Annotated in this window: 50 protein-coding genes (1 of these 50 running past the window's edge); 29 read left to right on the plus strand and 21 right to left on the minus strand. The window is 68.7% G+C overall.

The genetic code is table 11. The annotated features are described in order from the left end of the window. The 3 genes in view from WCE39_RS05125 to WCE39_RS05135 are tightly spaced (each overlapping or abutting the next) and all read right to left on the minus strand, a layout consistent with a single transcriptional unit that may run on beyond the window. Positions 1–58, minus strand: partial view of an excinuclease ABC subunit UvrA gene (locus WCE39_RS05125; RefSeq protein WP_343275618.1) — the start only. 2624 nt of this gene lie to the left of the window's left edge; only the first 58 of its 2682 coding nucleotides appear in the window; its start codon is at positions 56–58; its stop codon lies off the left edge, out of view. Beyond that, positions 58–504: a Cu(I)-responsive transcriptional regulator gene (gene cueR, locus WCE39_RS05130; RefSeq protein ID WP_343275619.1), complete on the minus strand. Its 447-nt coding sequence runs from the start codon at positions 502–504 to the stop codon at positions 58–60. The genes WCE39_RS05125 and cueR overlap by 1 nt, the downstream gene beginning before the upstream one ends. Beyond that, a complete protein-coding gene (locus tag WCE39_RS05135) occupies positions 494–2866 on the minus strand; it encodes a heavy metal translocating P-type ATPase (RefSeq protein WP_452299569.1) in 2373 nt (790 codons plus the stop codon). Before WCE39_RS05135 ends, cueR begins: the two co-directional genes overlap by 11 nt. A gap of 205 nt (positions 2867–3071) precedes the next feature. On the opposite strand from WCE39_RS05135, the gene WCE39_RS05140 reads away from it, so the two are divergent. Further along, positions 3072–3488, plus strand: coding sequence for a hypothetical protein (locus tag WCE39_RS05140; protein WP_343275621.1), 417 nt, complete (start codon positions 3072–3074; stop codon positions 3486–3488). A 534-nt stretch (positions 3489–4022) separates the two neighbouring features. Here the strand turns inward: WCE39_RS05140 and WCE39_RS05145 are convergent. Next, positions 4023–4622: a hypothetical protein gene (locus WCE39_RS05145; protein ID WP_343275622.1), complete on the minus strand. Its 600-nt coding sequence runs from the start codon at positions 4620–4622 to the stop codon at positions 4023–4025. A gap of 173 nt (positions 4623–4795) precedes the next feature. Here WCE39_RS05145 and hemN point away from each other — a divergent pair, with 173 nt between their 5' ends. The 15 genes from hemN to WCE39_RS05220 all read left to right on the plus strand — a co-directional run bounded on the left by hemN (position 4796) and on the right by WCE39_RS05220 (position 20479). Next, the gene (gene hemN, locus WCE39_RS05150) at positions 4796–6199 is read left to right on the plus strand and encodes an oxygen-independent coproporphyrinogen III oxidase (RefSeq protein WP_343253942.1); all 1404 of its coding nucleotides are present in this window, start codon (positions 4796–4798) and stop codon (positions 6197–6199) included. Between the two features lie 22 nt (positions 6200–6221). Next, positions 6222–6977: a helix-turn-helix domain-containing protein gene (locus WCE39_RS05155; RefSeq protein WP_343253941.1), complete on the plus strand. Its 756-nt coding sequence runs from the start codon at positions 6222–6224 to the stop codon at positions 6975–6977. A gap of 134 nt (positions 6978–7111) precedes the next feature. Then, positions 7112–9394: a nitric-oxide reductase large subunit gene (locus WCE39_RS05160; protein ID WP_343275623.1), complete on the plus strand. Its 2283-nt coding sequence runs from the start codon at positions 7112–7114 to the stop codon at positions 9392–9394. A 175-nt stretch (positions 9395–9569) separates the two neighbouring features. Continuing rightward, entirely contained in the window at positions 9570–10772 is a 1203-nt protein-coding gene (locus tag WCE39_RS05165; protein WP_343275624.1) for an NnrS family protein, read from the plus strand. 4 nt (positions 10773–10776) lie between these two features. Continuing rightward, positions 10777–11184, plus strand: coding sequence for a SirB2 family protein (locus WCE39_RS05170; RefSeq protein ID WP_343275625.1), 408 nt, complete (start codon positions 10777–10779; stop codon positions 11182–11184). Positions 11185–11458: 274 nt separating this feature from the next. Further along, positions 11459–12964 (plus strand): cytochrome-c oxidase, cbb3-type subunit I, encoded by a 1506-nt coding sequence (ccoN, locus tag WCE39_RS05175; RefSeq protein WP_343275626.1) that lies wholly within the window; start codon positions 11459–11461, stop codon positions 12962–12964. A 1-nt stretch (position 12965) separates the two neighbouring features. Next, on the plus strand, positions 12966–13646 hold the full coding sequence (gene ccoO, locus WCE39_RS05180; RefSeq protein WP_343253936.1) for a cytochrome-c oxidase, cbb3-type subunit II: 681 nt from the start codon (positions 12966–12968) through the stop codon (positions 13644–13646). Continuing rightward, positions 13643–13786 carry a cbb3-type cytochrome oxidase subunit 3 gene (locus tag WCE39_RS05185; RefSeq protein WP_343253935.1) on the plus strand — a complete coding sequence of 48 codons (144 nt, stop codon included), beginning with the start codon at positions 13643–13645 and terminating at the stop codon, positions 13784–13786. The genes ccoO and WCE39_RS05185 overlap by 4 nt, the downstream gene beginning before the upstream one ends. Further along, entirely contained in the window at positions 13783–14718 is a 936-nt protein-coding gene (gene ccoP / locus WCE39_RS05190) for a cytochrome-c oxidase, cbb3-type subunit III (RefSeq protein ID WP_343253934.1), read from the plus strand. Before WCE39_RS05185 ends, ccoP begins: the two co-directional genes overlap by 4 nt. 41 nt (positions 14719–14759) lie before the next feature. Further along, entirely contained in the window at positions 14760–15014 is a 255-nt protein-coding gene (locus WCE39_RS05195) for a hypothetical protein (protein WP_343254034.1), read from the plus strand. After that, positions 15011–16567, plus strand: a complete 1557-nt coding sequence (locus WCE39_RS05200) for a 4Fe-4S dicluster domain-containing protein (RefSeq protein ID WP_343275627.1) — start codon at positions 15011–15013, stop codon at positions 16565–16567. Before WCE39_RS05195 ends, WCE39_RS05200 begins: the two co-directional genes overlap by 4 nt. Then, positions 16564–17073 (plus strand): FixH family protein, encoded by a 510-nt coding sequence (locus tag WCE39_RS05205; protein WP_343253932.1) that lies wholly within the window; start codon positions 16564–16566, stop codon positions 17071–17073. Before WCE39_RS05200 ends, WCE39_RS05205 begins: the two co-directional genes overlap by 4 nt. 1 nt (position 17074) lies before the next feature. Continuing rightward, entirely contained in the window at positions 17075–19492 is a 2418-nt protein-coding gene (locus WCE39_RS05210) for a heavy metal translocating P-type ATPase (RefSeq protein ID WP_343275628.1), read from the plus strand. Further along, complete coding sequence (ccoS, locus tag WCE39_RS05215; protein WP_343275629.1) at positions 19489–19767, plus strand: cbb3-type cytochrome oxidase assembly protein CcoS; 279 nt, start codon at positions 19489–19491, stop codon at positions 19765–19767. The genes WCE39_RS05210 and ccoS overlap by 4 nt, the downstream gene beginning before the upstream one ends. Then, on the plus strand, positions 19757–20479 hold the full coding sequence (locus WCE39_RS05220; RefSeq protein WP_343275630.1) for a sulfite exporter TauE/SafE family protein: 723 nt from the start codon (positions 19757–19759) through the stop codon (positions 20477–20479). The genes ccoS and WCE39_RS05220 overlap by 11 nt, the downstream gene beginning before the upstream one ends. Before the next feature lie 107 nt (positions 20480–20586). Here the strand turns inward: WCE39_RS05220 and WCE39_RS05225 are convergent, their stop codons facing one another. The 5 genes from WCE39_RS05225 to ald form a co-directional block, all read right to left on the minus strand. Next, positions 20587–21861 carry a replication-associated recombination protein A gene (locus WCE39_RS05225; RefSeq protein ID WP_343275965.1) on the minus strand — a complete coding sequence of 425 codons (1275 nt, stop codon included), beginning with the start codon at positions 21859–21861 and terminating at the stop codon, positions 20587–20589. 169 nt (positions 21862–22030) lie between these two features. Beyond that, the gene (locus WCE39_RS05230; protein ID WP_343275631.1) at positions 22031–22795 is read right to left on the minus strand and encodes a hypothetical protein; all 765 of its coding nucleotides are present in this window, start codon (positions 22793–22795) and stop codon (positions 22031–22033) included. Between the two features lie 121 nt (positions 22796–22916). Next, on the minus strand, positions 22917–23546 hold the full coding sequence (gene lolA, locus WCE39_RS05235) for an outer membrane lipoprotein chaperone LolA (protein ID WP_343275632.1): 630 nt from the start codon (positions 23544–23546) through the stop codon (positions 22917–22919). Between the two features lie 108 nt (positions 23547–23654). Next, complete coding sequence (locus tag WCE39_RS05240) at positions 23655–26015, minus strand: DNA translocase FtsK (protein ID WP_343275633.1); 2361 nt, start codon at positions 26013–26015, stop codon at positions 23655–23657. Positions 26016–26071: 56 nt separating this feature from the next. Continuing rightward, positions 26072–27142: an alanine dehydrogenase gene (gene ald / locus WCE39_RS05245; RefSeq protein WP_343275634.1), complete on the minus strand. Its 1071-nt coding sequence runs from the start codon at positions 27140–27142 to the stop codon at positions 26072–26074. Positions 27143–27315: 173 nt separating this feature from the next. On the opposite strand from ald, the gene trxB reads away from it, so the two are divergent. From trxB to infA, 4 genes are all read left to right on the plus strand, one after another. After that, positions 27316–28269, plus strand: a complete 954-nt coding sequence (trxB, locus tag WCE39_RS05250; RefSeq protein WP_343275635.1) for a thioredoxin-disulfide reductase — start codon at positions 27316–27318, stop codon at positions 28267–28269. Positions 28270–28308: 39 nt separating this feature from the next. Then, on the plus strand, positions 28309–29445 hold the full coding sequence (locus WCE39_RS05255) for a GNAT family N-acetyltransferase (RefSeq protein WP_343275636.1): 1137 nt from the start codon (positions 28309–28311) through the stop codon (positions 29443–29445). Continuing rightward, positions 29442–30194 (plus strand): leucyl/phenylalanyl-tRNA--protein transferase, encoded by a 753-nt coding sequence (aat, locus tag WCE39_RS05260; RefSeq protein WP_343275637.1) that lies wholly within the window; start codon positions 29442–29444, stop codon positions 30192–30194. The genes WCE39_RS05255 and aat overlap by 4 nt, the downstream gene beginning before the upstream one ends. Positions 30195–30380: 186 nt before the next feature. Next, the gene (gene infA, locus WCE39_RS05265; RefSeq protein WP_343275638.1) at positions 30381–30599 is read left to right on the plus strand and encodes a translation initiation factor IF-1; all 219 of its coding nucleotides are present in this window, start codon (positions 30381–30383) and stop codon (positions 30597–30599) included. Positions 30600–30760: 161 nt separating this feature from the next. Here the strand turns inward: infA and clpA are convergent, their stop codons facing one another. Beyond that, a complete protein-coding gene (clpA, locus tag WCE39_RS05270) occupies positions 30761–33040 on the minus strand; it encodes an ATP-dependent Clp protease ATP-binding subunit ClpA (protein ID WP_343275639.1) in 2280 nt (759 codons plus the stop codon). Between the two features lie 177 nt (positions 33041–33217). Next, positions 33218–33538: an ATP-dependent Clp protease adapter ClpS gene (clpS, locus tag WCE39_RS05275; RefSeq protein WP_343275640.1), complete on the minus strand. Its 321-nt coding sequence runs from the start codon at positions 33536–33538 to the stop codon at positions 33218–33220. A gap of 157 nt (positions 33539–33695) precedes the next feature. On the opposite strand from clpS, the gene WCE39_RS05280 reads away from it, so the two are divergent. The 6 genes from WCE39_RS05280 (at position 33696) to WCE39_RS05305 (ending at position 40228) form a co-directional block, all read left to right on the plus strand. Continuing rightward, positions 33696–34175: an NUDIX hydrolase gene (locus tag WCE39_RS05280; RefSeq protein WP_343275641.1), complete on the plus strand. Its 480-nt coding sequence runs from the start codon at positions 33696–33698 to the stop codon at positions 34173–34175. Beyond that, a complete protein-coding gene (gene mnmA, locus WCE39_RS05285; protein ID WP_343275642.1) occupies positions 34175–35287 on the plus strand; it encodes a tRNA 2-thiouridine(34) synthase MnmA in 1113 nt (370 codons plus the stop codon). The genes WCE39_RS05280 and mnmA overlap by 1 nt, the downstream gene beginning before the upstream one ends. A 5-nt stretch (positions 35288–35292) precedes the next feature. Continuing rightward, positions 35293–35892 (plus strand): lysogenization protein HflD, encoded by a 600-nt coding sequence (locus WCE39_RS05290; RefSeq protein ID WP_449283985.1) that lies wholly within the window; start codon positions 35293–35295, stop codon positions 35890–35892. A gap of 133 nt (positions 35893–36025) precedes the next feature. Next, the gene (locus WCE39_RS05295) at positions 36026–37255 is read left to right on the plus strand and encodes an amidohydrolase (protein ID WP_343275644.1); all 1230 of its coding nucleotides are present in this window, start codon (positions 36026–36028) and stop codon (positions 37253–37255) included. Continuing rightward, positions 37255–38724 carry an MFS transporter gene (locus WCE39_RS05300; protein ID WP_343275645.1) on the plus strand — a complete coding sequence of 490 codons (1470 nt, stop codon included), beginning with the start codon at positions 37255–37257 and terminating at the stop codon, positions 38722–38724. The genes WCE39_RS05295 and WCE39_RS05300 overlap by 1 nt, the downstream gene beginning before the upstream one ends. Positions 38725–38734: 10 nt before the next feature. Further along, entirely contained in the window at positions 38735–40228 is a 1494-nt protein-coding gene (locus WCE39_RS05305; protein WP_343275646.1) for an MFS transporter, read from the plus strand. Here WCE39_RS05305 and WCE39_RS05310 read toward each other — a convergent pair. The 4 genes from WCE39_RS05310 to WCE39_RS05325 form a co-directional block, all read right to left on the minus strand. Next, entirely contained in the window at positions 40185–40547 is a 363-nt protein-coding gene (locus WCE39_RS05310; RefSeq protein WP_343275647.1) for a DUF3817 domain-containing protein, read from the minus strand. The genes WCE39_RS05305 and WCE39_RS05310 overlap by 44 nt on opposite strands. A gap of 125 nt (positions 40548–40672) precedes the next feature. Next, positions 40673–43276: a bifunctional aconitate hydratase 2/2-methylisocitrate dehydratase gene (acnB, locus tag WCE39_RS05315; RefSeq protein ID WP_343275648.1), complete on the minus strand. Its 2604-nt coding sequence runs from the start codon at positions 43274–43276 to the stop codon at positions 40673–40675. A gap of 61 nt (positions 43277–43337) precedes the next feature. Further along, entirely contained in the window at positions 43338–43766 is a 429-nt protein-coding gene (locus tag WCE39_RS05320) for a type II toxin-antitoxin system VapC family toxin (RefSeq protein ID WP_343275649.1), read from the minus strand. Between the two features lie 10 nt (positions 43767–43776). Then, positions 43777–44022: an AbrB/MazE/SpoVT family DNA-binding domain-containing protein gene (locus WCE39_RS05325; protein WP_343275650.1), complete on the minus strand. Its 246-nt coding sequence runs from the start codon at positions 44020–44022 to the stop codon at positions 43777–43779. 175 nt (positions 44023–44197) lie between these two features. Here WCE39_RS05325 and acnA point away from each other — a divergent pair, with 175 nt between their 5' ends. Beyond that, complete coding sequence (gene acnA / locus WCE39_RS05330) at positions 44198–46957, plus strand: aconitate hydratase AcnA (RefSeq protein ID WP_343275651.1); 2760 nt, start codon at positions 44198–44200, stop codon at positions 46955–46957. Positions 46958–46971: 14 nt separating this feature from the next. Here the strand turns inward: acnA and WCE39_RS05335 are convergent, their stop codons facing one another. Beyond that, positions 46972–47325 carry a nuclear transport factor 2 family protein gene (locus WCE39_RS05335; RefSeq protein WP_343275652.1) on the minus strand — a complete coding sequence of 118 codons (354 nt, stop codon included), beginning with the start codon at positions 47323–47325 and terminating at the stop codon, positions 46972–46974. 244 nt (positions 47326–47569) lie between these two features. Here WCE39_RS05335 and WCE39_RS05340 point away from each other — a divergent pair, with 244 nt between their 5' ends. Together WCE39_RS05340 and WCE39_RS05345 are read left to right on the plus strand one after the other, a co-directional pair. Continuing rightward, complete coding sequence (locus tag WCE39_RS05340; protein WP_343275653.1) at positions 47570–49249, plus strand: long-chain fatty acid--CoA ligase; 1680 nt, start codon at positions 47570–47572, stop codon at positions 49247–49249. A 180-nt stretch (positions 49250–49429) separates the two neighbouring features. After that, a complete protein-coding gene (locus tag WCE39_RS05345) occupies positions 49430–50350 on the plus strand; it encodes a crotonase/enoyl-CoA hydratase family protein (RefSeq protein ID WP_343275654.1) in 921 nt (306 codons plus the stop codon). Positions 50351–50366: 16 nt separating this feature from the next. On the opposite strand, the gene WCE39_RS05350 is transcribed toward WCE39_RS05345, so the two are convergent. The 5 genes from WCE39_RS05350 to WCE39_RS05370 all read right to left on the minus strand — a co-directional run bounded on the left by WCE39_RS05350 (position 50367) and on the right by WCE39_RS05370 (position 57614). Then, positions 50367–52502 carry an ATP-binding protein gene (locus WCE39_RS05350; protein ID WP_343275655.1) on the minus strand — a complete coding sequence of 712 codons (2136 nt, stop codon included), beginning with the start codon at positions 52500–52502 and terminating at the stop codon, positions 50367–50369. Positions 52503–52507: 5 nt separating this feature from the next. Further along, on the minus strand, positions 52508–53617 hold the full coding sequence (locus tag WCE39_RS05355) for an HD domain-containing phosphohydrolase (protein ID WP_449283976.1): 1110 nt from the start codon (positions 53615–53617) through the stop codon (positions 52508–52510). A gap of 121 nt (positions 53618–53738) precedes the next feature. After that, the gene (gene lysS, locus WCE39_RS05360; RefSeq protein WP_452299563.1) at positions 53739–55280 is read right to left on the minus strand and encodes a lysine--tRNA ligase; all 1542 of its coding nucleotides are present in this window, start codon (positions 55278–55280) and stop codon (positions 53739–53741) included. Positions 55281–55519: 239 nt separating this feature from the next. Continuing rightward, a protein-coding gene (gene prfB / locus WCE39_RS05365) for a peptide chain release factor 2 (RefSeq protein WP_343275658.1) occupies positions 55520–56648 on the minus strand; the annotation gives its coding sequence in 2 pieces (ribosomal slippage) (positions 55520–56572 and positions 56574–56648; 1128 coding nt in all). A gap of 63 nt (positions 56649–56711) precedes the next feature. After that, the gene (locus tag WCE39_RS05370; protein WP_343275659.1) at positions 56712–57614 is read right to left on the minus strand and encodes a LytTR family DNA-binding domain-containing protein; all 903 of its coding nucleotides are present in this window, start codon (positions 57612–57614) and stop codon (positions 56712–56714) included. Between the last annotated feature and the right edge of the window lie 57 nt (positions 57615–57671).

A 57671-nucleotide genomic window follows, 5' to 3' on the forward strand; every position in this document is an offset into this window, starting at 1 on the left:
CGGCCTTGGCGGACGACCTGCCGGCGGCACGGGATTTGGCAGCGCGCGACGTGACCATCAGGAGCTTCCGCCCAGGTCATCCAGGATCGGACAGTCCGGCCGCTGGTTGCCATGGCACCGCCGCGCCAGCTCTTCAAGCGTCCGCTGCATGGCCTGCATCTCGGCGATGCGCTTGCCCAGATCCCGGGCATGGTCCAGCGCCAGCGACTTGACCTCGGCGCTGGCGCGCGACCGGTCCGACCACAATGCCAGCAGGACTTCGATCTGCTTCATCGAAAAGCCCAGTGCGCGCGCACGTTTGACGAAGCGGAGCCGATGCACGTCCTGGCTGCTGTAGAGGCGGTAGCCGGCCGCGGTCCGCGCTGCTTCGGGGATCAATCCGATGCTCTCGTAGTGGCGGATCATCTTGGCGGTGACTCCGGACAGGCCGGCGGCCTCGCCGATGTTGTGGAAGCCCTGCCCGCGTGCTTCGCCAAGCTCCGGCGGCGGTGGCTTACGCGACACGACCCGCCTCCCCGCCAGCCTCGGGGGACGCCGGCCGCCAGCGCTTCAACAGCAGCGTATTGCCCAGCACGCTCAACGAAGAGAACGCCATGGCCGCGCCGGCGAAGATCGGGTCGAGCAGGCCCATCGCGGCCAGCGGGATGCCGACCACGTTGTAGGCGAAGGCCCAGAACAGGTTCTGGTGGATCTTGGCGGTGGTGCGCCGGGAGACGTCGATGGCATCGGCCACGAGGGTGATCGAGGGGCGCATCAGGGTGACCGCGGCGGCGTGCATCGCCACGTCGGTGCCCGAGCCCATGGCGATGCCGACGTCGCTGGCCGCCAGCGCCGGGGCGTCGTTGATGCCGTCGCCGACCATGGCGACCACGCCCCGTGCCTTGAGCTTGCGGACCACTTCAACCTTTTGTTCCGGGCGGACGTTGGCGTGTACCCCGTCGATGCCGAGGCTGCCGGCAATGCTGCGCGCCGCACCTTCGTTGTCGCCCGAGATCATGACCGTGTGGATGCCGAGCCGGTGCAGGCGCGAAACAGCGGCGCGCGCGCCGTCACGGGGCTCGTCGCGGAAGGCCAGCAGGCCGCGCACCCGGACCCCATCGCCCTCCCCGACCGCGAGCCAGGACAGGGTGTGGCCGCTGCGCTCCAGTTCATTCGCGCGGGTGCCGAGGTCGCCGACATCGGCCTTGACCTCTTGCATCAGCGCCAGGTTGCCAAGCCACGTTTCGCGGCCGTCGACGCGTCCCTTCAGGCCACGTCCCGGCAGGGCCCGGGTATCGGAGGCCGCGGCCACCGGCGTCGCTTCGCGCAGCACGGCCCGGGCCAACGGGTGCTCGCTGCCGCTCTGCAGCGCGGCGGCCAGCGCAAGCAGCGCTTCGCGCTCGCCGATGGCGGGGATCGCTTCGACCAGGCGCGGCTCGCCTGCAGTGAGGGTGCCGGTCTTGTCGAAGGCCACGACCCCGACCTTGTGCGCAAGCTCGAGCGCTTCGGCGTCCTTGATCAGGATCCCGGAGCGTGCAGCAACGCCGGTGCCGGCCATGATCGCGGTGGGCGTGGCCAGGCCAAGCGCGCAGGGACAGGCGATCACCAGCACCGCCACGGCGTTGAGGATCGCGGCGTTCCAGTCCTGGGTCGCCAGGCCCCAGGCCAGCAGGGTCACCACGGCGATGGCCACCACCACCGGCACGAAGATCGCGCTGACGCGATCGACCGCCTTCTGGATCGGGGCCTTCTTCGCCTGTGCGTCCTCGACCAGGCGGATGATGCGGGCCAGCGCGGTCTCGCTGCCGATGGCCAGGGTTTCGACCACCACGACGCCTTCGCCGTTGACGGCGCCGCCGGTGACCCGGTCACCGGCGTCCTTGGCGACGGGAAGCGACTCGCCGGTGATCAGCGACTCGTCGGCATGGGTGCGGCCTTCGCGCACTTCGCCATCGACGGGAAAGCGCTCGCCCGGGCGCACGACGACCATGTCCCCTACCCTCACCCGCTCGACCGCGACGTCCACGTCGCCTGCGGCGGTGCGCACGCGTGCGGTCGATGGCTTCAACGCCTGCAGCGCGCGGATGGCTTCGGTGGTCTGGCGCTTGGCGCGCGCCTCGAGGAACTTGCCGAGCAGGATCAGGGTGATGATCGCGGCGGAGGCTTCGAAATAGAGCTCGGCGGAGCCCTGCAGCAGGTTGTACACGCTCAGGCCGTAGCCGGCCGAAGTGCCCAGCGCCACCAGCAGGTCCATGTTGCCGGTGCCGGCGCGCAGGGCGTGCCAGCCGGCGCGGTAGAAGCGCGCGCCGAGCCAGAACTGCACCGGCGTGGCCAGCGCGAACTGCAGCCAGCCGGGCAGCATCCAGTGCTGGCCGAAGAGCATCCCGGCCATCGGCAGCACCAGCGGCGCGGTCAGGATGGCGGCGATGAGCAGGTGGCGGGCTTCCTTCGAAAGCGGCCGGCGGCCCGTGGTGGAGACGGGCTGATCCGCTGCGGCCGGCGTTGCCTGCGGAGGCTGCGCGACGTAGCCCGCGGCCTCCACGGCGGCCACGAGCTTCGCCACGTCGACTGCGCCGGCCGTGCGTACCCTGGCGCGCTCGGTGGCGAGGTTGACCGATGCCTCCATCACGCCAGGCACCTTCATCAGCGCCCGCTCGACCCGGCCCACGCAGGACGCGCAGGTCATGCCTTCGATGGCCAACTCGGTTTCATCCACGCCAATGTGGTAGCCGGCGGCCTCGATCGCCCGGGCGATGTCCGCGGCGGACGGCAGTGCGACGCCCCGGACTTCGGCGGTCTCGGTGGCGAGGTTGACGGTGGCGTCATCGACACCGGGCAGTTGCTTCAGCGCGCGCTCGACCCGGCCGGCGCACGAGGCGCAGGTCATGCCCTCGATGGGGAGTCGCAGATCCAGGGCGGCAACGGTTGTGGTCACGGGTACGTTCTCCTTCAGGATGCGCACAGCCTAATCCTTCCCATGACGGGAAGGTCAAGCGCGCGCCCGGACCCCACCCGGCCGGGGTCACTTGCGCCGGCGGGAGTTCCGGCGCATTACGGGCTTGCAAACCAGACGCAATAGAAGAGGCTTCCAGATGCGCGCCTTTGTCCTCCTGTCACTCGTCGCACTCCCCGTGGCCGCCCAGGCCGACGACACCGTGTTCTCCTGCATCACGGCCAGCGGCAAGCAGGTCCGAGTGGTGCAGGCGGACAACCATGTTCGATACACGTTCGGAAGGCCTGGCCAGGCACCGGAAATGAAGATCGAGACGCCCACTGCGGAGCTTGAATATCACGTCTCGGCGGGCTCGCAGATTGAAAGCCATGTCATGAGCTTCAGGAATGGCCGAACGATCTACCTGGTCGGCGCGTCGATCCTCTACAGCAACCCCGATTGGGGCGGCGAAATCACGGTGCTGCAAGGCGACGAGCAGCTGGCGCATATCCTGTGCCGGGATGGAACGGTCGAGTTCTCTGCCGACAGGCTGGCGACGGAGCCGGCGGGGTCCTGAACGCGGGTCAGCCGCCGCGGCGGGTACACGCTGCCCAGACCTCGTCGTCAAGCTTTCGCAGCAGATCGAACGTACGCTTCAGGCCCACGCGACGGAGCGTCTGCTCACGGCGGTCGCGTGCCGCCTGGCAACGGTCGGGTGACAGTTTGCCGCGTGCCTTCGTCCGCGTGGGACGCGCGCTCCCCGCAACGCCGCGGGCAGCCGCGCCGGATCGCGATGAAGCGCCCGCCTGCCCTCGCCGGGAGTCTGCCTTCCCTGCGGCGGAAGCCGTGGCGGGCTCCGGCACGGCGTCATACATGCCCGCTAACCGCTCCCCGTCTGCACATTCACCGCTGGTCAGCGTGACGTGACCAGTGGTGTCGATGCATTTCTGCACGGTCTGCGCCTGCGCAGGCCAGCCCGCGGCCGCCAGTGTTGCCATGGCCAGCAGTACCGCCAGCGATAGTCCATCCGTGGATCGATGACGCCCCATGTGGCCTCCTGCCGGTCGGGTCCCGTCGCCTCCGGCGCGCCACGTGGACGCGCCCGGCTTTGTTAATGCAGTTCGGCCTGCGCCACCGACACCGCCAGGCCTTCGCGGAAGCGCACCCTCAGCAGGTCGCCCACCTTGATCCGGCCCACGGCTTCGCGATGCTCGGGCGTCTCGGCGTGCAGCGTGCGGACGTTGCCGCTCGGGCCCTGCACGGTGAACGCCCCCGATGCCGCATCGACCTCGACCACCGCCGCCAGCACGGTCACTTCCTGTTCGCCCACCTGTCCACCATTCGACGGATGCAGGCCTTCGCTGATGTAGGCGCCCGGCTCGGCGCTGCCGCCGGGCTGGATGTCGAACAGCACCGACCGGTGGTAGCGCACGTCGACCACGTCGCCGACACGCAGCTCATCGATTCCCGTGACGCGCGGATCGACCGGCAGCACGCGCGTCCCGGTGCCTGTGTCCAGGGTCACCAGGCGCTTCTCGACGTCGATGGCGGTGACGCTGCCGCGCACGGCGACCTCGGCCTGCACCATGGTCTCGACGTCGGGCGAGGCGGCCTGCCCCGCTCCCGCGGACGGTTGGCCTGCGATCGCGGCGGAAGCCAGCCCGAGCGCCGCGGCGAGGGGAATCAGGTGGGCAAGGCGCTTGGTGTTCATGCTGGGCTCCAGGGTGCGGATGAACGGATGAGTTGCGCATCGTAGCCGCTGCCAGCGTCGCGGTGCTTGAGCGCGGTCAAGCGGAGGTTCGGACTTTCCCGCGATCGCGGGCCACGCAAACCCTTGATCCGAATCAAGGCGCGCGCTCCGCGGCTGCTGCACGATCCCATCCCATGGACGCATCCCTCCCCTTCAGCGCCGAACTCCTGCGCCGCTACGACCGGCCCGGCCCGCGCTATACCTCCTACCCCACCGCGCCGCAGTTCAGCAACGCGTTTGGCGAGGAGCAGCTGCGCGATGCCGCGGCCGCCAGCAACGGCGATCCCATCCCGCGCAGGCTTTCGCTGTACGTGCACGTTCCGTTCTGCGTCAGCCCCTGCTTCTACTGCGGCTGCAACCGGATCATCACCCGCGACAAATCGCGCGCCGGGACCTACCTGACGCGGCTGTATCGCGAGATCGACATGACCGCCGCGCTGTTCGATCGCGATCGTGAAGTGATCCAGCTGCATCTTGGTGGCGGCACGCCCAACTTCATGGGCCCCGACCAGATCGGCGAGCTGGTCGATGCGCTGCGCCGGCAGTTCCACTTCGCGCGCCCGGAAGAGAGCGACATTTCGATCGAGCTCGACCCGCGCTTCGTGTCGCCGGCCGACGTCGCCGAGCTCGGCCGGATCGGCTTCAACCGCGCCAGCTTCGGCGTGCAGGACTTCGACCCGGTGGTGCAGGAGGCGGTCAACCGCATCCAGTCGGTCGAGGAAACCCGCGCGGTGGTCGAGGCCTGCCGCTCAAGCGGTTTCCGCTCGGTCAACGTCGACCTGATCTACGGCCTGCCGAAGCAGAACCCGGAGGGTTTCGCGCGCACGCTGGATACGGTGGTCGAGATGCGCCCCGACCGGCTCGCGGTCTACGGCTATGCCCACCTGCCCGAGGTGTTCCGCCCGCAGAACCAGATCAAGTCCGGGGACCTGCCCAGCGCCGAGGAAAAGCTCGGCCTGCTGGAGCTGGCGATCACCAAACTGTCCGCCGCCGGCTACCAGTACATCGGCATGGACCACTTCGCGCTGCCCGACGACGACCTGTCCATGGCCCAGGCCCGCGGCAGCCTGCACCGCAACTTCATGGGCTACACCACGCACGCCGACAGCGACCTGGTCGGCCTGGGCGTGAGCGCGATCAGCCACATCGGCGACACCTTCAGCCAGAACCCGCGCGACCTGCCCTCCTGGCAGTTCGCGGTCGACGAAGGCCGGCTGCCGGTCTTCCGCGGCATGCAGCTGGACGAGGACGACGTGATCCGCGCCGACCTGATCCAGCAGCTGATGTGCCAGGCCGAGGTGCCGATGGACGCGCTCGAACGTCGACACGCCATTGATTTCAACGAGTATTTCTCCGAGGGGCTGGCGAAACTTGCGCCACTCGAAGCCGACGGACTGGTGCGCATCGAACCGGGCCGGATCAAGGTGACCGCGCGCGGACGGCTGCTCTTGCGTAACATTGCCATGTGCTTCGACCGCTACCTCACCCCCGCCCCCGCCGAATCCGACACCCGGCCCCGCTTCTCCCGCGCCATCTGACGCGACGGGAGGCCTGTCCGTGGTGAACAAGATCGCGTTCCCGCGCGTCGATCCCAGCGTGCTGGCCGACGACGGCGACGCATTCCATTTCTGCTCGACCTGCGCGTTCTCCCAGGCCTGCATGGCCCAGGGCATGGACAAGGCATCGCTGGGCGAGCTGCACATGCTGGTCGAGCACGTCGGCCCGCTGCACGCCGGCGAGCACGTGTTCCGCGTCGGCGATCCCTTCGAAGCCATCGCGGCGGTGCGCGCGGGCACGGTCAAGACCTACGTCATCGATCCCAGCGGCCGCGAGCACGTGCTCGGCTTCCATTTCCCGGGCGAGGTGATCGGCCTCGACGGCATCGACGGCGACACCTATCCGTGCAACGCCGTGGCGCTCGACACGGTGATGCTGTGCCGGTTCTCGTTCCCGAAGATCTCGGTGCTGGCCGGCCGCCTGCCGGGCCTGCAGCAGCACCTGTTCCGGCTGCTCAGCCGTGACATCGGCCGCGCCGCCCTGCTTGCCGGCGACTGGACCGCCGACGAGCGCCTGGCCGCGTTCCTGGTGATGATGTCGCGCCGGCTGGCGGCACGCGGGTTCTCGCCCGACCGGTTCCAGCTGACCATGGCGCGCACCGACATCGCCAACTACCTGCGCCTGGCGCCGGAAACCGTCAGCCGCGTGCTCAAGCGCTTCCAGGCCGACGGCCTGCTGCGCGTGGATCGACGCGAACTCGAGATCATCGACCAGGCCCGCCTTGGCGCCCTGGCGACGCCGGTGCTCTGGAAACAGTAAGGCTTCTCGGGACGACTCGAAGGCCGCACGGCCGCGCATGCACCGGCCCCGCTCCACTGCTTGACCCAGGTCAGTTCCTTTTCCCACGCCAACCGCCACGATGACGCCGCCTTCACATGCGGAGAAACGTGCCAATGGATACAACCAAGCGGTTGTGGTGGGGGCTGGGTGCCCTGCTCACAGTGACGTTCGCGATCATGCTGTGGATGGGGCGCGAGATCCATCAACAGGCGCCCCCCCTGCCCACGGCCATCGTGACCGAAAGCGGCCAGACGGTGTTCACCAAAGAGGAGCTCGAAACCGGCCGCGTGGTCTGGCAGAGCTTCGGCGGCCAGCAGATCGGTTCGATCTGGGGCCATGGCGCGCTGATGGCGCCCGACTGGTCGGCCGAGTGGTTGCACAAGGAAGCCCTGGCGATTCTGGACATGCGCGCGCAGGCGCAGTACGGCAAGTCCTACGACGCACTTGCGGCGGATGACCAGGCCAGGCTCGAGGCACAGCTTCGCCCCGACCTGCGCGCCAACACCTATGACGAAGCCACCGACACGCTCGTGATCTCCGACGAGCGCGCGCGGGCGATCGACGTGGTCGCCGCGCACTACGACAGCGTGTTCTCCGGCGATCCCGCAGGCGCCGGACTACGCGAGGCCTACGCACTGCGCGAGAACCCGATCCCGGATGCAGAGCATCGCCGGCTGATGTCGGGCTTCTTCTTCTGGGCGGCCTGGGCCACGGTGACCGAGCGACCCGGCAGCGAGATCAGCTACACCCACAACTTCCCGCACGACCCCATGGTCGGCAACACGCCCACCTCCAGCAGCTTCATGTGGTCGATGTTCAGCATCCTGCTGATGATCGCCGGCATCGCGCTGCTGGTCTGGCATTACGCGGTCTGGCACGGCAAAGAGACACCGCTGGTGCCGCCCGCTACCGATCCCTCGCTGTCGATCAGGATCACTCCTTCGATGCGTGCGGTGGGCAAGTATTTCTGGCTGGTGATGGGCCTGTTCCTGGTGCAGATCCTGCTGGGCGCGACCACCGCCCACTACCAGGTGGAAGGCCAGGCCGCCTATGGCCTGCCCTTGGCCGAGATCCTGCCCTACACGCTGACCCGCACCTGGCACACCCAGCTGGCGATCCTGTGGATCGCGACGGCCTGGCTGGCCACCGGCCTGTATCTCGCGCCTGCGATTTCAGGGCATGAGCCGAAGTTCCAGCGCCTGGGGGTGAACTTCCTGTTCGTCAGCCTGATCCTGATCGTGGTGGGCTCCTTCGCCGGCCAGTGGATGGCGGTGATGAACAAGCTCGGCTTGGCCCACAACTTCTGGTTCGGCCACCAGGGCTGGGAGTACACCGACATCGGCCGCTTCTGGCAGATCTACCTGTTCATCGGGCTGATGCTGTGGCTGGTGCTGATGGGCCGCGCCCTGTGGCCGGCGCTCAAGCGCAAGGACGAGATGTCCTCGATCGCGGGCCTGCTGTTCCTGTCGGTGGTCGCCATCGGCCTGCTGTACGCGGCCGGCCTGATGTGGCGCGAGCACTCGCACATCTCGATCATCACCTACTGGCGCTTCTGGATCGTGCACCTGTGGGTGGAAGGCTTCTTCGAGGTGTTCGCGGTCGCGGTGATCAGCTTCATCTTCGTCAAGCTGGGGCTGGTGCGCGGCAGGTCGGCCACGATCGCGGTGCTGTTTGCAACCATCGTGTTCATGGCCGGCGGCGTGCTGGGCATGTTCCACCACCTGTACTTCGCCGGCACGACAACCGCGATCATCGCCGTGGGAGCAAGTATCTCGGCGCTTGAAGTGGTGCCGCTGGCGCTGATCGGCCTGGAGGCGTACGACACCTGGAGGACCGGCCGCGCCACGCCGTGGATGCAGCGCTACAAGTGGCCGATCATGTTCTTTCTGGCGGTCAGCTTCTGGAACCTGATCGGTGCCGGCCTGCTGGGCTTCCTGATCAACACCCCGATCGCGCTGTACTTCATGCAGGGCACCAACCTGACCGCGGCCCACGGCCACACCGCGCTGTTCGGCGTGTACGGCATGCTGGGCATGGGGCTGATGCTGTACTGCCTGCGCGGTCTGAAGCCCGACCTGGTCTGGCGCGAGGGCCTGATCCGCTCGGCATTCTGGTCGTTCAACATCGGCCTTTCGCTGATGGCGGTGCTGACCCTGCTGCCGATGGGACTCCTGCAGTTGGAAGCCAATATCGAGCGTGGCTACTGGTACGCCCGTTCGGCCGAGTTCATGGGGCGTCCGATCATCGACGTGCTGGTCTGGCTGCGCACGCCGGGCGACATCGTGTTCGCGATCGGCGGGGTCCTGATGGCCGCGTTCGTCGCTTCGCTGTGGCTGGCGCCGGGCCGGGCCCGCACTCCCGCCGCGATCGGCGGCGAGGCGCACAACGAGGCCTGAGCAGCTTCGTGGAAGCAGCACCCGGGGGCGGACGCATGTCCGCCCCCTTTTTCGTTCTGGCAGCGGCATGTCCCGCCGTGCGCGCCAGATGCGCGCTCCCGCTGACCTGGATCAAGGCCGTGACGCCGGCAAGCGGTCCACACTGGCCGCCATGGACACACGACCCGACCAGCACATGTCGCCGCGGCTCCTGGCCGTCGCTCCGCATCGCCTGATGTTCTTCGTCGGCGCCGGCAACGTCCTGCTGGCGATGGCCTGGTGGGCGGCGTGGCTCTTCGCCGCGCGCTGGCCCGACCTGCTGCGGATGCCGCAGCCCGATCCGTATGCCGGCTGGCTGCACGCCATCGTCATGCAGTACCAGATGCTGCCGAGCTTCATCTTCGGCTTCCTGCTGACCACATTTCCGAAATGGATGGGGCTGCCTGATGCCGCCCGCTGGCACTACCTGCCGGTGGGAGCCGGCATGTTCGGCGGCCAGCTCGCGGTGCTGCTGGGTGCGTTCGGCGCGCCCGCCGGCATCGAGGTCGGCGTGGCGATGACGCTTGCGGGCTGGGCGGCCGGCCTGTGCTTCCTCGGCGACCTCGTGCTGCGCGACCGCAACCGCACCTGGCATGCGCGCTCGTGCTTCGCCGCGCTGCTGCTGGGCTGGCTGGGGCTGGCCGCATTCGGGGGCGGAATGCTGTCCGGCTCGCCGCAGTGGATGTTCGCGAGCATCAAGGTCGGCACCTTCGGACTGCTGCTGCCGGTCTACCTGACGGTGGCGCACCGCATGTTCCCGTTCTTCGCCTCCACCGTGGTGCCCGGCTACGCGCCATGGCGGCCGCTGTGGCTGCTGGCCGCGTTCTGGGCGATCTGCCTGCTGCACCTCGGCCTGGAGCTGGTGCACGCCTACGCCTGGCTGTGGCTGGCCGACCTGCCGCTGCTGGCGCTGTCGCTGCTGGCGCTGTGGCGCTGGTGGCCACGCGGTCCCAAGCCCGGCATCCTGGCGGTGCTGTTCCTGGGCCTGGCCTGGCTGCCGGTGACCTTCGCGCTGTATGCGGTGCAGAGCCTGGTCTACTTCGCGGGCGACGGCTTCATCCTCGGCCGTGCGCCGGCGCACGCCTTGTTCGTGGGCTTTTTCGGCAGCGTGCTGGTGGCCATGGTGACCCGGGTGACGCAGGGCCATTCGGGCCGGAAGATCGAGATGCCGGCCGTGGCCTGGTTCGCCTTCGCGGCGATCCAGGTGGTCACTGTCGTGCGCATCCTGGCCGACGTCTCGGCCGATCCCGGTGCGTGGTGGGCCGTGGCCGCGACGGGCTGGCTGCTGGCGCTGGGGCCGTGGGTGCTGCGGCTTGGCAGGATCTACCTCTCGCCGCGCAGGGACGGACGCCCGGGGTGAATCGATGATCGAGTTCTATCCGCAGATCAAGATGGTCCATGTGTCCACGGTGATCGCAAGCGGCCTGCTGTTCGCGCTCCGTGGCCTGCTGGTGCAGGCGGGCATGCAGCGCTGGGCGCTGGCGGCTCCCGTGCGCTACACCAGCTACGCCATCGACACCACGCTGCTCACCGCCGCGCTGATGCTGCTCACCATCCTGCCCGGCGCGATGTTCGGCAATGGCTGGCTGGCCATGAAGCTCGTATTGCTGGTGGTCTACGTGGTCCTGGGCGTGTTCGCCCTCCGGCGCGGACGCACGCCGCGCGCACGCATCGCCAGCTACCTGGCCGCGCTGGCGGTGTTCGGCTTCATCTATTCGATCGCCCGCACGCACCACCCGGGTGGAATCGCCTGGATGTTGCTTGCTGCTTGACCCGTGTCATGGGCCCGGGCGCACGATCCCGGGATACTGCATCCATGGCCCCCGCGCCGGCCGCGGGGCCGTGGACCGGCGGCTCGCGCCCCTTTCCCGATGCGGGAGCCTATAATGTGCGGATGCAGCATCCGCCGGTGCGCGGTTCCGTCCGGCCCATGCGCGCAACGCTTCGCGGTGTCAGCCGAAACAGGCCCCGGCATTGACTGTGATCAAGTCCAGGCGTGGGCGGACACCGGAAAATAGACAACCAGCAAACCAAGGTCACGTGCCCATGTCCTCGACCCCAGCCACCGCGACGGCCCCGGCCGACATCAGCGGTTCCGACGCAGCCAGGTCCGGCTTCTACAACGACAAGGTGGTGCGCCAGTTCACCATCGCCACCGTGGTCTGGGGCATCGTCGGCATGGCGGTCGGCGTGTTCATCGCCGCCCAGCTGTACTGGCCGACCCTTGGTGAAGGCATTCCGTGGCTCAGCTACGGCCGCCTGCGCCCGCTGCACACCAACGGCGTGATCTTCGCCTTCGGCGTCAGCGCGCTGTTCGCGACCAGCCTGCACGTGGTGCAGCGCACCTGCCACGTCCGCCTGATCTCCGACAAGTTGGCCTCCTTCGTGTTCTGGGGCTGGCAGGCGATCCTGGTGGCTGCGGTCATCACCCTGCCGCTGGGCATCACCCAGAGCAAGGAATACGCCGAGCTCGAGTGGCCCATCGACTGGGCCATCGCGGTGGTCTGGGTGTCGTACGCGGTGCTGTATTTCGGCACCATCATGAAGCGCCGCGTGCAGCACATCTATGTCGCCAACTGGTTCTTCGGCGCGTACATCATCACCATCGCCCTGCTCCACATCGTCAACAACATCGCCATCCCGTCCGGCTGGGACAAGTCGTATCCGGTCTACAGCGGCACGGTCGATGCCATGGTGCAGTGGTGGTACGGACACAACGCGGTGGGCTTCCTGCTCACCACCGCCTTCCTCGGCATGATGTATTACTTCGTGCCCAAGCAGGCCGGGCGCCCGATCTACTCCTACCGGCTGTCGATCGTGCACTTCTGGGCGCTGATCGCGGTCTACATGTGGGCCGGCCCGCACCACCTGCTCTACACCTCCCTGCCCGACTGGGTGCAGTCGGTGGGCATGGTGTTCTCGCTGATCCTGCTGGCCCCCAGCTGGGGCGGCGCGATCAACGGGATCATGACGCTCTCCGGGGTCTGGTACAAACTGCGCACCGACCCGATCCTGAAGTTCCTGATCGTGGCGCTGTCGTTCTACATGATCGCCACCTTCGAGGGCCCGATGCTCTCGATCAAGACGGTCAACTCGCTGTCGCACTACACCGACTGGACCGTGGGCCACGTGCACGCCGGCGCCCTCGGCTGGGTGGCGATGATCACCATCGGCTCGATCTACTCGCTGATGCCGCGCGTGCTTGGCCTGAAGGAGATGCATTCGGTCAAGTGGATCGACACGCACTTCTGGCTGCACACCGTCGGCGTGGTGCTGTACATCGCCTCGATGTGGATCGCCGGCGTGATGCAGGGCCTGATGTGGCGCGCCACCAACGCCGACGGCACGCTGACCTACAGCTTCGTCGAGTCGCTCAACGCCACCTATCCCTACTACCTCGTGCGCTTCGGCGGCGGCCTGCTGATCCTTGCCGGCATGGGCCTGATGGCGGTCAATACATGGAAGACCTTCCAGGCGGCCAAGGACCCGGTGCCGCAGCCGGTGCTGCCGCCAGACCCCTCCGACGCCCGCGCTTCGACCCAGGCAGCCTGACATGACGGATAAAAAGACCCCGGCGCCGTCCAACGGCCACCAGAAGATCGAGAAGAACATCGGCCTCATGATCGGCCTGATCGCCGTCGCCGTGTCCTTCGGCGGCCTGACCGAAATCGTGCCGCTGATGTACCAGGCCGAGGCCATCGAGCCGCTCGAGGGCGTCGAGCCCTACCCCGCGCTGGAGCTCGCCGGCCGTGACGTCTACGTCCGCGAGGGCTGCTACAACTGCCATACGCAGATGATCCGCACCCTGCGCTTCGAGACCGAACGCTACGGCCACTATTCGCTGGCCGGCGAATCCGTCTACGACCGCCCGCACCAGTGGGGCTCCAAGCGCACCGGGCCCGACCTTGCGCGCGTCGGCGGCCGTTATTCCGACGACTGGCACCGCGTGCACCTGGTCGATCCGCGCGCGGTGGTGCCGGAATCGAACATGCCGTCCTTCCCGTGGCTGGCCACCACGCCGGTCAGCGGCGAAAAGGTCACCCGCAACATGCGCAACCTGCGCCGCATCGGCGATCCCTACAGCGACGAGGACATCGACGGCGCCGCGGCGGTGGTCGCCGGCAAGACCGAGCTCGACGCCGTGGTGGCCTACCTGCAGGGCCTCGGCCTGCACGCACCCGCGGTCACATCGGCTGCAACGCCGACCGCGGCCGACGTGGAGGGAGCGCAATGATCGGCGGGCTGGTCACGCTGTCCCTGCTGCTGCTGTTCGTGGGCGGCTGGATCTGGGTCTGGCGGCCTTCGCACAAGGCCGAGTTCGACGCAGCCGCGCAGCTGCCCCTTGAGGACGATTTCCTGGAGCCCCGGCAATGAGCACAGGTTGGAGCATTTACGTCATCGCACTTGTGCTGCTGAACATCGGCGGCCTCTGGTACCTGCTGGCCTGGACAAGCCGCCGCCGCCCGGGCGACCCCAAGCCCGAGGAAACCAGCCACGTCTGGGACGGAGACATCACCGAATACAACAAGCCGCTGCCGCGCTGGTGGATCATCGGCTTCTACCTGACCATGGTATTCGCGGTCGGCTACCTGCTGTGGTACCCGGGCTTCGGCAACTTCAAGGGCTTTGGCGGCTGGACTTCGGCGGGCGAACACGACGCCGACAAGGCCAAGCAGGACGCGATCCTTGCCGTCACCTTCCGCCCTTACGACGGCAAGTCGATCGCCACGCTGGCCGCCGATCCGCGGGCGGTTGAACTCGGGCGGGCGATCTTCGCCAACACCTGTGCGACCTGCCACGGATCCTCGGCGCAGGGCGCGGTGGGCTATCCGAACCTGTCCGACGACATCTGGCACTGGGGCGGTTCGGAGGACGAGATCCTCACCAGCATCCTCGACGGGCGCCAGGGCGTGATGCCCGAGTGGGGCACGGTGCTCACCGGCATGGGCGGTGACAACGCGGTGCTGTCGGTCGCCACCTATGCACGCTCGCTTGCAGGCGAAGTCCCCGCCAGCGACTTCTTCGCCGCGCAGGGCAAGGGCCTGTACGAGGGCGTCTGCGTCGCCTGCCACGGCATCGACGGAACCGGCAACCAGGCCCTCGGCGCGCCGGACCTGACCGACGACTACGCCATGTACGGCAGCTCGGTGGAATCGATCATGGAAACCATCAACCAGGGTCGCCACGGCGTCATGCCGGCGCACCGCGAACTGCTCGGCGAGACCCGCGCCCGCCTGGTGGGTTCGTATGTCTGGTCGCTGTCGAACAATGCCGCGACCGGGGAGCCGCAGGCGGAGAACCAGTGAGCCACACTCCCACCCCCGCCTTCGACCACCCGCCGCGCCCCATGGCGCAGCGGGTGGGCGCGATCCTGTGGCCCAGCTTCTTCGCGGCCGGCGTGGCGACGATGGTGTTCTTCGCCTTCGTCGACCCGCTGGTCCTGCGCGACATCACCTTCCCCGGCGTCGAGATCAGCCGCAGCCTGGGCTATTCGATCGCCTTCTTCATGTTCTGGCTCGCCACCGCCGCGTCCAGCCTGTTCACCTGGATCCTGCTGCGGCCGGCCAGCCGGTTCAACAGAGCGCTACCCCGAGATAAATGAGCCGTCGCATTCCCCTGGAGCTTGCCGAGGACAACGGCGGCTCGATGTACGTCAGCGAGCGCAAGGTGTATCCGCGCGAGGTGTCCGGACGCCTGAACACCCTGCGCGTGGCCGCCGTGTTCTGGCTGCTGGGCATGTTCTACGTGTTCCCCTGGCTGCGTTGGGATGATCGCCAGGCGGTGCTGTTCGACCTGCCCGCGCGCAAGTTCCACGTCTTCAGCCTGACCTTCTGGCCGCAGGACTTCCTGTTCCTGGCGCTGCTGCTGATCATCGCGGCGCTGGCGCTGTTCTTCTTCACCGCGCTGGCCGGGCGCCTGTTCTGCGGCTATGCCTGTCCACAAACGGTGTGGACCGAGGTCTTCCTGTGGATGGAGCAGTGGACCGAGGGCGACCGCAACAAGCGCATGAAGCTCGACGCCGGCCCGTGGAACCGCGAGAAGGTGCTGCGCAAGGGTGCCAAGCACGCGCTGTGGCTCGTGTTCGCGCTGTGGACGGGCTTCACCTTCGTGGGCTTCTTCACGCCCATCGGCGACCTCGCCGCACGCCTGCCGCGGCTTGAGTGGGGCGGTTGGGAAACCTTCTGGGTGCTGTTCTACGCGCTTGCCACCTGGGGCAACGCCGGCTTCCTGCGCGAGCAGGTCTGCAAGTACATGTGCCCCTACGCGCGCTTCCAGAGCGCGATGTTCGACCGCAACACCCTGATCATCGCCTATGACCCGATGCGCGGCGAGCCGCGCGGCCCGCGCAAGCGCGGCCTGGGCAGCATCGCCGCGCGCGGCCGCGCCCTGCTCGACCAGATCACCGCCTACGACTACGTGTTCCGTTCCGCGCTGCACCCGACAGCGGCCGACAACCGCGTACAGGCGGCCGGCACGATCACCCTGGGCGAAGCCGGCCAGGTCGCCGAGCCGCTGCCGAAGTTCGCGCCGGACGAATTGGGCGACTGCATCGACTGCACCATGTGCGTGCAGGTCTGCCCCACCGGCATCGACATCCGCAACGGCCTGCAGTACGAGTGCATCGCCTGCGGCGCCTGCATCGATGCCTGCGACTCGGTGATGGACAAGATGGGCTTCGAACGCGGGCTCATCCGCTACAGCACGCAGAACGCCATCGACAGCAAGCCGACGCGCGTGCTGCGCCCACGGGTGCTGATCTACGGCGTCGTGCTGGTGGCGCTGGTCATCGCCTGGGTGGTGGGCGTGAATACCCGCAGCCCGCTGATCGTGGAAGTATTGCGCGACCGCAACGCGCTCTACCGCGTGGTCGGCGGCGGCCAGGTCGAGAACGACTACACCCTCAAGGTGGTCAACAAGAGCGACGATGCCGCGACCTACCGCATCACGATCGACGGTGCCGCGCCCGGCATCGAACTCCGCAGTCGCGGCCTGGACGGCGTGCAGGCGGCGGCGCAGCAGGTGATCAGCGTACCGGTGGTGGTGACCGCCCCGGACTCCCTCACCGGCCGCCAGCCGCTGCAGTTCCGGGTCGAGACCGTCGATGGCGGGACCAGCGAGACGGTCGACAGCAGCTTCTTCGGGCCCATCCAATGACAGACGAAAACAACAAGCGTCCCTTCTGGCGCGAACCGATGATGTGGCTGGTGATCGGCCTGCCGCTGGCTTCGGTGATCGCGGGCTTCATCCTGCTGGGCCTCGCGGCGCGTGACTCCAGCGACGCCGTGGGCGACGTGGTCCAGCGGACCGCGCGGATGCAGGTCGCCGACCTGGGCCCGGACGCCCGCGCCCGCGACCTGCGTCTGAGCGCGATCATCCGCATCGACGAGGGCTATATCGAAGTACTTCCGGTGACCGGCGACTTCGCGCGCGATGAACCGCTGCGCGTGGTGCTGCGCCATCCGGCCCTGGCCGCGTCCGATATCGAGCTGCGCGCCGAACCCAGCGACAACGGCTGGCGCGCCGACGCCACGGTCGGCCTGGACAACGACTGGAAGCTGGAACTGATGCCCGAGGGCAGGCTCTGGCGCCTGCAGGGCCGGATGCCCAAGGGCCAGCGGGCGGCCCACGTCAAGCCGGCCTTCTCCGGCGAGCAGGAGTGAGGTGAACGCGGACGCGCTCGCCACGGCGGGCGCCGTGCGCGGCGCGCAGGGTGCCGGCGAAGGTTGCTTCCACTGCAGCCAGGACCTTCCCATCGACCCGGCCCGGGCCCGCATCGACGGCGAGTCGCGCCAGTTCTGCTGCGATGGCTGCGCGGCGGCCGCGCAGTGGATCCGCGACGCCAACCTGGTCGACTACTACCGCCTGCGCACCGAGCCGGGCGGCCGCGCAGCCATCGACCTCGAAGCCCAGTTGGCCGCCTTCGACCGCGATGACGTCCAGGCCGGCCATGTGCGCGAGGTGGAAGGCGGCCGCGAGATCACCGTGCTCACCGACGGCATGCGCTGCGCGGCATGCGCCTGGCTGGTCGATCGCGCGCTCGCGCGCGAGCCCGGCGTGACCGAGGTCGTGGCCAACGCCGTCACCGGTCGGATCCGCATTGCCTGGGACCCGGCGCGCACCGCGATTTCCGGCCCGCTGCGGCGCCTGGCAGGCCTGGGCTACGTCCCCTACCTCGCCTCCGGCACGAGGCTCGAACGCGAACGCCGCGCCCAGCGCAACCGCGACCTGGTGCGCATCGGCATCGCCGGCCTGGTATCGATCCAGGCCATGATGTTCGCCGAGGCGCTGTACCTCGACATCTACCAGCAGATGCCCTTGGCCACGCGTGACTTCTTCCGCTGGGTCACGCTGCTGCTGTCGACGCCGGTGGTGTTCTGGTGCGGTTGGCCGTTCATCGCCGGCATGCTGCGCGAGCTGCGCAACCGCCAGCTGGGCATGGACACGCTGATCGCCAGCTCCACCCTGCTGGCCTACTTCGCCAGCGTGTTCGAAACACTGCGCGGCGGAACCCACGTCTGGTACGACGCAGCGGTGATGTTCGTCTTCCTGCTGCTTGGCGCGCGCATGCTGGAGCAGCGCGCCCGGCGCACCGCCGTGGCCCAGGTGGACACCCTGGCGCGGGCAAGGCCGGAGCTGGCCACGCGCGAGCTGGCCGACGGCAGCCGCGAGGTCGTGCCCACTGCGGCGCTGGCGGCCGGCGACATCGCATGCATCGCCGCCGGGGACACCGTGCCGGCCGACGGCGTCCTGCTTGACGCCCCGGCGCGCTTTGAAGAAGCGCTGCTGACCGGCGAAGCGCATCCCGTGCTGCACGTGCCGGGCGACACCATTTTCGCCGGCACCGTGTGCCGCGAAGCGCCGGCGCGCATCCGCGTCGAGCAGGTCGGCGCCGGCACCCGCCTTGCGGAGCTGGAGTCGCTGGTCGAGCGTGCGCAGTCGCACCGCCCGCGTGCGGCACGGCTGGCGGATGCCGTGTCCAGTCGCTTCGTGGCCGCCATCCTGGTGGCAACGGTGCTGGTCTACATCGGCTGGCGGATATACGACCCCTCGCGTGCGCTCGAGGTGGCCATCGCCCTGCTGGTGATCAGCTGTCCCTGCGCGCTGTCGCTGGCGGTCCCGACGGCACTCACCGTCGCCAACGGCACGCTGGCCAGGCTGGGCGTCCTGTCGACCAATCCCGATGCCCTGGGCTCGCTGGCCGCGGCGACCGACATCGTCTTCGACAAGACCGGAACCCTCGGCAGCGGACGCCCGAAGGTGGCGGGCGTGGAAGCCTTCGGCATGCTGGACATCGAGGATGCACTCGCGATCGCCGCGGCGATCGAGCGCGACAGCCTGCATCCGATCGCACGCGCGTTCGACGGGCAGGACTCGGGGCTTGCCGTGTCCGGAGTCGAAGAGCAGCCCGGACTCGGCATCGCCGGCGTGGTCGAGGGGCTGCCATGGCGCCTGGGTCGCGCCGACTTCGCTGCCGGCCGCAGCGACGATGGTGCGCTGTGGCTGGGCAATGGCGACGGCGCGGCGGCGCGCTTCGTGCTGGAAGAGCCTCCGCGCGAAGACGCTGCGACGGCCATCGCGGCGCTGCGCGGCATGGGTGTGGACGTGCACCTCTCCAGCGGAGACGCCGCGGTGTCGGTGGATGCGTTCGCCGATCGCATCGGCATCGACCACGCCGCCTCGCGGCAATCGCCCGAGGACAAGCTGCAGGGGGTGCGCAGGCTGCAGTCACTGGGTCGCACGGTGGCGATGGTCGGCGACGGCCTCAACGACGCGCCGGTGCTGGCCGGCGCCGACGTCTCGATCGCGATCGGCAGCGGCGCCGCCCTCGCCCACCGCGCCGCCAGCCTGGTGCTCACCGCGCCCTCGCTGCTGCGCATCCCTGCCGCCATCGGCCTGGCGCGTCGGACGCGTGCGATCGTGCGCCAGAACCTGGCCTGGGCGCTGGGTTACAACCTGGTCGCCATCCCGCTGGCCGCCGCCGGCCTGGTGACCCCTTGGGTCGCGGCGCTGGGCATGGCGCTGTCTTCGCTCATCGTCACCGTCAACGCGCTGCGCCTGGCGCGGGTCCCCGGCCCATGAACGTCCTGCTGTTCCTCATCCCGGTGAGCATCGTGCTGCTGGGCATCGCGGTCTGGGCCTTCCGCTGGGCCGTGCGCAAAGGCCAGTTCGAGAACCTGGACGCGGCCGCCATCGACATCCTGCGCGACGACAGCACCGACCAGCTGCCGCCGCTGACGCGCGACACGTGCGCGGCCGATGAGGGCGCGGCGGGTGCGACGAGTGATCGGGCAGGCACGGACGTCACCCGTGATCCCGGCGCTGCACGCGACCGGGACCGCAGCCGTGCCGATTGACTGGCTGGCCATCGGTGCCGCATTGCTGACCGGCATCCTCGGCGGCGTGCATTGCGCGGCCATGTGCGGCGGTATCGCCGGCGGTTTCTCGGCGATGGGCGGCGGCCGCAGCTGGTGGACCGCGGTGCAACCCAACCTCGGTCGCGTGGGCGGCTACGTGCTGGCCGGCGCGCTTGCCGGTGGCATCGGCGGCGGCATCCTGGCCGCGGCGCGCAGTCCGTGGCTGGCCTTCGGCGCGCGCATGCTCGTTGGCGTGGTGCTGGTGCTGGTGGCGCTGCGGTTGCTGGATCGCACGGGCCGGCTGTCTTTCCTTGGTCGTCCGGGCGTCGCGCTCTGGCAGCGCTTGCGAAAGCTCCAGGCCCCCCTGCTGCCGGCGAACACGGTGGCCAGGCGCATCGCGCTGGGCGTGCTCTGGGGCTGGATGCCCTGCGGACTGAGCACCACGATGCTCGCCGCCGCCTGGCTGCAGGCCGACGCGGCCAACGGCGCCTTGACGATGGCGGCCTTCGGCTTGGGCACGCTGCCGCTGATGGTGTCGCTGACGTGGTCAGGTGCACGCCTGGGGCAGTGGCTGCAGCGTGGGCGATGGCGGATGGCGATGGGTGGGCTCGTGCTTGCGACCGGGCTGTTGACCATCGCTGCGCCCTGGCTGATGCACATTCCGGCCCTCGCCGGCCCGCTTGCCGCACTCGGCTGCCTGCCTCCGCCCTGACCGCCTTTGCCCTGCGAGCCGCGCGCACCGCTCTTGTGGGAATTTCGTGTATCGATCGCGGCTGTAGCCGCTCCCACAGATCCTCGGGATCGCAGTCGTAGCTGCTTCTATGGTCTGGGCGGAGCAGGCTTGTTGGCGCGGGCGGTGCGCAGCCGCTCGAGCTTCTCGCGCAGCTTGATTTCCAGGCCGCGCTCCACGGGGCGGTAGTACACGCGCTCGCCCATGGCGTCAGGGAAGCCGGTCTGGCCCAGTGCGACGCCGCCCTCGGCATCGTGGTCGTACTGGTAGCCGGCGCCGTGGCCGAGCTGCTTCATCAGCTTGGTGGGCGCATTGCGCAGGTGCATCGGCACCTCGGCGCTGCCGTACTCCGACACGTCGCGCTTCGCTTCGCCAAAGGCCTTGTAGGCGGCATTCGACTTCGCGGTACTCGCCAGGTAGATCGCCAGCTGGCCCAGCGCAAGGTCGCCCTCGGGGCTGCCCAGGCGGTCGTAGGCGTCCCAGGCTTCGAGTGACATCGTCAATGCCCGTGGATCCGCCAGGCCGATGTCCTCCACCGCCATCCGCGTCAGCCTGCGCGCGAGATAGCTGGCGTCGGCGCCACCGTCGAGCATGCGCGCCAGCCAGTACAGCGCGGCGTCGGGGTTGGAGCTGCGCACGGACTTGTGCAGGGCCGAGATCTGGTCGTAGAAGTGGTCGCCGCCCTTGTCGAAGCGGCGACTGCGGTCCGCCAGCACCTGGCCCAGGGTTTCATCGGTGATGGTGCCGCCCTCGCCCGCAAGCTCGGCGGCGATCTCCAGCAGGGTGAGTGCGCGCCGCACGTCGCCGTCGGCTGCGCTGGCGATCAGCCGCAGCTGGTCCTCGCCAATGGCGATGCCGCGGCCGCCCAGGCCGCGATCGTCGTCGTCGAGCGCACGCTGCAGGGCGAGGCCGATATCGTCCGGCGACACCGCCTCCATCACGTGCACCCGGCAGCGCGAGAGCAGCGCCGAGTTCAGCTCGAACGAGGGATTTTCGGTGGTCGCGCCGACGAAGATGATCGTGCCGCGCTCGATGTGTGGCAGGAACGCATCCTGCTGCACCTTGTTGAAACGGTGGACCTCGTCGACGAAGAGCACGGTACGGCGGCCACCGGCGAAGGTGTGGTCGGCCTCGGCCAGCACCTTGCGCACTTCGGGCAGTCCCGACAACACCGCGGAGATGGCGCGGAACTCGGCGTCGGAGTATTCGGCCAGCAGCAGCGCAAGCGTCGTCTTGCCGCAGCCCGGCGGCCCCCAGAGCACCATCGAATGCACGTGGCCGGACTCGACCGCGCGACGCAGGGCGGAGCCTGGCGCCAGCAGTCGCCGCTGGCCAACCATTTCCTCGAGAGTGCGCGGGCGCATGCGCTCGGCGAGCGGGCGAAGCGCGAGGGCGTCGTCATCGGGGGGAAGCAGGCCAGGGTTGTTGCCTGCGCCAGGAGTCGGTTTGCGGGGCACGTCGCGTCCAGTAAAGGCAGGGCGACACGATACCAAGGCCGTCGTCGCGGCGGCGGTGTCCAGCACCCGACGTCTGTCAGGGACCGGCAGTTGCGCCGTCTTCGTGGGCCCGGACGTTGGGACCCAGTGCATGTTCGATGCTCAGCCACGCGCCGCTCCCGAGGTCGTAGAGCGCGTCGATGAGTGCGTCCGTGCTGCCCCCGGGCCCGAAGTCGGCAAGCCCCTGCGCCTGGATGCGGACGAAGCGTTCGCCCGACTGCGTGCTGCTGATGTCGTCCAGCTGCAGGAAGACGCGGCCGGCGCCCGGCAGGGCTTCCAGCTCGGTGGCGACGCGCGCTTCGAGCTCGCCCAGCAGCAGGGCATCGTTGGGCACGAAGCGCTCGCCCTCCCCTTCGCCGCCGGCACCAAGCACGATCTCCGGATAGCCGGCGCTGGCGAACAGAGGGTCGTAGCGGCTGCGGTAGCGGAACGCGAGCCATTCGTCGCTGCCCTCGTCGGCCCCGGCTCCGTCGGTGAAGCGGACGTAGCCGATGCCGTGCACCACGTGTTCGCGCGGGCCCTCGACGTCGACTGTGGCCGGATCCAGTCGCAGGTCGAGCATTGTGCTGCTGAACCGTTCGGCAAGCGTGGCCACCAGCACGGCGGCAACACCCGCCTGCACCTCACCGCTCGCGGCCACCTGGCCGGGCGCAGCTTGCGCCAGGTCTTCCGTGGCGATGGGCGCGACACCGTCACGCGCGTGCGGCGCCGGCAGGCCCTGCGCCCATGCCCATGGCGACATCACCAGCAGCAGCGACGGGATGAGGACTCTCTGCAAGGTGGCGCGGCGCGGTGCCGGCATCGCTTCATCCGGGGTGGACATACCCCGTGTACAACGCCGGAAGCCGGCCAACCGGGCCAGCGGCGTTCCGGAATGGCGGCGGAGGGCCGCCGACAATCACCGATGGACGCGGGATCGCCGGTCAGCCCTCGCCCACCACGTCCACGCCCGCGGGTGCGACGAAGCGGAAGGTGCCGCGATCAAACGCGGGATTGCGCTTCCAGCCGCTGAACGCGATCTCCGTGCGCTGGCCGAGGGTGTCGACCACTTCCATGCGCACCAGGGAGCCGCCCTTGAAGCCCAGGCGGGCGCTGCTGAAGCTGGCCTGGTCTGCACTGCGTGGCGACAGCTGGAGCCAGGACAGGCCCTCGGCCTCGCCGCCCTCGCGGACGGTGAAGTCACGCTCGAGCTTCGCGGGATCGACCAGGGCCGCGAGTGGGCTGTTCTGCTCTTCGGGCCCCTGCGCGCGCACGGTGACCTGCTCCAGGTCGGGATCGTAGACCCAGACCTTCGCGCCATCAGCCACGATCAGCTGCTCGTAGGGTTTGACGTATTCCCAGCGGAACAGGCGCGGCGCCGACAGCGCGACGCGACCGCTGGAGGTTTCCTTCAGGCGGCCATCGAGGTCGTAGAGCTTCTGCTCGAACTGCCCGTCGAGCCCTTTGAGGCCGCTGCTGAAGGCGGCAAGATCGTCCCGGGCGCCCGCATACGCGGTGCCGGCGATGGTGGACAGCAGGGCCAGTGCGGCCAGCCAGTAGCGCATGCGGGTCATGAAAGGCTCCATCCGGGGAATGCGTTGCGAAGTGTCGCCTGCGCGTGCTGAATGCGGGATCACGCGCTGACAATCGTGGAAGCGGTGAATCTGCCGGCGCGCACCGGACTACTGCGGCGGCGGCGGCGCCAGCACGCTGCGGTCGCCGTTGTGCTCCGGCGGCGTGACCACGCCAGCGGCCTCCATGGCTTCGACCAGCCGCGCGGCGCGGTTGTAGCCGATCTTCAGCCGCCGCTGCACGCCCGAGATCGATGCGCGCCGGGTCTCGGTCACCACGCGCACGGCCTCGTCATACAGCGGATCGCTCTCGTCGCCGCTGCTGCTGGATTCGGGCAGGCCGGTGGCGCCGACCACGACGCCGTCGCCCATCGTCTGCACTTCTTCCAGCACGCCCGCGATGTAGTCCGGGCCGCCGCCCGACTGCTTCAGGTTCTCGACCACGCGATGCACTTCCTCGTCGGACACGAAGGCGCCATGCACGCGCTCCGGCATCGCCGTGCCCGGCGGCAGGTACAGCATGTCGCCGTGGCCCAGCAGCGTTTCCGCGCCCGACTGGTCCAGGATGGTGCGCGAGTCGATCTTGCTTGACACCTGGAACGCGATGCGCGTCGGGATGTTGGCCTTGATCAGGCCGGTGATCACGTCCACCGACGGCCGCTGCGTGGCCAGGATCAGGTGGATGCCGGCCGCGCGCGACTTCTGCGCCAGGCGGGCGATCAGCTCCTCCACCTTCTTGCCGACGATCATCATCATGTCGGCGAATTCGTCGATGAAGATGACGATGAACGGCAACGGTTCGAGCGGCTGCGGCAGCTCGTCGATTTCAGGGTTCGCCTTGAACAGCGGGTCCAGCAGCGGCTGCCCGCTGTCGGCGGCCTCGCGCACCTTCTTGTTGAAGCCGGCGAGATTGCGCACGCCAACCGCCGACATCAGCTTGTAGCGGCGCTCCATTTCGGCCACGCACCAGCGCAGGCCGTTGGCGGCCTCCTTCATGTCGGTGACCACCGGCGCCAGCAGGTGCGGAATGCCCTGGTAGACGCTCAGCTCCAGCATCTTGGGGTCGATCATCAGCATCCGCACGTCCTTGGCGGACGCCTTGTACAGCAGGCTCAGCACCATGGCGTTGACCGCCACCGACTTGCCCGAGCCGGTGGTGCCGGCCACCAGCAGGTGCGGCATGCGCGCGAGGTCGGCCACCGTGGGCCGGCCGGCGATGTCCTTGCCCAGCGCCAGCGTCAGCGGGCTCGAGGACTTGTCGTACTCCTTGGAGCGCAGGAGTTCGGACAGGTAGATCATCTCGCGGTGGGTGTTGGGCGTTTCCAGGCCGATCACCGACTTGCCCGGGATCACGTCGACCACGCGCACCGACTTCACCGACAGCCCGCGGGCGATGTCCTTGTCGAGCGAGCTGATCTGGCTGACCTTGATGCCGGGCGCCGGTTCGATCTCGAAGCGGGTGATGACCGGACCCGGATAGGCGCCGACCACCTGGGCGTCGATGCGGAAGTCCTTGAGCTTGAACTCGATCTGCCGCGACAGGGTTTCCAGTGTGTCGTCGTCGTAGCCCTTGGGCTGCGGCTTGGGATCGTCCAGCAGCGCCAGCGGCGGGATGCCGCTGCCGTCGGCGACGTTGAACAGGGGGATCTGCTGCTCGCGCTTGGCGCGCTCACTCTTCTCCACGACCGGCGCCGGTGGCGGCTCGATCCGCACCTTGCCGCGCTTGGCGCGCAGCTCGGTGTCGATCTTCCGGACCTCGGTGCGCTCCTCGCGGTGGGCGCGCGCTTCCTGCCACTCGCTGGCCTGCTTGCTGCCGCGGCGGAACAGCTCCGGAAGCCGCAGCACCCAGTGGCCGATGACGTCCATCACCTTGAACCAGGACAGGCCGGTGGCCAACGTCACCGACACCAGCAGCAGCGCCAGCAGGAACAGGTTGCCGCCCACTGGCCCGAAGGCCGAGTACAGCGAGTTGCCGACCAGGCGCCCGAGGATGCCGCCGCTGCCGGCCGAATAGCCTTCCACCGCGCCGATGCGCAGGTACAGCAGGCCGGTGGAGGAGACGATGAAGCCGACGATGCCGACCAGGCGCAGCGCCGGGCCGAGGTCGGCCTGGCCATCGCCATCGGTGTCCATTCCGAACAGCGCGATCCAGGCCACGGCGCCGAGGATCAGGGGCAGCACGAAGGCGACGTGCCCGAACAGGCCCAGCAGCACGTCCGCGGTCCAGGCACCGACGCGGCCGCCGGCGTTGTTCAGCGGCGCGGTGAGGCTGCCGGCGTTGCTCCAGCCGGGATCAGACGGTGAATACGTCGCCAGGCACACCATCAGGTACACCAGCAGCGGGGCGATCGCGATCAGCGCGATGTCGCGCAGCAGCTTCTGCCGGCGGGGATTGGGGGCCGAGGCGGCCGCGCGCGGCGCCGTCTTGCGCTGGCGACGCGTGCCGCGTTCGGTTGCCGGGCGTGCTGCCACGTGTGATCAGGCCTTAAGAAGTTGTCGCAATGGAATGATTTTAATCACATTGCGGCTCAAACGGCCATGCCCTGCAGGGCGGGATGGACCAGCGAGCCCTTCGCGACGTTGATGCCGCGCGCCAGCGCGGGGTCGGACGACCAGCCGCCACCGGCCGCGAGCCGGTCGACCCAGGGCAGGATCGATGCGCAGATCGCCTGCGAGGACGTCCGCGGCACGGCGCCGGGCATGTTGGTGACGCAGAAGTGGGTCACGTTTTCCTCGACGTAGGTCGGCTCCTTCCACGTGGTCGGCCGCGAGGTCTCGAAGCAGCCGCCCTGGTCGATGGCGATGTCCACCAGTACGCTGCCCGGCTCCATCGACCCGAGCATCGCGCGGGTCAGCACCTTCGGTGCGCGGGCACCGGCGACCAGTACGGCACCGATCACCAGGTCGGCCGAGGCCACCTCGCGCGCGACCACGTCGTGGTACGGGTACAGGGCGGTGACGTTGGCGCCCAGGCGCATCATGTCGTCCATGCGGTCTGTGCGCATCTCGAACACGGTGACGTTGGCGCCGCCAGCGGCCGCGAGCGCGGCGGAGGCACCGCCCGCCTTGCCAGCGCCGAACACCACGACCTTGCCGCGACCGGTCGAGGGCAGCCCGCCAAGCAGCGTGCCCTTCCCGCCTTCCGGCTGGTGCAGCAGGCGCGTGCCGACCTGCACGCCGATGCGGCCGGCAACGATCGACATCGGCGCCAGCAGCGGCAGGTCGCCGTTGGGCAGCTCGACGGTCTCGAAGGCGATGGCGGTCAGACCGATGTCGAGGAGGCTGCGGGCCAGTGCGGGCTCGGCCGCCAGGTGCAGGTAGCAGAACAGCAGGTGGTCGCGGCGCAGGTGCGCGAGGTCACCGGCGATGGGCTCCTTGACCTTGACGATCAGCTCGCCCTTTTCGTACAGCGCGGCGGCGTCGGGTGCGATGTTGACGCCAAGCGCGGCGTACTCGGCGTCGGCGAAACCGGACTTCACTCCGGCGTCCTTCTCCAGCCAGACGTCGTGGCCACGATTGAGCAGGTCGCCCGCGGCGGCCGGGACGAGGGCGACCCGGCCCTCCAGGGTCTTGGTCTCCTTGGGAATGCCGATACGCATCTCTCGCCCTCTGGTGTGATGCACAAAAAACGCCGCGTCTGCGGCGGGTATCAGCCCTGCTGCGGGGAACCCTGCGTTGCATCCACCACGACGGCCTGCGCCTTGTCTTGCCGCCCCGGCGCCGCCAAGCTATGGGCTTCCCAACGCCGTGTTTCCATGGCCCGCGAGTATACATGACCACTTCCAAGCACTGCCGCCTGCTCATCCTCGGTTCCGGCCCCGCCGGCTGGACCGCCGCCGTCTACGCCGCGCGCGCCAACCTCAAGCCCGTGGTCGTCACCGGCCTGCAGATGGGCGGCCAGCTGATGACCACCACCGAGGTCGACAACTGGCCCGGCGACGCGCACGGACTGATGGGCCCGGATCTCATGGCGCGCATGCAGGCGCATGCCGAACGCTTCGAGGCCGAGGTCGTCTTCGACCAGGTGCACAGCGCCGATCTGTCGCAGCGTCCGTTCCGCCTGAAGGGCGACAACGGCGACTACACCGCCGACGCGCTGGTGATCGCCACGGGCGCCACCGCCAAATACCTGGGGCTTCCTTCCGAGGAGGCGTACAAGGGCCGCGGCGTATCCGCCTGCGCCACCTGCGATGGTTTCTTCTACAAGGACCAGGACGTGGCCGTGGTCGGCGGCGGCAACACCGCCGTCGAAGAGGCGCTGTACCTGTCGAACATCGCGCGCAAGGTCTACATGGTGCACCGCCGTGATTCGCTGCGCGCCGAAAAGATCATGCAGGACAAACTGCAGGCGAAGATCGACGCCGGGAAGATCGAGCCGGTGTGGCACCACGTCGTCGACGAAGTGCTGGGCAACGAGGCCGGCGTCACCGGCCTGCGCCTGAAGTCGGTGCAGGACGACAGCGTGCGCGAGATCGACGTGCACGGCTTCTTCGTCGCCATCGGCCACACGCCCAACACCTCGCTGTTCGAAGGCCAGCTGGCGATGAACAACGGCTACCTCGAGATCCGCTCGGGGCTCGCCGGCGGCGCCACCGAGACCTCGGTGCAGGGCGTGTTCGCGGCCGGCGACGTCGCCGACCAGGTGTACCGGCAGGCGATCACCTCGGCCGGCTTCGGCTGTATGGCGGCGCTGGATGCCGAGCGCTTCCTCGACAAGGACGCCTGAGTCGCGGCGCGCGGCGGGCGGTCCCGGTTGAGTCCCGGCATGCCCGTCGTGCGCATCCACGCTTCGCTTTCGGAGATCCCCGCCGCGGGCTGGGACGCGCTGCATGACGGCGGCAACCCGTTCGTGGCGCACGCTTTCCTGGAAGGAATGGAGTCCGCCGGCTGCCTGCGCCCGCGCTGGGGCTGGACGCCGCGGCACGTCGCGCTGTGGGACGGCGACACCCTGGTCGCCGCGGCACCCGGCTATCTGAAGGAGAACTCGCACGGCGAGTTCGTCTTCGACCACGCCTGGGCGCACGCCTATGCGCGCTACGGGCGCGACTACTTTCCCAAGTGGCTGGGCGCGGTGCCCTACTCGCCGGTCACCGGGCCGCGTCTGCTGGCGCGTGATGACGCCGCGCGCGACCGGCTGCTCGCGGCCATCGCCGACGACGCGCGCGCGCTGGGCCTGTCCTCGGCCCACGTGAATTTCCACACCGCCACGGAAGATGCCGTCTTCGGCGACGACTGGCTGCGGCGCACGGACGTCCAGTACCACTGGCACAACGCGACCGGCTGGCCGGACTTCAGCGCGTTCCTCGCCGACATGGACCACCGCCACCGCAAGAACATCCGCCAGGAGCGGGCGAAGGTTGCGCGCGCCGGCGTCACGTTCCGGGTGCTGCACGGCGGCGAGGCGACCGCAACCGACCTCGCCCACATGCATGCCTTCTACCTCGAGACCTTCGCCGATTACGGCAACTCGCCGGCGCTGACCCTCGAATTCCTGCACCACCTGGCCGCCACCATGCCGCGCGCGCTGGTGCTGGTGCTGGCCGATCTGGACGGTGAAGCCATCGCCGGCGCGCTGTGCCTGCGCGGCCGCGACACGCTGTACGGGCGCTACTGGGGCGCCGTGCGCCAGCTGCCCGGGCTGCACTTCGAGACCTGCTACTACCAGGGCATCGAATACTGCCTGCGCGAGGGGCTTGCACGCTTCGAGCCCGGCGCCCAGGGCGAGCACAAGATCGCGCGCGGCTTCCTGCCGACGGCGGTGCGCAGCCGCCACTGGATCGCGGATGCCGACTTCCGCCATGCCATCTCCGGTTGGTGCCGGGAGGAGGCCGCAGCGGTCGACGGCATGCTGCTGGCATTGGGCCGGCGCTCGCCCTTCCGCGCAGCGGGCACGCACCCGTGAGCCGCGCGCTGCCGGTCCTGCTGCCCCCGGACCCCCGCGCCCCGTTCCCGGATCCCGCAACCGCGCTGCGCGAACCCGATGGCCTGCTGGCCGTGGGCGGCGACCTGTCCCCGGAGCGCCTGCTGAACGCATATGCCAGCGGCATTTTCCCCTGGTACTCCGAGGGCCAGCCGCTGCTGTGGTGGTCCCCGGATCCGCGCACCGTCTTCACCACCGATGGCGTGCACCTGTCATCGCGCTTCCGCCGACAGCTGCGCGGATCCGATTGGACGGTGGTCGCCGACGGCGCCTTCGACGCGGTCGTCCACGCCTGCGCCACGGCCGCCCGCGGCGATGGCCACGGGACCTGGATCACCGACGCCATGCGCGAGGCGTATTCGACGCTGCACGCGCTCGGCCACGCGCACTCCATCGAGGTCCGGGACCGGCAGGGACGGCTCGTGGGCGGGCTCTATGGCGTGGCCGTGGGGCGCATGTTCTTCGGCGAAAGCATGTTCAGCGGCGCGAGTGGCGGCTCCAAGGTCGCCCTTGCCGCGCTGGCCCGCGTGCTGGATGGCTGGGGCTGGCCGCTGCTGGACGCGCAGGTGGAGAACGCGCACCTGGTGCGGATGGGCGCGCAGTCCTGGCCGCGGCACCGGTTCCTGGCCGAAGTGCGCCGCCTCTCCGCCCTTCCGGGCCTGGTGGGATCCTGGGCGGGCGACTTCGGCGAGCTTTCGGTACCCGCGCTGGCCCTGTGCAACGGGCCGTGACCGCGATGCGCTGGCCCTGTGGGAGCGACCATGGCCGCGATGCCCTTGGTGGGGCCGATTGACCTGACCAGGATCGCGGCCATGGCCGCTCCCGGAGGGAACTTTTGCGCTGCGTCGCCAAGCGTGCGACAATTCCCGTCTTACGGGCAACGCGTCCCGGCCCTCAGATTGGTCAGTAGATACCGCATGGCGAAAGACGATGTCATTGAATTCGAAGGCTCGGTCTCCGAGACGCTTCCCAACACGGTGTTCCGTGTGAAGCTGGAGAACGGGCACGAGATCATCGCGCACATCTCCGGGCGCATGCGCAAGAACTACATCCGGATTCTCACCGGTGACCGGGTCAAGGTCGAAATGACCCCGTACGACCTCACCAAGGGTCGCATCACGTATCGCATGAAGTAAGGCGCGCCGGTCGCGCCCGAAGAAGAAAGGCGGCCCGCAGGCCGCCTTTTTCGTTGTGTGGGAGCTGCCATGGCCCTGGCCGTGATGTGGGAGCGGCCATGGCCGCGATCGCCGCTATAGCGGCTCCCACAAGGGCGGCTCCCGGCAAGGCGGCTCCGCTCTCAGTCCACGGTCGCCGGGAGCAGCTTCGCGGGCTCGGCCTGAACGTCCAGAACCAGCTCGCCGTCCACGGCGTCGATCGAGACCTTGCCACCGCCCGCCAGGCGCCCGAACAGCAGCTCGTCGGCCAGCGGCCGCTTCACCTTGTCCTGGATCACCCGCGACATCGGCCGCGCGCCCATCAGCGGGTCGAAACCATGCTGGGCCAGCCACTCGCGCGCCGCCGGCGTCGCCGCCAGGCTCACGCCCTTCTCGTGCAACTGCTCCTCCAGCTCGATGATGAACTTGTCCACCACGCGCAGGATGTGCTCGAAGCCCAGCGGCTGGAACTGCACGATCGCGTCCAGGCGGTTGCGGAATTCCGGCGTGAAGCCCTTGCGGATCACCTCCATCGCATCGGTGCTGTGGTCCTGCTGCATGAAGCCGATCGTGCGCCGTGCCGCCTGCGCCGCGCCCGCGTTCGTGGTCATCACCAGGATCACGTTGCGGAAGTTCGCCTCGCGGCCGTTGGTGTCAGTCAGGATGCCGCGGTCCATCACCTGCAGCAGGATGTTGAAGATGTCCGGATGCGCCTTCTCGACCTCGTCGAGCAGCAGCACGCAGTGCGGCGTCTTGACGATCTTCTCGGTCAACAGCCCACCCTGGTCGAAGCCGACGTAGCCCGGGGGTGCGCCGATCAGGCGGCTGACCGAATGCGGCTCCATGTATTCCGACATGTCGAAGCGCACCAGCTCGATGCCCAGCTGCAGCGCGAGCTGGCGCGTGACCTCGGTCTTGCCCACGCCGGTGGGGCCGGCGAACAGGAAGTTGCCGATCGGCTTGTCCGGGTTGGCCAGCCCCGAGCGCGCGAGCTTGATGGCGCTGGTCAGGGTCCCGATCGCCGGGTCCTGGCCGAAGATCACCATCTTCAGGTTGCGCTCCAGGTGCTCCAGCACGTCCTTGTCCGAGGCGCTGACCTGCTTGGCGGGGATGCGCGCCATCTTGGCGACGATGGTCTCGACCTCCTCGACGTCGATCAGCGACTTGCGCAGGTTCTCCGGCAGCAGGCGCTGGCGCGCACCGGCTTCGTCGATCACGTCGATCGCCTTGTCGGGCAGCAGGCGGTCGCCGATGTGCTTGACCGACAGGTCCACCGCAGCCTGCAGCGCGTCGTCGGCGTAGGTGACGTCGTGGTGCGCCTCGTACTTCGGCTTCAGGCCCTGCAGGATCTCGTAGGTCTCGCCCACGGTCGGCTCGACGATGTCGATCTTCTGGAAGCGGCGCGCGAGCGCCCGGTCCTTCTCGAAGATGCCGCGGTACTCCTGGAACGTGGTCGAGCCGATGCAGCGCAGGTCGCCCGACGCCAGCGCCGGCTTGATCAGGTTCGACGCATCCATCGTGCCGCCCGACGCCGAGCCGGCACCGATGATGGTGTGGATCTCGTCGATGAACAGGATCGCGCCTTCATGCTTGCCGACCGCGGCCAGCACCGCCTTCAGGCGCTTTTCGAAGTCGCCGCGGTACTTGGTGCCGGCCACCAGCGCACCCAGGTCGAGCGAGTAGATCGTGGCGTCGGCCAGCACCTCGGGCACTTCGCCGTCGACGATGCGCTTGGCCAGGCCCTCGGCGATCGCGGTCTTGCCGACGCCGGCCTCGCCGACGTACAGCGGATTGTTCTTGCGGCGGCGGCAGAGCACCTGGATGGTGCGCTCGATTTCCTCGGCGCGGCCGACCAGGGGATCGATCCTGCCCTGGCGGGCAAGCGCGTTGAGGTCGGTGGCGAACTCCTCCAACGCGTCGCCCTTGGCGTCGCCCTCGGCGCCCTCGGCGCGCGATTCGGACTCGCCCGGGTCGGACTGCGGCTCGTCGCCGCTGCGCGCGATGCCGTGTGACAGGTAGTTCACCACGTCCAGCCGGCTCACGTCCTGCTGGTTGAGGAAGTAGACGGCGTGCGAGTCCTTCTCGCCGAAGATCGCCACCAGCACGTTGGCCCCGCTGACCTCCTTCTTGCCCGAGGACTGCACGTGGTAGACCGCGCGCTGGAGTACGCGCTGGAAGCCCAGCGTGGGCTGCGTGTCGCGGCCGTCGTCATCGGCCAGGCGCGACACGGAGCTCGCGATGGCCTGCTCCAGGTCGGACCGCAGGCGATGGAAGTCGGCGCCGCAGGCCTTCAGGACCGTTTCGGCCGAAGGGTTGTCGAGCAGCGCCAGCAACAGGTGCTCGACCGTCATGTACTCGTCGCGTGCCTCGCGGGCGCGCTTGTAGCACTGGCCGATGCTGTATTCGAGATCCTTGCTGAACATGGGGCGGGGGCCTCCTGGATTCACTGCTTACAAGATGGGGATGCCCGCGGGGCTTTTCCATCCGGCGACGGATTCCTTGTAGGCCCTGCCCTGCACCATTGGCAAGCGCGGGCCACGGGCCACAGTATCCCGGCAGTGCATGTCAGCGCCGGGTGCAGGCCGCTGGCACGCAGCCGGTCAGGCCTTTTCCATCGTCGACAGCAGGGGGTGCTGGTTCAGACGCGCGTATTCGTTGACCTGGGCCACCTTGGACTCGGCCACGTCGCGGGTGAACACCCCGCACACGCCGCGGCCGCGGGTATGCACGTGCAACATGACCTGGGTGGCGCGCTCCAGGTCCAGACCGAAGAACCGCACCAGCACCTCCACCACGAAATCCATCGGGGTGTAGTCGTCGTTCAGCAGGAAGACGGAATACAGCGGCGGGCGCGCAAGTTCGGGGCGCCTGATCTCTAGGGCGACGCCGTGGTCGCGCTCGTGTCCGGAGTTGCTGCTCATGCCCGCGATTATACCGGCGCGTCCGGTGGACGGGCCCCGCCGGCCCGGGGGAAAATGCCGCACCAGCCAACGGTCCGCACATGCACCATTCCAGTCCCGCCGCGATGATCCATGTCCACCCCCCGATGCCGGCCGGCGCGCGCGGGCGGTCCCGGCCGTGACCTATCGACAGGGCCGGTTCTGGCAGCCCGACGTGACCGTCGCCACCGTGGTGGTCGACGGCGGCCGCGTGCTCTGCGTGGAAGAACACTCCGCCGGCCGCCTGGTCCTCAACCAGCCCGCCGGCCATCTCGAGCCCGACGAAGACCTGGTCGAGGCGGCCATCCGCGAGACGCTGGAAGAGTCCGGCTGGACGGTGGAGCCCACCGCCTTCATCGGCGCCTACCAGTGGACCTCGCCCGCCCGCCCCGACGGCACGCCGGGCCGCCATTACCTGCGCTTCGCCTTCGCCGCGCGGCCGGTGTCCCACGATCCGGCGCGGCCGCTGGACGAAGGCATCGTGCGCGCGCTGTGGCTGGCGCCGGCCGAGCTCCAGGCCCAGGCGGAGCGCCATCGCAGCCCCCTGGTCTGGCAGGTCGTGGCCGACCACCTGGCCGGCAGCCGGCAGCCGCTGTCACTGCTGCGCTCGGTGCGCTGATGGCCGCACCCGGCATCATCGTCGGCATGTCCGGCGGCGTGGATTCCTCGGTTGCAGCCCTGCTCCTTCGCGATGCCGGCGAATCCATCGCCGGGCTGTTCATGGACAACTGGGCCGACGACGGCAGCGGCCACTGCCGCGCCGACGAGGACCGCCGCGACGCCGTGGCCGTCTGCGGCCGGCTCGGGATTCCGATCCACTTCCGCGACTTCTCCGGCGAGTACTGGGCCAACGTGTTCGAACATTTCCTGGCCGAATACGCCGCCGGGCGCACGCCCAATCCGGACGTGCTCTGCAACCGCGAGATCAAGTTCAAGCACTTCCTGGATGCCGCGCGCGAGCTCGGCGCCGAGCGCATCGCCACCGGCCATTACGCGCGCGTGGATCACGACGGTACGCACTGGCGCCTGCTGCGCGCCGCCGACCGCGGCAAGGACCAGAGCTATTTCCTGCACCAGCTCGGCCAGGCGCAGCTTGCCGCCACCGTGTTCCCGCTTGGCGGGCTGCAGAAGGGCAGCGTGCGCGCGATGGCTACCGCGGTGGGCCTGCCGACGGCGGCGAAGAAGGACTCCACCGGCATCTGTTTCGTCGGCGAGCGCGATTTCCGCGAGTTCCTCGGCCAGTACCTGCCTGCGCGGCCCGGTGAAATCCGCACGCCCGGCGGCCAGGCCGTGGGCGAGCACCAGGGCGTGTTCTACTACACGCTGGGCCAGCGCGAAGGCCTGCACATCGGCGGCCGCCGCGGCTTCGACGACAAACCTTGGTACGTGGTGGGCAAGGACGTCGCGGGCAACGTGCTCACGGTTGACCAGGGGCACGACAGCCCATACCTCATGTCCAACGTCCTGCGCAGCGAAGCCGCGCACTGGATCGCCGGCGCACCGCCATCCACCCGTTTCAGCTGCACGGCGCAGACGCGCTACCGGCAGCAAGAGGAGCCATGCCAAGTGACAGTCGATGATTCCGGCGCGCTGCAGGTCGCATTCAGGCGACCGCAGCGCGCAGTGACGCCTGGCCAGTCCGTGGTGCTGTACGACGGCGAAGCCTGCCTTGGCGGCGCAGTGATCGCGGCCACCGACGCCCCGACTGGCACCCCGGGGGCATCGGCATGAGCGACATGCACGATCGCATGCTGGCACTCGCCGGCCTCGCCCAGGCGCTGCGCCAGGTGCGCCGCGTGGCCGAGACCGGCCAAGCCGAAGCCACGGTGCTCGAAACCGCGCTGGGCAGCGTGTTCCGCATCGACGCCGACTCCACCGCCGATGTCTACGGCGGCGTTGCCAACGTGCGACCCGGCCTGATGCTCGTGCGCGACTACCTGGCCAACAAGGGGCAGGACCCGCTGCTGCCCAAGCTGGCGCTGGCGGTGACCCAGCTCGAGCGCCGCTTCGTGCAGGACGACGACATCGGCGGCCGCGTGCACGAAGGCATCCTTGCCGCGCGCATCGAGGCCGAGCGCGTGGGCACGGCGCATCCGGACGTGCTGTCGAAACTCGGGGCGCTCTACGCCGACACCGTCAGCCACCTGCGCCCGCGGGTCCTGGTGCAGGGCAATCCGCACTACCTGGGCCAGGCCGCGATCGTGGCCGAGATCCGCGCCATGCTGCTGGCGGCGCTGCGCTCCGCGGTGCTGTGGAGGCAGGCCGGTGGCAGCCCGTGGGATTTCCTGCTGCGCCGCGGAGCGATGGCGCAGGCGGTGGAGGATCTGCTGGGCTAGTCCCGTGGTCCGGGGCGGGCCCGCAAAGCCCGCACTGCGGGAGTGGGCTTGCCAGGCTGTCACGGGCCTGGCGTGGCCGGGCAGCGGTGAGCCGCCGGCCCGACCCGCGCTCCCTCCTCTATCGGAATGCCCCATGCCGATCCAGTCCATCCTGGCCGATCTTGATTCCACGCGGGGCGCGCGCGAGGCGCTTTACAAGCACTTCCATCGCAACCCCGAACTGTCGCTGCAGGAATACAGGACCGCGGACAGGATCGAGGCGGAGCTCGCGGCCTACGGCGTCGAAGAGGTCCTGCGCATCGGCAAGACCGGCGTGGTCGCCATCCTCCGCAATGGCGACGGCCCGGTGGTCGCGATGCGCGGCGACACCGATGGCCTGCCGATGGCCGAGCGCTCCGGCGTGGACTACGCCGCCGAGGGCGTGACCCAGGTCGACGAGGCCAGCGGCCAGGCGATCCCGGTCGCGCACACCTGCGGCCACGACTTCCATATCGTGTGCCTGCTGGGTGCCACGCAGGCGCTGCACGACCACCGCGACGACTGGTCCGGCACGTTCGTGGCAGTGTTCCAGCCCGGCGAGGAGAACGCCGCCGGCGCGAAGGCGATGGTGGCCGCCGGTATCGTCGACAAGCTGCCCAGGCCCGACGTCTACCTGGGCCAGCACGTGCTCGGCTCGCTGCCCGGCGGCGCGGTCGGCATTCGCAGCGGCCCGCTGTTCTCGGCCGCGGCCTCGATCGAGATCACCCTGCACGGCAAGGGCTCGCACGGCTCGATGCCGAACCTGGGCGTGGATCCCATCGTGCTCGGCGCGGCCATCGTCAGCCGCCTGCAGACCATCGTCTCGCGCGAAGTTGCCCCGAGGGAGACCGCGGTGGTGACCGTGGGCAGCTTCCACGCCGGCACCAAGTCCAACATCATCCCCGACTCCGCGGTGCTGCAGCTCAACACCCGCGCCTTCGACAAGGACGTGGAGAAGCACCTGCACGAGGCGATCGAGCGCATCGTCCACGCCGAGTGCGAGGCCGCGCGTTCGCCGAAGCCGCCGGAATTCCGCTATTACGACCAGTACCCGCTGACCTCGAACCACGAAGAGCCCACCGTGCGGGTGCGCGCCGCCTTCGACGCGTACTTCGGCGACGACTCGGTGGACATGTCGCCGGTGCCGGCCTCGGAGGACTTCTCGGTCATCCCGGATGCCTTCGGCTGCCCCTACACCTACTGGGGGCTGGGCGGCTTCGAAGACTGGAAGAACGCGCCCGGCAACCACTCGCCCTTCTTCGCGCCCGACATCCACCCCACGCTTGACCGCGGCACCGAGGCGATCGTGGTCGCCGCGTCGCCCTGGCTGATCGGGAGCAAGTGATGAACGCCACCACCGCTGACCCATCCGCGAGCGGCACTGGCTTCAAGGGCAACGACTCCGCGCTGCTGGGGATCGTGCTCGCCGTCGTCACCTTCTGGCTGTTCGCGCAGACCACGATGAACATCGGCCCGCTGATGGCCGACGATGTCGGCATGCCGATGCCGGTGATGAACATCGCCATCTCGCTGTCGGCACTGTTCTCGGGCATGTTCATCGTGGTGCTGGGCGGCCTGGGCGACAGGTTCGGCCGGGTCAAGGTGGTCTTCCTTGGCAACATCCTCAACATCGCCGGCTCGCTGCTGATCGCTTTCGCCATCGAGGGCGCGCTGGCGACGCCGATGATCCTGCTGGGCCGCATCCTGCAGGGCCTGGCCGCTGGCGCGATCATGCCCTCGACGATGGCACTGCTGAAGGTCTACTGGGATGGTGCCCAGCGGCAGCGCGCGGTGTCGATGTGGTCGATCGGTTCCTGGGGCGGCTCCGGCCTGACCGCGATCTTCGGCGGCTTCATGGCTTCGACCATGTTCGGCTGGCGCTCGATCTTCATCATCTGCGCGCTGGTGTCGGTGGCCTCGATCCTGCTGATGCGCCAGATCCCGGAGTCCGCGCCGCTCGCCGGGCGCCCCGGAAAGACCGACTGGGCCGGCATCATCTCGATGGCAGTGGGGCTGGCGGCGCTGCTGATCGTCGTCACGCAGGGTTCGACGATCGGCTGGGCCAACCTGCTTACCTGGGGGCTGTTCGCGGTGTTCCTCGTGGCCTTCGGGGTCTTCATCAACGCGGAGCTGAAGGCGCCCTACCCCCTGGTCGACTTCAAGCTGTTCAAGAACACCGTGTTCACCGGCGCCACGATCTCGAACTTCCTCATCAACGGCACCGCCGGCGCGTTGACGGTGTCGCTGTGGGTGCTGCAGGGCGCGGCGGGCATGTCGGCGGCGACCGCCGGCTATCTCACCGTCGGCTACGCGGTCTTCATCATCGCCTTCATCCGGGTGGGCGAAAAGCTGCTGCAGCGCTTCGGCCCGCGCAAGCCGATGCTCTGGGGTTGCCTGATCGTGCTGCTGTCGATCCTGTTGCTGATGGCCACGCACACGATGCAGTGGCAGTACTCGATCCTTGCGATCGTGGCGTATTCCCTGTTCGGCCTCGGCCTGGCGTTCTATGCAACGCCATCGACGGATGCCGCGCTGACCAACTTGCCGGGCGACCAGGCGGGCGCGGGATCGGGCATCTACAAGATGGCGTCTTCGCTGGGCGCTGCGTTCGGCGTCGCAGCCTCGGCCGCGATCTTCACCGCGCTGTCCACCACCGGGCTGGAGATCGTCGGCACCGTGATCGAATTCTCGGGGCGCCAGGACAACCTGGCGGTGCGCGAAGCCGGCATGGTGGGCCTGGCGTTCAACGCATTGATGGCCATCGCGGCGCTGGTGTCGGTGACGATTTTCATTCCGAAGCACAAAACCACCTGAGGTCCGCCCGATGCCCGCAGCCATCGCGACCGCAGCCGGTCCCGGGTCCGATGCACGCAGCTTCAATGGCAACGACTCCGCCCTGCTGGGTATCGTGCTTGCCGTCGTCACCTTCTGGCTGTTCGCGCAGACCACCATGAACATCGGGCCGCTGATGGCGCGGGATGTTGGCATGCCGATGCCGGTGATGAACGTCGCCGTTTCGCTGGCGGCGCTGTTTTCCGGCATGTTCACCGTGGTGCTGGGCGGCCTTGGTGACCGCTGGGGCCGCGTCAGGCTGGTCCTGGCCGGCAACGTGCTGGGTATCGCGGGCTCGCTGCTGATCGCCTTCTCGACCGGGGCGGCGGCTACGCCGATGATCCTGCTCGGCCGCATCCTGCAGGGCCTGGCCGCGGGGGCGATCATGCCGGCCTCGCTTGCCCTGCTGAAGGCCTACTGGGATGGCAGGGAACGCCAGCGCGCGGTGTCGATGTGGGCGATCGGCACTTGGGGCGGCTCGGGCCTGACCGCGATCTTTGGCGGGTTCATGGCGTCCACGGCGCTGGGCTGGCGCGCGATTTTCGTGATGAGCGCGCTGGTTTCCGTCGCCTCGATCCTGCTGGTGCGGCAGATCCCGGAGTCGGCTCCGCTGGCGGGGCGCGCGGGTGCCACCGACTGGACAGGCATCGTCTCGCTGGCGGTGGGCCTTGCCGCACTGCTGATCGTGGTCACCCAGGGCTCGACGATCGGCTGGACCAGCCTGGCGACCTGGGGCCTGCTTGCGCTCTGCCTTGTGGCCTTCGGTGTGTTCGTCAACGCCGAACGCCACGCCGGCAATCCCCTGGTGGACTTCTCGCTGTTCGGCAACACCGTGTTCACCGGCGCGACGGTCTCGAACTTCCTGATCAACGGGACTGCGGGTGCGCTGGCGGTTTCGCTCTGGGTGCTGCAGGGAGCAGGCGGGCTGTCCGCGGCCACGTCCGGCTACCTGACGATCGGCTATGCCGTCTTCATCATCGCCTTCATCCGCGTCGGCGAAAAACTGCTGCAGCGTTTCGGACCGCGCCGGCCCATGCTCTGGGGCTGCCTGATCGTGCTGCTCTCGATCCTCTTGCTGATGGCGACGCATACGCTGCAATCGCAGTACACGATGCTGGCCATGGTCGCGTACTCGCTGTTCGGCCTGGGCCTTGCGTTCTATGCCACCCCGTCGACGGACGCCGCGCTGGCCAACCTGCCGGGCAACCGGGCCGGTGCGGGCTCGGGCCTCTACAAGATGGCGTCTTCGCTGGGCGCCGCGTTCGGCGTGGCCATCGCCGCCGCCATTTTCACCGCGCTGTCGGATGCCGGGCTTGCGGCGGTGGGCGCGGTGATCGAATTCAGCGGGCGCCAGGACAACCTGGCGGTGCGCGAAGCCGGCATGGTGGGGCTGGCGTTCACCGCGCTGATGGCGATCGCGGCGCTGGTGTCCGTCACCATCTTCATTCCGAAGCAGATGAAGGATCACCCAGCGGCCGGGGCGTGACGGCCGGCGCCGACAGCAGGCCGCGGCGGCGGTACCAGAGCTCAAGCGGCAGGGTCACCAGCGGCGGGATCGCGGCCAGTACCGCCAGCAGCAGGGCCCACATCGGCCAGCGCAGGCGCGCGCCCGCCACGATGGCCACGACCAGGTACAGCAGGAAGGCGCCGCCGTGAAGGCGGCCGAACAGCCAGACCACGGCGTCCGTGCTGCCGCTGACGTACTTCAGGTACATGCCGACAAGCAGGCCGGCCCAAGTGAAGGCTTCGATCAAGGCGACGATGGAGAAGAGCCGGCCAGCGGGTGACAGGGGGCGTGGGTGCATGGGTGGTCCGGGTTTGGTGGGGAGATCGCGGCTGTAGCCGCTCCCACAAGGGCTGGGTGGCCGGGTTGAAAGGAAACGCCCGGGGCATGCCGGGCGTTTCGTGTCGACGATTGCGGTCGGGTGGATCAGGCGGCCGGTGCGGCCGGTGCGGCCTCCGCGACCTCCCGGTACTCCTCGATCTGGTCGAAGTTCATGTAGCGGTAGATCTCGGCACCCTTGTCGCTGATGACGCCGACGTCGATGAGGTACTCCTCGCGGGTCGGAATCCGGCCCAGGCGCGAGCAGATCGCCGCCAGCTCCGCCGAACCCAGGTACACGTTCGCACCACGGCCCAGGCGGTTGGGGAAGTTGCGGGTCGAGGTGGACATGACCGTCGCGCCCTCGCGCACCTGCGCCTGGTTGCCCATGCACAGCGAGCAGCCCGGCATCTCCATGCGCGCGCCGGCCGCGCCGAAGGTGCCGTAGTGGCCTTCCCTGGTGAGCTCGCTGGCGTCCATCCTGGTCGGCGGCGCGACCCACAGGCGCGTGGGGATGTCGCGCTTGCCTTCCAGCAGCTTGGCGGCCGCGCGGAAGTGGCCGATGTTGGTCATGCACGAGCCGATGAACACCTCGTCGATGGTGTTTCCGGCGACGTCGGACAGGGTTTTTGCATCGTCCGGGTCGTTGGGGCAGCACACGATCGGCTCGACGATCTCCGCCAGGTCGATCTCGATCACCGCGGCGTAGTCGGCGTCGGCGTCGGGCTCGAGCAGCTGCGGGTCGGCCAGCCACTGCTCCATCTTGTCGATGCGGCGCTGGATGGTGCGGGCGTCGGAGTAGCCCTCGGCGATCATCCACTTCAAGAGCGTGATGTTGCTGGTCAGGTATTCGATGATCGGCGCCTTGTCCAGCTTCACCGTGCAGCCGGCGGCGGAGCGCTCGGCGGATGCGTCGGCCAGCTCGAAAGCCTGTTCGACCTTCAGCTCCGGCAGGCCCTCGATCTCGAGGATCCGGCCGGAGAAGATGTTCTTCTTGCCCTGCTTGGCGACGGTCAGCAGCCCCGCCTTGATCGCGTACAGCGGGATCGCATGCACGAGGTCGCGCAGGGTCACGCCGGGCTGCATCTCGCCCTTGAAACGCACCAGCACGGACTCCGGCATGTCCAGCGGCATGACGCCGGTGGCAGCTGCGAACGCGACCAGTCCCGAACCCGCCGGGAACGAGATGCCGATCGGGAAGCGGGTGTGCGAATCGCCGCCGGTGCCGACGGTGTCGGGCAGCAGCATGCGGTTGAGCCAGCTGTGGATGATGCCGTCGCCCGGGCGCAGCGAGACGCCGCCGCGGGTGGAGATGAACTCCGGAAGCGTGTGGTGGGTCTTCACGTCCACCGGCTTCGGGTAGGCCGCGGTGTGGCAGAACGACTGCATCACCAGGTCCGAGGAGAAGCCCAGGCAGGCGAGGTCCTTCAGTTCGTCACGGGTCATCGGGCCGGTGGTGTCCTGCGATCCGACGGTGGTCATCTTCGGCTCGCAGTAGGTGCCAGGGCGCACGCCTTGGCCTTCCGGCAGGCCGCAGGCGCGGCCGACCATCTTCTGCGCCAGGGTGAAGCCCTTGCCGGTGTCGGCGGGCGCCGCCGGCTGGCGGAACAGCGTGGTCGCGGGCAGGCCCAGCGACTCGCGCGCACGCGCGGTCAGGCCGCGGCCGATGATCAGCGGGATGCGGCCACCGGCGCGCACCTCGTCGAACAGCACCTCGCTCTTGACCTCGAATTCGGCGATCACTTCACCGCCCTTCAGCGCCTTGCCCTCGTAGGGGCGCAGCTCGACCACGTCGCCGTGCTCCATCTTCGACACGTCGAGCTCGATCGGCAGCGCTCCGGCGTCTTCCATGGTGTTGTAGAAGATCGGCGCGATCTTCGAGCCCAGGCAGACGCCGCCGAAACGCTTGTTCGGGATGAACGGGATGTCCTCGCCTGTCCACCACAGCACGCTGTTGGTCGCCGACTTGCGCGAGGACCCGGTGCCGACCACGTCGCCGACGTAGGCGACCAGGTGGCCCTTGGCCTTGAGGTCGGTGATGGACTGTATCGGCCCGCGCTTGCCGTCCTCTTCCGGCTCGAAGGGCGCGTCCGGACGCTTGTTCTTCAGCATCGCCAGCGCGTGCATCGGGATGTCGGGGCGCGTGGTCGCGTCCGGCGCCGGCGACAGGTCGTCGGTATTGGTTTCGCCGGGCACCTTGAACACGGTGATGGTCATGCTTCCAGCCACTTCGGGCCTGGACGTGAACCATTCGGCATCGGCCCAGCTCTGCAGCACGGCCCTGGCATTGGCGTTGCCGGCCCTGGCCTTCTCTTCCACGTCGTGGAAGGCGTCGAACACCAGCAGCGTGTGCTTCAGGCCCTCGGCCGCGATCGCGCCGAGCGCGGCGTCGTCAAGCAACTCGACCAGCGGCGCGACGTTGTAGCCGCCGAGCATCGTGCCCAGCAACTCGGTGGCGCGCTCGCGGCTGAGCAGGGCGCTCTGCTCGCTGCCGAAGGCCAGCGCGGCCAGGTAGCTGGCCTTGACCTTGGCGGCGTCGTCCACGCCCGCGGGCACACGCTGGGTCAGCAGTTCGACCAGCGTGGTTTCTTCGCCGGCCGGCGGGTTCTTCAGCAGCTCGATGACCTCGGCGGTCTGCTGCGGCGTGAGCGGCAGCGGCGGGATGCCGAGCGCGGCGCGTTCGGCCACGTGATGGCGATAGGCTTCCAACATGGGGGGTACTCCGGAAATGTTGCTGTGGAAATGTCGATGTGGAACTGAAGCGGGGATTCGATCAGGACACCTTGGGCACGATGACCTTGAGTCCCTTGAAGTAGTCGCGGAAAAACCCCGCGTCGCGGCTGATCAGGCCCGCGCACTGCAAGAGCGCGTGCGCGCCGACGATGAAGTCGGGCACGGTGCGCGGTGATACCTGGCCGCCCTGCCCCGCAGCGCGGCGGCGCTGGTTGAAGCGGCGTTGCATCTCGCCGGCGCGGATCGCGGAGCGGCGCTCGACGGGCACGTAGCGCATGCCCATCTCCTCGACCACGTCCATGATGTCGGTGCCGTGCCCGAGGCCGGCCGTGATTTCGCTGACCACGATGTCGCACAGCACCACCGGCCCCTGCGCGAGGGCGTCGCGCACGCAGCGCTCGGCGGCATCGGCCATGCCGGCGTCGTCGCCGAGCAGGTCGATCAGGACGGAGGTGTCGATCGCGATCATCGGTGCGCGGTCAGGGTTCGACCGGATCGCCCGGCGCGCGGCCGCGCAGTTCGCGCATGACGTCGTCGGTGCTCACGCCTTCGGGCAGCTTGAATCGGCCGCGGGCGCGGGAGATCGCATCGTCGACGTTCTTGCGCAGGATGATGCGGCCGCCTTCCAGCTCGACCTTGAGCAGGGTGCCCTTGGTCAGGCCCAGGGCGTCGCGCACCGCCTTGGGCAGTGTGATCTGGCCGCGTTCGGCGACGGTGGCTTCCATGGTGCTCTCCTGCCGCCCTCTCGGGACGGAATGGTATGCGCACATTATACATACCTTGTCATACGTACTGAAGGCCGCATACTGGGCGTGCAGCGAACGCATCGCTTACATCTCCATCCGTACACTTGGTGACTGCCTGCCTGCCCGCCACGCCATCCGCACAAGGAGCCCAGCCATGGCCGATTCCTTCTCCACCCGTGACCGCCTCGAGGTCAACGGCACGTCCTACACCTACGCCAGCCTCGCGAAGCTCGGCCAGCAATTCGACCTCGCCCGCCTGCCCTATTCCATGAAGATCCTGCTGGAAAACCTGCTGCGCCACGAGGACGGCGGGGTCACCGTCGGCAGGGACCACATCGAAGCGGTCGCCACCTGGAACCCGCAGGCCGAGCCCGACACCGAGATCGCCTTCATGCCCGCGCGCGTGGTGCTGCAGGACTTCACCGGCGTGCCCTGCGTGGTCGACCTGGCGGCCATGCGCGACGCCGTCGCACGCCTGGGCGGCAGCCCGGACCAGATCAACCCGCTGATCCCATCAGAGCTTGTGATCGACCATTCGGTGCAGGTCGACGTGTTCGGCCGCCCGGATGCGCTGGACCTCAACGGCAGGATCGAATTCGAGCGCAACAAGGAGCGCTACGGCTTCCTGCGCTGGGGCCAGAACGCCTTCGGCAACTTCAAGGTGGTGCCGCCCAACACCGGCATCGTGCACCAGGTGAACCTGGAGAACCTTGCCCGCGTGGTGATGGAGCGCGAGCTCGACGGCGAGACCTGGGCCTTCCCGGACACCGTGTTCGGCACCGACAGCCACACCACGATGATCAATGGCATCGGTGTGCTCGGCTGGGGCGTGGGCGGGATCGAGGCCGAGGCGGCGATGCTGGGCCAGCCTTCGTCGATGCTGATTCCGCAGGTCGTCGGCTTCAAGTTGACCGGCAGGCTGCCCGAGGGCGCCACCGCCACCGACCTGGTGCTGACCGTCACCCAGATGCTGCGCAAGCACGGCGTGGTCGGGAAGTTCGTCGAATTCTTCGGCGACGGCCTGCAGCACCTGCCGCTGGCCGACCGCGCCACCATCGGCAACATGTCGCCGGAATATGGCGCCACCTGCGGCATCTTCCCGGTCGATGCCGAAGCGGTGCGCTACCTTCGCCTGTCCGGGCGCAGCGAAGCGCAGATCGCACTGGTCGAGGCCTATGCGAAGGCCCAGGGGATGTGGCACGAGCCCGGCCAGGCGGAAGCCAGCTATTCATCGGTGGTGGAGCTCGACATGGCGACGGTCAAGCCGTCGCTTGCCGGCCCCAAGCGCCCGCAGGATCGCGTGCTGCTCGAGGACATGAAGCAGAACTTCAACGACAACGTCGGCCCGATGACCGCCCAGCGCGAAAAATCCCGCGACTGGCAGGTCAACCGCTTCGAGAAGGAAGGCGGCGGCCAACCACAGGCCGATCGCCTGGCGGCCAAGCCGGTCTCGCGTATCTCCATCGACGACCGCGACCACGAACTGACCGATGGCTCGGTGGTGATCGCGGCCATCACCTCCTGCACCAACACGTCCAACCCGGCGGTGATGCTGGGCGCGGGTCTGCTGGCGCGCAACGCGGCGGCCAAGGGCCTGAAGGCCGCACCGTGGGTGAAGACCTCACTCGGCCCGGGCTCGCTGGTGGTCACCGACTACCTGAAGAAGGCCGGCGTCATGGACGACCTGGAGAAGCTCGGCTTCTACGTGGTCGGCTACGGCTGCACCACCTGCATCGGAAACTCCGGGCCGTTGCCCGAGGCCGTGTCGAAGGGCATCGCCGAAAACGACCTGGCCGTGGCCTCCGTGCTGTCGGGCAACCGCAACTTCGAAGGCCGCATCCACGCCGAGGTGAAGATGAACTACCTCGCCTCGCCGCCGCTGGTGGTGGCCTACGCGATCGCCGGCACCGTGGACATCGACCTGACCACCGAAGCGCTGGGCCATGACCGGGACGGCAACGACGTCTACCTGCGCGACATCTGGCCGAGCAACAGGGAAATCGGCGACATGATCGCCGCGACCGTGGGTCCGGAACTGTTCGCGAAGAACTATGCCGACGTGTTCAAGGGCGATGCGCGCTGGAACTCGATGGAATCGCCGGAAAGCGAGCTCTATCCCTGGGACGAAGCCTCGACCTACATCAAGAACCCGCCCTACTTCGACGGCATGACCATGGAGGTCGGCAGCATCGACGACATCCATGGCGCGCGCGTGCTCGGGCTGTTCGGCGACTCGATCACCACCGACCACATCTCGCCGGCGGGCTCGATCAAGCAGGACTCGCCCGCGGGTCTGTTCCTGCAGTCGCGCGGCGTGCAGCCGGCGGACTTCAACAGCTACGGCTCGCGCCGTGGCAACGACGACGTGATGGTGCGCGGCACCTTCGCCAACATCCGCATCAAGAACCAGTTCTTCGGCGGCGAGGAAGGCGGCAACACGCTGTACTTCGGCAGTACTCCGCCGGAGAAGATGCCGATCTACGACGCGGCCATGAAGTACAAGGCCGACGGCACGCCGCTGGTGGTGATCGCGGGCAAGGAGTACGGCACCGGTTCGTCGCGCGACTGGGCGGCCAAGGGCACCAACCTGATGGGCGTGAAAGCGGTGATCGCCGAGAGTTTCGAGCGCATCCACCGCTCCAACCTGGTTGGCATGGGCGTGCTGCCGCTGCAGTTCGTCGAAGGCGAAGGGGCCGCGTCGCTGGGCCTGGACGGCACCGAGACATACGCGGTGACCGGACTCGAGGACGGCGCCGCGAGGCGGGCCACCGTGACCGCCACGGCGGCCGACGGCAGCAGCAAGGCCTTCCAGGCCGAGGTGATGCTGCTGACGCCCAAGGAAGTGGAGTACTTCCGCAACGGCGGCCTGCTGCACTACGTGCTGCGGCAGCTGGCCGGGCAGCGGGCCGCCTGACGGCAGGCCAACAGTCAGCGCAGCGCCGACGTCCAGTCGGCGCTGACCATCAGCCAGTCGCCGTCCACCAGGCGCCAGCCGGTGTCGACCTGCCAGGCACGCGCGCTGTCCGGCAGCAGCCCGCCGTCGCCACCGGACAGCACGGCGCCGAAGCGGATCCGGGCATGGTCGTCCTGAAGCTCGACGTCCAATGGACCGGGCAGCACGCCGACATCGGTGTTGCGAAGGAAATGAAGCGCGGCCAGGCGCCGCGCGCCCTCGCGGTCGAGACCGGCCGGGCCGATGAAGTCCTCGGCAAGGAACGAGGCCACGTCACCCGCGTCGCGCTCTTCGATCGCCGCCTGCAGGCCGTCGAAGGCTTCGCGCAACGCTTGCTCGGGCGGCGTGCGCGTGCAGCCGGACGCGAACATGCAAAGCAGTAGCGCAAAGGCGGCCGCGCGCCAGCCTGTGGTATCCCGCCACCCGTGTCCCGCCATGCTTCCTGCTCCGATCGATCATGCAGGGACCAGCATAGCTGCAGTGCGCCTTGCCGCGCGGCGGAGGCCTATGCTCCAATCCGGACGATACGCCGTGGCATGGCGCATGCCGGCACAACAGCCCGAGGGGGAATGAATGAGCAGTATTGAACGGCCGTGGCTGGCGAACTATCCCGAAGGGATCCCCTCGGATATCGATGCCGACGAGTACCCGTCGATTCCCGCGCTGCTGCAGGAGGCGATCGACAAGTACCGCGACCAGCCCGCGTTCTCCAACATGGGCGTGACGATCACCTACGGTGAACTCGACACGCTCAGCAACCAGTTCGCCTCCTACCTGCTCGAGGTGCTCAGGCTGAAGAAGGGCGACCGCATCGCGATCATGATGCCCAACTGCCTGCAGTACCCGATCGCCACCTTTGGCGCGCTGCGCGCCGGCCTGGCGGTGGTGAACACCAACCCGATGTACACCCCGCGCGAGCTCCGCCACCAGCTGGTGGACTCTGGCGCGCGCGCGATCCTGGTGCTGGACAACTTCGGCCACGTCGTGCAGAAGGTGCTCCCCGACACCAAGGTCGAGACCGTGATCACCACCGGCCTGGGCGACATGCTCGGCTTCCCCAAGGGCGCGATCGTCAACTTCGTCGTCAAGCACGTGAAGAAGATGGTGCCCGACTATGCCATCCAGGGTGCGACGCGCTTCCGCGACGCGCTCAAGGCAGGCGCCGCGCACCAGGCGCCCAGGGTCGACATCGACCGCGAGGACATCGCCTTCCTGCAGTACACCGGCGGCACCACGGGCGTTGCCAAGGGCGCGATGCTCACCCACCGCAACCTGGTGGCCAACATGCAGCAGGCCTCGGCCTGGGTCAGCAAGCAGGCCAAGCCGGGCCAGGAAGTGATCGTCACCGCGCTGCCGCTGTATCACATCTTCGCGCTGACGGCGAACGGCCTGGTGTTCACCAAGTTCGGGGCCAAGAACATCCTGATCACCAACCCGCGCGACATGCCGGGCTTCGTCAAGGAGCTCAAGCGCGAGCCGTTCACCGCGATCACCGGCGTCAACACCCTGTTCAACGGCCTGCTCAATACCCCGGGCTTCGAGGACGTGGACTTTTCGCAGCTGCGCTTGACCCTGGGCGGCGGCATGGCCGTGCAGCGCTCGGTCGCCGAGCGCTGGAAGAAGATCACCGGGGTGACGCTGATCGAAGCCTACGGCCTCACCGAGACCTCGCCCGCGGCCTGCATCAACCCGATGGACCTGGGCGAGTACAACGGCGCCATCGGCCTGCCCATCCCCTCGACCGATGCCTGCGTCAAGGACGAGGAAGGACGCATGCTTCCGGTCGGCGAGATCGGCGAACTCTGCATCAGGGGTCCGCAGGTGATGCGCGGCTACTGGCACCGTCCGGAAGACACCGCTGCGGCGATCGATGCCGACGGCTGGCTGCACACCGGCGACATGGCGCGGATGGACGAAGGCGGCTTCTTCTACATCGTCGACCGCAAGAAGGACATGATCCTGGTCTCGGGCTTCAACGTGTACCCGAACGAGATCGAGGACGTGATCGCGATGATGCCCGGCGTGCTGGAAGTGGCCGCGGTCGGTATTCCCGACGACAAGTCGGGCGAAGCAGTGAAGCTTGTCATCGTGAAGAAGGATGCCTCGCTGACCGCGGACCAGGTGAAGGCGCACGCGCGCAAGGAACTCACCGGCTACAAGCAGCCGCGCGTCATCGAGTTCCGCGAGGAGTTGCCCAAGACCAACGTCGGAAAAATCCTGCGCCGGGAGCTCCGCGACGAATCCGCGCACTGAAATGTGATGTAATTCACACTATCAACCGTACGGCGGTCGCCTTGGCCCCTAGTGCGTGCTGGGCGCTTGCCCATGCCGGGAAAACAGCGCATAGATGCCTGTTATCGGGCATTCATCATTTTTCCAGGACTCCGCCGGCGGGCCCGGCCGGAGGCGTCCTGCACGTCAGGGGACCTCCACATGAACGTCGAACTGCTGCATGGCAACACCGCCACGGACCTGGCCACGATCCGCATTTCCCACGACCCGTCCAACGCCTCGCACTGGTGCCACATGCACACGGCCGACGCGTTCCGGGACGCCTCCTACCGCCCCTGCTTCTCGCCGCGCCTGCTGCGCGAGCTGCGCCTGTTCGCGCGCGAGGCCATCGAGGGTTGCCAGGCCACGGCCGACGCCGCGACCGGGCCCACGCCGCCGCTGTCGCATATCGTCATCGGTTCCGACGCCCATGTATTCAACCTGGGCGGCGATCTCGACCTGTTCGCGAGGCTGATCCGCGAGCGTGACCGCGAAGGCCTACTGCGCTATGCCACCGAATGCGTCGACAGCATCCATCTGCTGCAGACCCGGCTGCACCCCAACGCGCACACCATCGCGCTGGTCGAGGGCGATGCGCTGGGTGGCGGTTTCGAGCTCGCCCTCGCCTGCCAGACCATCGTCGCCGAGCGCGGCGTGCAGATGGGCTTCCCCGAAGTGCTGTTCGGACTGTTCCCGGGCATGGGCGCCTACTCGCTGCTCTCGCAGCGCATCGGGCCGAGGCGCGCCGAGGCGATGATGCTCGACGGCGTGATGTACAGCAGCGAGCGGCTGCACGAAATGGGCATCGTCGACGTGCTGGTCGAGCCCGGCGAGGGTGTGCGCGGCGTCAACGAGGTCATCCGCCAGAACCGTCGCATCGCCGCCGCCAGGCTGGCCCTGCACCGCGTGCGCGACGCGATCGATCCCGTTTCCCACCACGACCTGATGGAAGTCACCCGCATCTGGGTGGATACCGCGCTGCAGCTCGGCGATCGCCAGCTACGGATGATGGAGCGCCTGGTGCGCGCCCAGCTGCAGCGGCCCGAAGTGCCCGGCCCCGCGGCACGCGCCCACGGCCACTGACCGGGCCTGCGGCGCCTCAGGCGCTGTCCGGGCCGGTCGCTGCGTCGCCGTGCACCAGATCGCCGCGCGCGCGCAGCGCCGTCAACGCCTGCTCCAGCTGCTGCCGGAGCAGGCGCACCATGCCCGGCCATTCGCGCGCGAGCTCATCGCTGTGCATCCCCATGCCCTGCGATGCGCTGTCGGACAGGCGGACCGCGCCCATGTTGCCTGCCGCGCCCTTGAGCGCGTGGCAGGCGTCGCGGAACGTCTCCCACTGTCCGTCGGCACCGGCGACCTCCAGCTCGGCCACGCACTTGCGCGCGTCCCTGGCGCACTCGCCAAGGAAGCGGTGCACGAATTGCTCGCCCAGGCCCATCTCGCGCAGTTCGTCGAGGATGTGCTGGGAGATCACGCTGCCATCGACCAGCCCCGCGCCCGTGGGCTGGGCGTCCTGGGCCGCGATCGACGGCGCGGCGCCCTCGGCGATGCCGGCCAGGCGCTCGAGCAGGCGGTCGACAACCACCGGCTTGGTCATGAAGGCGTAGGCACCGGCGCGTTCGCACTCGGCACGCGCCTCGGGCGTGGCATCGGCGGTGAGTACGATGAACGGCGTGCGCCTGCGGCCGGCTTCCATGAAGCGCGCCTGCTTGAGCACTTCCACGCCGCTCTGGCCGGGCATGTGCAGGTCGATGATCACCGCGTCGAACGACTGCGCCTCGAGCGCGGACAGCACGTCGTCGCCATCGTCGACCACCTGGGCGCGATGGCCGGCCTTCTCAAGCAGGCGGCGCATCACCATCAGGTTGGCGCCCTGGTCATCGGCCACCAGCACGCGCAGCGGGCGCACGCGGGCGCGGTGGCGCACGAAGGGATCGCCGAAGGCGATCACGTTGCTGCTGGCGCCGCTTGGCGACTCCGCTGCGGCGAACGGCAATTCCACCCAGAAATTCGCCCCGCCGCCCGGCCGGCTTTCCAGCCCGATGCGACCGCCCAGCTGCTCGACCAGTGCCTTGGCGATGGTCGTGCCCAGGCCGGATCCGCCAAAGCGGCGACCCAGGCCGTTGTCGACCTGTTCGAACGCCTCGAAGATCCGCCCCTGCGCGTCTTCCGGAATGCCGATCCCGGTATCCCGCACCGAGAACCGCAGCCAGGTCGCGGCGTCGTCGCAGGGCATCCGGTCGACGTCGAGCGAGACCCTGCCCTCGTCGGTGAACTTGATCGCGTTGGACACCAGGTTCACCAGCACGTGGCGCAGGTGGTTGCCGTCGCCATGCATCTGCGCCGGAACGCCGCTGCCCACCCGGGTCTCGAACGCCAGCCCCTTGGCCTGCGCCCCGGGCTCCAGCATCAGCTGGATGCCGCGGATCAGTTCGGTCAGCGAGAAATCGGCGTCGGTGCGCCTGAACTTGCCCGCCTCCAGGCTCGACAGGTCCAGCACCTCGTCCACAAGCATCTGCAGCGAGCGTGCCGACGTGCGGATGACCTCGGCGCTGTCACGCTGTTCGGCGCTGAGCGGCGTGGACGAGAGAAGCTCCGACATGCCGAGGATGCCGTTGAGGGGGGTGCGCAACTCGTGGCTGATGTTGGCCAGGAAGCGGCTCTTCGCGCGGTTGGCCGCCTCCGCGGCCTCGGTGGCCTGCACCAGCTTGCGCAGCAGCGAGCTGAGGTAGAGCGGCACCGCCGCCAGGCCCACCAGGAGACCGCCGCCCAGCAGGATGTTCTGCTGCCAGTACGGCGTGGCCAGCAGCGCCGTGCCGAATGACACCGTGGCGAAGCCGATCGCCAGGTACAGCCAGCGCGGCCCGTAGCGCAGGCCGTTGCCGACGGTGACCCACATGATCACCACGTACATCCACGCGAGCAGGTCGCCCAGCAGGTACAGCCCCACGCCCATCAGGCTGTAGTCGGCGATCATGCCCAGCACCCGCCGCGGATACGACACGCCCGGCCGCGCCAGCAGCCACGCGAGGATCACGAAGCCGATCGCGAACTCGAAAGTCAGCAGCTGCCATGACAGCAACAGTGCTTCCGCCACCTCCGGCCGGCCGCTGACGACCAGCTGCAGGTAGGCGGCCACCAGCACCAGCATCGCCATGCGCACCAGCGCCTGGCCGTGCTCCGTGTCGGGGCGGCCGGCAAGCCGCTGCCTGGCCCATCGCAAGGCAGCGATCATCGTGGTCAGGCCTCCCCGACCGCCGCTGCCTCGGCGACCTCGGCGGCATAGCGTGCGCAGGTCTCTTCCACGCGTCCCCTGTTGGCCACCAGCGCGTCGACGCAGCGCGGATCGAAGAGTCGCCCGCTTTCGGACGTGATGTAGTGGAAGGTCTCGTCCATGGTCCAGGCGCGCTTGTAGGGGCGTTCGGACAGCAGGGCATCGAAGACATCCGCCACCGCCACCACCCGCGCTTCCAGCGGGATGGCCTCGCCCACCAGCGCGTCGGGATAGCCGCTGCCGTCATAGCGCTCCTGGTGGCGCAGCGCGATGCTGGCCCCCATCTGCACGAAGCGGTTCTGGCTTCCCTGCAACAGTTCGTGGCCGATCTCCGGGTGCCGGCGCATCACCGCGAGTTCGTCTTCGGTAAGCGGGCCCGGCTTGAGCAGCACGGCGTCCGGTATCGCGATCTTGCCGATGTCGTGCAGGGGCGCCGCCAGCTCGATGGTCCGGACCTCGTCCTCGGCCAGGCCCAGGCCTTCGGCGACGATGCCCGCCACCGCGGCCAGGCGCGCGAGGTTGGCGCTGGTGCCCGCGTCGCGGTACGCGATCGCGCGCGCCAGGCGGGTCAGGGTCTCGCGCTCGCGCTCCTCGACCTCGTGCATGCTCGACAGCAGGCGCTGTTCGAGCGAAAGCGCGCGCTGCTTGACCGATTCCGCCTGCTGGCGAAGCTGGAGCAGGTTGCGGCAGCGAGCGCGCAGCTCGCGCGGCCGCACGGGCTTGACCAGGAAGTCGATCACGCCCGCATCGAGCGCCGCCTGCCGGATCGGCTCGTCGCCGACCACGGTCACCAGCACGATCGGCACGTCCCGGTGCAGCAGCGGGCGGCGGAAGCGGCGCGCGAACTCCAGGCCGTCCATCACCGGCATGCGGTAGTCCAGCAGCAACAGGTCGGGCCGGTTGTCCTCGCACCAGCTCAGGGCTTCCTGCGGGTCGCTGAAGTCGAGCACCTCGAGCTCTGGACTGATGTCCTCGAGGATGTGCCGCAGCATCGTGCGTGCCGAGGTCTGGTCGTCGACGATGACGATGTTCACGTGATTCCTGTCCCCAGCGCGATCGGTCCCGGCGCGGCACATGCGTGCCGTCCGATGTCGAGGCACGCACGGTCCGTGCCCGCCCTGGCACCCCTGTCGGGAGGGCCAACGCCCGAGAATACGACAGATCCGAGCCGGACCGGGCAGATCCTGACCTTTTTTGTCACTCCTGGGCTGCGGCCGAGGGGCGCATGTAGGGGAACAGCAGCACGTCGCGGATCGAGGCCGAGCCGGTCAGCAGCATCACCAGGCGGTCGATGCCGACGCCCAGACCACCGGTGGGCGGCATGCCGACCTCGAGCGCGCGGATGTAGTCGGCGTCGTAGTGCATGGCCTCGTCGTCGCCGCCGGCCTTGGCCTCGACCTGGGCACGGAAGCGCGCGGCCTGGTCCTCGGGATCGTTGAGCTCGGAGAAGCCGTTGGCCAGTTCCTTGCCGCCGATGAACAGCTCGAAGCGGTCGGTGATGCCGGGCTCGGCGTCGGACTCGCGCGCCAGCGGAGACACCTCCACCGGGTAGTGGGTGATGAAGGTCGGCTGCACCAGCCCCTCCTCCACCGTGGCCTCGAAGATCTCCAGCAGCAACTTGCCCCAGCCCCAGGACGGCTTGACCGACACCTTCAGGCGCTGGCAGTGCGCCGCCAGCGCGTCGCGGTCGCGGCAGTCGGCGGCGCTGATGTCCGGGTTGAGCTCGCGCACCGCGTCTTCCATCTTCCAGCGGCGGAAGGCCGGCCCGAGCTCGATGTCGTGGCCGTCCCAGGCGAAGCGCGTGGTGCCGGTCGCTTCCTGCGCCACATCGCGGATCATCCCCTCGGTGAGGTCCATGACCTCGGTGTAGCTCGCATAGGCCTCGTACAGCTCGAGCATCGTGAATTCCGGGTTGTGCCGGGTGCTCACGCCTTCGTTGCGGAAGTTGCGGTTGATCTCGTACACGCGCTCGAAGCCGCCTACGACCAGGCGCTTGAGGTACAGCTCGGGCGCCACGCGCAGGTACAGCTCGAGGTCGAGCGCGTTGTGGTGGGTGGTGAACGGGCGCGCGGTGGCGCCGCCGGCGATGTAATGCATCATCGGCGTCTCCACTTCCAGGAAGCGGCGCGCGTCGAGCCAGCGGCGCATGGCCGCGATCACCTTCGAGCGCACCACGAACACCTCGCGCGCGTCCGGGTTCACGATCAGGTCGACGTAGCGCTGGCGGTAGCGCTGCTCGACGTCGGCCAGGCCGTGCCACTTGTCCGGCAGCGGGCGCAGCGACTTGGTCAGCAGGCGCAGCGACTCGACCCTGACCGACAGCTCGCCGGTGCGGGTGCGCGTGAGCACGCCCTCGGCGGCAACGATGTCACCCACGTCCCAGCCCTTGAAGGCGTCGTAGGCCTCGCCCAGCGCATTGGACTGCAGGAACAGCTGCAGCCGCCCGCTCACGTCCTGGAGCTGCGCGAACGCCGCCTTGCCCATCACCCGCTTGGCGAGCATGCGCCCGGCGACGGCCACGCGCCGGCCGGTGTCCTGCAGGGCCTCGGCGCTCCATGCCTCGGCATCGGCGTACTCGTCCTGCAGGTCGCCGGCGTGGTCGGTGCGCCGGAAGTCGTTCGGGAACGCGATGCCCTGCCCGCGCAGCGCGGCCAGCTTGCCCCGGCGCTCGGCGATGAGGCTGTTTTCGTCGGCAGGTGGCTGCGGCTGTGCGGGGGTGGTCATGGTGGTCTCTGGCATTGGAATTCACGAACGGAGGTGACGATCAGCGTTGGATCGGGTGGAGCATTCGCGGCTGTAGCCGCTCCCACAGGGGCAAACGACCCATCAGCGGAGGTGCACCTGCCGGGGCTGCGCTCCCGTGGCAGCAGCTATAGCTGCGATGGCCTATTGGAGCAGCTACCGCTGCGATGGACGACTGGAGGAGTCATGGTTGCGATGCCCTGTGTGAGCAGCCATGGCTGCGATGGCCTGTGGGATCAAACCGCGTCGAGCCGCTTCGAACCCGCCTCCAGCCCGGATTTCAGGCTCGCTTCGATGAATTCATCCAGGTCACCATCCAGCACGTTCTGCGTGTCCGAGCGTTCGATGCCGGTGCGCAGGTCCTTGATCCGGCTCTGGTCGAGCACGTAGTTGCGGATCTGGCTGCCCCAGCCGATGTCGGACTTGGTGGCTTCCAGCGCATCCTTCTCGACGTTGCGCTTCTGCACTTCGAGTTCGTAGAGCTTGGCGGCCAGCATCTTCATCGCGGTATCGCGGTTCTGGTGCTGGCTGCGCCCGTTCTGGCAGGCGACCACGGTATTGGTCGGGATGTGGGTGATGCGCACCGCCGACTCGGTCTTGTTGACGTGCTGGCCACCGGCGCCGGACGAGCGGTAGACGTCGGTCCGCAGGTCGGCGGGGTTGATCTGGATGTCGATGTCGTCGTCGACTTCCGGCGACACGAACACCGAGGTGAAGCTGGTATGGCGGCGGTTGTCGGAGTCGAAGGGCGACTTCCGCACCAGCCGATGGACGCCGATCTCCGTCTTCAGCCAGCCATAGGCGTACTCGCCCTCGATGCGCACCGTGGCCGACTTGATGCCGGCGACGTCGCCGCCGCTGGCCTCCATGATCTCGGCCTTCCAGCCGCGGTTCTCCGCCCAGCGCAGGTACATGCGCAGCAGGATCTCGGCCCAGTCCTGGGCCTCGGTGCCGCCGGCGCCGGCCTGGATGTCGAGGAAGGCGTTGGCCGAATCCATCTGCCCGGAGAACATGCGCTGGAACTCGAGCGTCTCGACCTTGGCGCTGAGGCGTTCCACGTCGTCCTCGACGGCCTTCGCGGTATCCTCGTCGTCCTCGGCGTCGGCCAGGTCAAGCAGCTCGGCGGCGCCCACCAGGCCCTCGGTCAGGTCGCGGATGCCGTTGACGGTCTTGTCGAGCAGCGAGCGCTCGCGCCCCAGCGCCTGTGCGCGCTCGGGATCGTTCCAGATATCGGGGTTCTCGAGTTCGCGCTCTACTTCCTCGAGGCGTTCGCGCTTGGTGTCGTAGTCAAAGAAACCCCCTCAGCGCATCCAGCCGACCCTTCAGGTCGGCGATGCGCTGGCGGACGGGATTGAGCTCCATCATCTGCTGTGGATCCGCGTGGAAAGAGGCGGATTCTAGCAATTCCGGCGCACTCCCTGCCGGCGATCAGGATCCCGTCGCGGCGGCGAGCCGCGTACGGAGCGCTTCGCGATGGCGGCGGCTGCACGGCAGGACCGTGCCATCGACCAGGTGCAGGCGGGCGTCGCCGGTGTCGAGTGGCTCGATCGAGGCGACCAGGTCGAGCCTGGCGATGTAGCTCCGGTGGATGCGCGCGAAGCGGCCGGGATCCAGCTTCGCCTCGATCTCGGCCATCGTGCTGCGCAGCGGGTAGTCGCGCCCCGCCACGTGCAGGTTCACGTAGTTGCCCGCGGCCTGCAGCCACTCGACATCGCCGGCCGCCACCAGGAACTCGCGGCCCAGCTTGCGCACCAGGAAGCGTTCCGGCCGCACGGCCGCGGGCGCCGGGATGCCGGAATCGGGCTCGGCGAGCATGCGCGCCTCGCCCTGCAGCCGCCGCCACAGCCAGCTGTACCCGTGCGCGACGAACACGATGGAGGCGAAGGTGCGGACGTCCTTCAGGTATTCGTAGGGCAGGCCCAAGGCCCAGTCGAAATCGTAGCGGTCGCCCATGGCCGCGTGGGCGAGGATGCGCATCAGCACCATTCCGGCGACATGCAGCAGCGACCAGAGCACGCTGGCGGCAAGGTAGCCAGGCAGGCGCCGCAGCCAGGTGTCGACGTGCAGGGGCCAGCGTTCGCAAAGCCACAGAAGGGGCGGTAGCAGGAGCAGCGATGCGATCGCACTGCTGGCTTCCCAGACCACCGGCTGCCAGGCCTCAAGTATTTGCCCATGGCGTTCGGCATCGATCAGTGCGACGGCCGCGTTGGCGATGGCGCCGAAGCCGAACACCAGCACCCACGCGGCGACCTCGACCGGCCGCTTCCACGCCAGGTGCCTGTTCCAGAAATCCCGTTCGCGCGCGGCGGCGCGCCCCCTGTCCTCATGCATGCCGCGATTGTAGTTGTCGCGCCCCCGGGGCCGGCCACAGTTCGTCCCCGGCACGGG

The organism is Luteimonas yanweni (assembly GCF_039548475.1).
Lineage (GTDB): Bacteria > Pseudomonadota > Gammaproteobacteria > Xanthomonadales > Xanthomonadaceae > Luteimonas.

Coding starts and splice junctions, on each gene's coding strand:
- WCE39_RS05135 (WP_452299569.1), bottom strand. CDS start 2,866: ATGACCTGCGCCTCGTGCGCCGGCCGGGTCGAGCGCGCGCTGAAGCAA.
- WCE39_RS05140 (WP_343275621.1), top strand. CDS start 3,072: ATGCGCGCCTTTGTCCTCCTGTCACTCGTCGCACTCCCCGTGGCCGCC.
- WCE39_RS05145 (WP_343275622.1), bottom strand. CDS start 4,622: ATGAACACCAAGCGCCTTGCCCACCTGATTCCCCTCGCCGCGGCGCTC.
- hemN (WP_343253942.1), top strand. CDS start 4,796: ATGGACGCATCCCTCCCCTTCAGCGCCGAACTCCTGCGCCGCTACGAC.
- WCE39_RS05160 (WP_343275623.1), top strand. CDS start 7,112: ATGGATACAACCAAGCGGTTGTGGTGGGGGCTGGGTGCCCTGCTCACA.
- WCE39_RS05165 (WP_343275624.1), top strand. CDS start 9,570: ATGTCGCCGCGGCTCCTGGCCGTCGCTCCGCATCGCCTGATGTTCTTC.
- WCE39_RS05170 (WP_343275625.1), top strand. CDS start 10,777: ATGATCGAGTTCTATCCGCAGATCAAGATGGTCCATGTGTCCACGGTG.
- ccoN (WP_343275626.1), top strand. CDS start 11,459: ATGTCCTCGACCCCAGCCACCGCGACGGCCCCGGCCGACATCAGCGGT.
- ccoO (WP_343253936.1), top strand. CDS start 12,966: ATGACGGATAAAAAGACCCCGGCGCCGTCCAACGGCCACCAGAAGATC.
- WCE39_RS05185 (WP_343253935.1), top strand. CDS start 13,643: ATGATCGGCGGGCTGGTCACGCTGTCCCTGCTGCTGCTGTTCGTGGGC.
- ccoP (WP_343253934.1), top strand. CDS start 13,783: ATGAGCACAGGTTGGAGCATTTACGTCATCGCACTTGTGCTGCTGAAC.
- WCE39_RS05195 (WP_343254034.1), top strand. CDS start 14,760: ATGGCGCAGCGGGTGGGCGCGATCCTGTGGCCCAGCTTCTTCGCGGCC.
- WCE39_RS05200 (WP_343275627.1), top strand. CDS start 15,011: ATGAGCCGTCGCATTCCCCTGGAGCTTGCCGAGGACAACGGCGGCTCG.
- WCE39_RS05205 (WP_343253932.1), top strand. CDS start 16,564: ATGACAGACGAAAACAACAAGCGTCCCTTCTGGCGCGAACCGATGATG.
- ccoS (WP_343275629.1), top strand. CDS start 19,489: ATGAACGTCCTGCTGTTCCTCATCCCGGTGAGCATCGTGCTGCTGGGC.
- WCE39_RS05225 (WP_343275965.1), bottom strand. CDS start 21,861: ATGCGCCCGCGCACTCTCGAGGAAATGGTTGGCCAGCGGCGACTGCTG.
- WCE39_RS05230 (WP_343275631.1), bottom strand. CDS start 22,795: ATGCCGGCACCGCGCCGCGCCACCTTGCAGAGAGTCCTCATCCCGTCG.
- lolA (WP_343275632.1), bottom strand. CDS start 23,546: ATGACCCGCATGCGCTACTGGCTGGCCGCACTGGCCCTGCTGTCCACC.
- ald (WP_343275634.1), bottom strand. CDS start 27,142: ATGCGTATCGGCATTCCCAAGGAGACCAAGACCCTGGAGGGCCGGGTC.
- trxB (WP_343275635.1), top strand. CDS start 27,316: ATGACCACTTCCAAGCACTGCCGCCTGCTCATCCTCGGTTCCGGCCCC.
- WCE39_RS05255 (WP_343275636.1), top strand. CDS start 28,309: ATGCCCGTCGTGCGCATCCACGCTTCGCTTTCGGAGATCCCCGCCGCG.
- infA (WP_343275638.1), top strand. CDS start 30,381: ATGGCGAAAGACGATGTCATTGAATTCGAAGGCTCGGTCTCCGAGACG.
- clpA (WP_343275639.1), bottom strand. CDS start 33,040: ATGTTCAGCAAGGATCTCGAATACAGCATCGGCCAGTGCTACAAGCGC.
- clpS (WP_343275640.1), bottom strand. CDS start 33,538: ATGAGCAGCAACTCCGGACACGAGCGCGACCACGGCGTCGCCCTAGAG.
- mnmA (WP_343275642.1), top strand. CDS start 34,175: ATGGCCGCACCCGGCATCATCGTCGGCATGTCCGGCGGCGTGGATTCC.
- WCE39_RS05290 (WP_449283985.1), top strand. CDS start 35,293: ATGCACGATCGCATGCTGGCACTCGCCGGCCTCGCCCAGGCGCTGCGC.
- WCE39_RS05295 (WP_343275644.1), top strand. CDS start 36,026: ATGCCGATCCAGTCCATCCTGGCCGATCTTGATTCCACGCGGGGCGCG.
- WCE39_RS05300 (WP_343275645.1), top strand. CDS start 37,255: ATGAACGCCACCACCGCTGACCCATCCGCGAGCGGCACTGGCTTCAAG.
- WCE39_RS05305 (WP_343275646.1), top strand. CDS start 38,735: ATGCCCGCAGCCATCGCGACCGCAGCCGGTCCCGGGTCCGATGCACGC.
- WCE39_RS05310 (WP_343275647.1), bottom strand. CDS start 40,547: ATGCACCCACGCCCCCTGTCACCCGCTGGCCGGCTCTTCTCCATCGTC.
- acnB (WP_343275648.1), bottom strand. CDS start 43,276: ATGTTGGAAGCCTATCGCCATCACGTGGCCGAACGCGCCGCGCTCGGC.
- WCE39_RS05320 (WP_343275649.1), bottom strand. CDS start 43,766: ATGATCGCGATCGACACCTCCGTCCTGATCGACCTGCTCGGCGACGAC.
- WCE39_RS05325 (WP_343275650.1), bottom strand. CDS start 44,022: ATGGAAGCCACCGTCGCCGAACGCGGCCAGATCACACTGCCCAAGGCG.
- acnA (WP_343275651.1), top strand. CDS start 44,198: ATGGCCGATTCCTTCTCCACCCGTGACCGCCTCGAGGTCAACGGCACG.
- WCE39_RS05340 (WP_343275653.1), top strand. CDS start 47,570: ATGAGCAGTATTGAACGGCCGTGGCTGGCGAACTATCCCGAAGGGATC.
- WCE39_RS05345 (WP_343275654.1), top strand. CDS start 49,430: ATGAACGTCGAACTGCTGCATGGCAACACCGCCACGGACCTGGCCACG.
- WCE39_RS05350 (WP_343275655.1), bottom strand. CDS start 52,502: ATGATCGCTGCCTTGCGATGGGCCAGGCAGCGGCTTGCCGGCCGCCCC.
- WCE39_RS05355 (WP_449283976.1), bottom strand. CDS start 53,617: ATGTGCCGCGCCGGGACCGATCGCGCTGGGGACAGGAATCACGTGAAC.
- lysS (WP_452299563.1), bottom strand. CDS start 55,280: ATGCCAGAGACCACCATGACCACCCCCGCACAGCCGCAGCCACCTGCC.
- WCE39_RS05370 (WP_343275659.1), bottom strand. CDS start 57,614: ATGCATGAGGACAGGGGGCGCGCCGCCGCGCGCGAACGGGATTTCTGG.